Source organism: Streptomyces sp. NBC_00341 (assembly GCF_041435055.1).
Classification (GTDB): Bacteria; Actinomycetota; Actinomycetes; order Streptomycetales; family Streptomycetaceae; genus Streptomyces.
Map to the genome: position 1 here is coordinate 969,017 of NZ_CP108002.1, position 56,486 is coordinate 1,025,502.

Annotated in this window: 51 protein-coding genes and 1 pseudogene (1 of these 52 cut by a window edge); 18 read left to right on the forward strand and 34 right to left on the reverse strand. The window is 70.0% G+C overall.

The window, feature by feature from the left end; genetic code table 11:
- Positions 1-448 precede the first annotated feature (448 nt).
- From OG892_RS04295 to OG892_RS04315, 5 genes are all read right to left on the reverse strand, one after another.
- On the reverse strand, positions 449-1,018 hold the full coding sequence (locus OG892_RS04295; protein WP_371628492.1) for a GNAT family N-acetyltransferase: 570 nt from the start codon (positions 1,016-1,018) through the stop codon (positions 449-451).
- Between the two features lie 36 nt (positions 1,019-1,054).
- Positions 1,055-1,894, reverse strand: coding sequence for a hypothetical protein (locus OG892_RS04300; protein WP_371628493.1), 840 nt, complete (start codon positions 1,892-1,894; stop codon positions 1,055-1,057).
- A 403-nt stretch (positions 1,895-2,297) separates the two neighbouring features.
- Positions 2,298-3,230, reverse strand: coding sequence for an alpha/beta fold hydrolase (locus tag OG892_RS04305; protein WP_371628494.1), 933 nt, complete (start codon positions 3,228-3,230; stop codon positions 2,298-2,300).
- Between the two features lie 108 nt (positions 3,231-3,338).
- Complete coding sequence (locus tag OG892_RS04310; protein WP_073736262.1) at positions 3,339-3,977, reverse strand: TetR family transcriptional regulator; 639 nt, start codon at positions 3,975-3,977, stop codon at positions 3,339-3,341.
- Between the two features lie 520 nt (positions 3,978-4,497).
- Positions 4,498-5,322 (reverse strand): hypothetical protein, encoded by an 825-nt coding sequence (locus OG892_RS04315; protein WP_371628495.1) that lies wholly within the window; start codon positions 5,320-5,322, stop codon positions 4,498-4,500.
- Positions 5,323-5,918: 596 nt separating this feature from the next.
- Here OG892_RS04315 and OG892_RS04320 point away from each other — a divergent pair.
- On the forward strand, positions 5,919-7,070 hold the full coding sequence (locus OG892_RS04320) for a PP2C family protein-serine/threonine phosphatase (protein WP_371631575.1): 1,152 nt from the start codon (positions 5,919-5,921) through the stop codon (positions 7,068-7,070).
- Positions 7,071-7,178: 108 nt separating this feature from the next.
- Here the strand turns inward: OG892_RS04320 and OG892_RS04325 are convergent, their stop codons facing one another.
- The 5 genes from OG892_RS04325 to OG892_RS04345 all read right to left on the reverse strand — a co-directional run bounded on the left by OG892_RS04325 (position 7,179) and on the right by OG892_RS04345 (position 12,932).
- Positions 7,179-8,120 carry an SDR family oxidoreductase gene (locus OG892_RS04325; protein WP_073736265.1) on the reverse strand — a complete coding sequence of 314 codons (942 nt, stop codon included), beginning with the start codon at positions 8,118-8,120 and terminating at the stop codon, positions 7,179-7,181.
- Between the two features lie 299 nt (positions 8,121-8,419).
- A complete protein-coding gene (locus OG892_RS04330) occupies positions 8,420-9,733 on the reverse strand; it encodes an NtaA/DmoA family FMN-dependent monooxygenase (protein ID WP_073736266.1) in 1,314 nt (437 codons plus the stop codon).
- A gap of 662 nt (positions 9,734-10,395) precedes the next feature.
- Complete coding sequence (locus tag OG892_RS04335; RefSeq protein ID WP_371628496.1) at positions 10,396-11,013, reverse strand: class F sortase; 618 nt, start codon at positions 11,011-11,013, stop codon at positions 10,396-10,398.
- A gap of 46 nt (positions 11,014-11,059) precedes the next feature.
- Positions 11,060-11,728, reverse strand: coding sequence for a hypothetical protein (locus OG892_RS04340; protein WP_073736268.1), 669 nt, complete (start codon positions 11,726-11,728; stop codon positions 11,060-11,062).
- Positions 11,729-12,002: 274 nt separating this feature from the next.
- Complete coding sequence (locus OG892_RS04345) at positions 12,003-12,932, reverse strand: YafY family protein (protein WP_073736269.1); 930 nt, start codon at positions 12,930-12,932, stop codon at positions 12,003-12,005.
- Positions 12,933-12,988: 56 nt separating this feature from the next.
- On the opposite strand from OG892_RS04345, the gene OG892_RS04350 reads away from it, so the two are divergent.
- Both OG892_RS04350 and OG892_RS04355 read left to right on the forward strand, forming a co-directional pair.
- Positions 12,989-13,456 (forward strand): hypothetical protein, encoded by a 468-nt coding sequence (locus OG892_RS04350; protein ID WP_073736270.1) that lies wholly within the window; start codon positions 12,989-12,991, stop codon positions 13,454-13,456.
- Complete coding sequence (locus OG892_RS04355) at positions 13,453-14,001, forward strand: NIPSNAP family protein (protein WP_371628497.1); 549 nt, start codon at positions 13,453-13,455, stop codon at positions 13,999-14,001. The genes OG892_RS04350 and OG892_RS04355 overlap by 4 nt, the downstream gene beginning before the upstream one ends.
- A gap of 170 nt (positions 14,002-14,171) precedes the next feature.
- Here OG892_RS04355 and OG892_RS04360 read toward each other — a convergent pair whose 3' ends face one another.
- Complete coding sequence (locus OG892_RS04360; RefSeq protein WP_073736331.1) at positions 14,172-14,549, reverse strand: hypothetical protein; 378 nt, start codon at positions 14,547-14,549, stop codon at positions 14,172-14,174.
- Between the two features lie 220 nt (positions 14,550-14,769).
- Between OG892_RS04360 and OG892_RS04365 the strand changes: the two genes are divergently transcribed.
- The 3 genes from OG892_RS04365 (at position 14,770) to lnt (ending at position 18,017) form a co-directional block, all read left to right on the forward strand.
- Positions 14,770-15,636 carry a universal stress protein gene (locus OG892_RS04365; protein WP_371628498.1) on the forward strand — a complete coding sequence of 289 codons (867 nt, stop codon included), beginning with the start codon at positions 14,770-14,772 and terminating at the stop codon, positions 15,634-15,636.
- A gap of 113 nt (positions 15,637-15,749) precedes the next feature.
- Positions 15,750-16,253, forward strand: coding sequence for a nuclear transport factor 2 family protein (locus tag OG892_RS04370; RefSeq protein ID WP_073736273.1), 504 nt, complete (start codon positions 15,750-15,752; stop codon positions 16,251-16,253).
- Positions 16,254-16,388: 135 nt separating this feature from the next.
- Complete coding sequence (lnt, locus tag OG892_RS04375) at positions 16,389-18,017, forward strand: apolipoprotein N-acyltransferase (RefSeq protein ID WP_371628499.1); 1,629 nt, start codon at positions 16,389-16,391, stop codon at positions 18,015-18,017.
- 18 nt (positions 18,018-18,035) lie between these two features.
- Here the strand turns inward: lnt and OG892_RS04380 are convergent, their stop codons facing one another.
- From OG892_RS04380 to OG892_RS04390, 3 genes are all read right to left on the reverse strand, one after another.
- Positions 18,036-18,395 carry a hypothetical protein gene (locus OG892_RS04380; protein WP_371628500.1) on the reverse strand — a complete coding sequence of 120 codons (360 nt, stop codon included), beginning with the start codon at positions 18,393-18,395 and terminating at the stop codon, positions 18,036-18,038.
- Positions 18,396-18,503: 108 nt separating this feature from the next.
- Entirely contained in the window at positions 18,504-19,403 is a 900-nt protein-coding gene (locus tag OG892_RS04385) for a Gfo/Idh/MocA family protein (RefSeq protein WP_073736276.1), read from the reverse strand.
- A 19-nt stretch (positions 19,404-19,422) separates the two neighbouring features.
- Positions 19,423-20,673: an FAD-dependent oxidoreductase gene (locus OG892_RS04390; protein ID WP_371628501.1), complete on the reverse strand. Its 1,251-nt coding sequence runs from the start codon at positions 20,671-20,673 to the stop codon at positions 19,423-19,425.
- A 93-nt stretch (positions 20,674-20,766) separates the two neighbouring features.
- On the opposite strand from OG892_RS04390, the gene OG892_RS04395 reads away from it, so the two are divergent.
- Together OG892_RS04395 and OG892_RS04400 are read left to right on the forward strand one after the other, a co-directional pair.
- The gene (locus OG892_RS04395; RefSeq protein WP_328867856.1) at positions 20,767-21,399 is read left to right on the forward strand and encodes a TetR family transcriptional regulator; all 633 of its coding nucleotides are present in this window, start codon (positions 20,767-20,769) and stop codon (positions 21,397-21,399) included.
- Positions 21,400-21,547: 148 nt separating this feature from the next.
- Positions 21,548-22,015 carry a hypothetical protein gene (locus OG892_RS04400; RefSeq protein ID WP_328867855.1) on the forward strand — a complete coding sequence of 156 codons (468 nt, stop codon included), beginning with the start codon at positions 21,548-21,550 and terminating at the stop codon, positions 22,013-22,015.
- A gap of 42 nt (positions 22,016-22,057) precedes the next feature.
- Here the strand turns inward: OG892_RS04400 and OG892_RS04405 are convergent, their stop codons facing one another.
- The 10 genes and pseudogenes from OG892_RS04405 to OG892_RS04450 all read right to left on the reverse strand — a co-directional run bounded on the left by OG892_RS04405 (position 22,058) and on the right by OG892_RS04450 (position 31,018).
- Positions 22,058-22,543, reverse strand: a complete 486-nt coding sequence (locus OG892_RS04405; RefSeq protein ID WP_073736280.1) for a hypothetical protein — start codon at positions 22,541-22,543, stop codon at positions 22,058-22,060.
- A gap of 140 nt (positions 22,544-22,683) precedes the next feature.
- Complete coding sequence (locus OG892_RS04410; RefSeq protein WP_073736281.1) at positions 22,684-23,367, reverse strand: uracil-DNA glycosylase; 684 nt, start codon at positions 23,365-23,367, stop codon at positions 22,684-22,686.
- A 119-nt stretch (positions 23,368-23,486) separates the two neighbouring features.
- Positions 23,487-25,067, reverse strand: coding sequence for an ABC transporter substrate-binding protein (locus OG892_RS04415; RefSeq protein WP_073736282.1), 1,581 nt, complete (start codon positions 25,065-25,067; stop codon positions 23,487-23,489).
- A 118-nt stretch (positions 25,068-25,185) separates the two neighbouring features.
- Positions 25,186-25,941, reverse strand: coding sequence for an SDR family oxidoreductase (locus tag OG892_RS04420; RefSeq protein ID WP_073736283.1), 756 nt, complete (start codon positions 25,939-25,941; stop codon positions 25,186-25,188).
- Positions 25,942-25,961: 20 nt separating this feature from the next.
- Positions 25,962-26,723, reverse strand: a complete 762-nt coding sequence (fabG, locus tag OG892_RS04425) for a 3-oxoacyl-ACP reductase FabG (RefSeq protein ID WP_073736284.1) — start codon at positions 26,721-26,723, stop codon at positions 25,962-25,964.
- A gap of 172 nt (positions 26,724-26,895) precedes the next feature.
- Positions 26,896-27,279 (reverse strand): DUF3037 domain-containing protein, encoded by a 384-nt coding sequence (locus OG892_RS04430; protein WP_371628502.1) that lies wholly within the window; start codon positions 27,277-27,279, stop codon positions 26,896-26,898.
- The gene (locus OG892_RS04435) at positions 27,276-28,163 is read right to left on the reverse strand and encodes a HipA family kinase (RefSeq protein WP_073736286.1); all 888 of its coding nucleotides are present in this window, start codon (positions 28,161-28,163) and stop codon (positions 27,276-27,278) included. Before OG892_RS04435 ends, OG892_RS04430 begins: the two co-directional genes overlap by 4 nt.
- Before the next feature lie 110 nt (positions 28,164-28,273).
- A complete protein-coding gene (locus OG892_RS04440) occupies positions 28,274-29,074 on the reverse strand; it encodes a tyrosine-type recombinase/integrase (protein ID WP_371628503.1) in 801 nt (266 codons plus the stop codon).
- Positions 29,075-29,224: 150 nt separating this feature from the next.
- Positions 29,225-30,456 (reverse strand): annotated as a pseudogene (locus OG892_RS04445) (ISAs1 family transposase).
- Between the two features lie 160 nt (positions 30,457-30,616).
- Positions 30,617-31,018, reverse strand: a complete 402-nt coding sequence (locus OG892_RS04450; RefSeq protein WP_073736287.1) for a VOC family protein — start codon at positions 31,016-31,018, stop codon at positions 30,617-30,619.
- A 184-nt stretch (positions 31,019-31,202) separates the two neighbouring features.
- Between OG892_RS04450 and OG892_RS04455 the strand changes: the two genes are divergently transcribed.
- Positions 31,203-32,006: a hypothetical protein gene (locus OG892_RS04455; protein ID WP_371628504.1), complete on the forward strand. Its 804-nt coding sequence runs from the start codon at positions 31,203-31,205 to the stop codon at positions 32,004-32,006.
- A 775-nt stretch (positions 32,007-32,781) separates the two neighbouring features.
- On the forward strand, positions 32,782-34,041 hold the full coding sequence (locus OG892_RS04460) for a M1 family metallopeptidase (RefSeq protein WP_371628505.1): 1,260 nt from the start codon (positions 32,782-32,784) through the stop codon (positions 34,039-34,041).
- 66 nt (positions 34,042-34,107) lie between these two features.
- Here the strand turns inward: OG892_RS04460 and OG892_RS04465 are convergent, their stop codons facing one another.
- Entirely contained in the window at positions 34,108-35,709 is a 1,602-nt protein-coding gene (locus tag OG892_RS04465; RefSeq protein ID WP_371628506.1) for a serine protease, read from the reverse strand.
- Positions 35,710-36,185: 476 nt separating this feature from the next.
- Here OG892_RS04465 and OG892_RS04470 point away from each other — a divergent pair, with 476 nt between their 5' ends.
- The gene (locus OG892_RS04470; RefSeq protein WP_073736290.1) at positions 36,186-36,752 is read left to right on the forward strand and encodes a hypothetical protein; all 567 of its coding nucleotides are present in this window, start codon (positions 36,186-36,188) and stop codon (positions 36,750-36,752) included.
- A 480-nt stretch (positions 36,753-37,232) separates the two neighbouring features.
- A protein-coding gene (locus OG892_RS04475; protein ID WP_371628507.1) for an IS5 family transposase occupies positions 37,233-38,041 on the forward strand; the annotation gives its coding sequence in 2 pieces (ribosomal slippage) (positions 37,233-37,580 and positions 37,583-38,041; 807 coding nt in all).
- Here the strand turns inward: OG892_RS04475 and OG892_RS04480 are convergent.
- Positions 38,031-38,561, reverse strand: a complete 531-nt coding sequence (locus OG892_RS04480; RefSeq protein ID WP_371628508.1) for a Uma2 family endonuclease — start codon at positions 38,559-38,561, stop codon at positions 38,031-38,033. The genes OG892_RS04475 and OG892_RS04480 overlap by 11 nt on opposite strands.
- A 218-nt stretch (positions 38,562-38,779) precedes the next feature.
- Here OG892_RS04480 and OG892_RS04485 point away from each other — a divergent pair, with 218 nt between their 5' ends.
- Complete coding sequence (locus OG892_RS04485; RefSeq protein ID WP_371628509.1) at positions 38,780-39,265, forward strand: hypothetical protein; 486 nt, start codon at positions 38,780-38,782, stop codon at positions 39,263-39,265.
- Between the two features lie 33 nt (positions 39,266-39,298).
- Here OG892_RS04485 and OG892_RS04490 read toward each other — a convergent pair whose 3' ends face one another.
- On the reverse strand, positions 39,299-39,718 hold the full coding sequence (locus OG892_RS04490) for a VOC family protein (RefSeq protein WP_371628510.1): 420 nt from the start codon (positions 39,716-39,718) through the stop codon (positions 39,299-39,301).
- Positions 39,719-39,918: 200 nt separating this feature from the next.
- Positions 39,919-40,236 carry a hypothetical protein gene (locus OG892_RS04495; RefSeq protein ID WP_371628511.1) on the reverse strand — a complete coding sequence of 106 codons (318 nt, stop codon included), beginning with the start codon at positions 40,234-40,236 and terminating at the stop codon, positions 39,919-39,921.
- Here OG892_RS04495 and OG892_RS04500 point away from each other — a divergent pair.
- Positions 40,235-40,726: an FCD domain-containing protein gene (locus tag OG892_RS04500; protein WP_079193700.1), complete on the forward strand. Its 492-nt coding sequence runs from the start codon at positions 40,235-40,237 to the stop codon at positions 40,724-40,726. The two genes, OG892_RS04495 and OG892_RS04500, sit on opposite strands and share 2 nt — an antisense overlap.
- A gap of 132 nt (positions 40,727-40,858) precedes the next feature.
- Here the strand turns inward: OG892_RS04500 and OG892_RS04505 are convergent, their stop codons facing one another.
- The 3 genes from OG892_RS04505 to OG892_RS04515 form a co-directional block, all read right to left on the reverse strand.
- Positions 40,859-41,992 (reverse strand): ricin-type beta-trefoil lectin domain protein, encoded by a 1,134-nt coding sequence (locus OG892_RS04505; protein ID WP_371628512.1) that lies wholly within the window; start codon positions 41,990-41,992, stop codon positions 40,859-40,861.
- 45 nt (positions 41,993-42,037) lie between these two features.
- A complete protein-coding gene (locus OG892_RS04510; protein ID WP_371628513.1) occupies positions 42,038-43,444 on the reverse strand; it encodes a glycoside hydrolase family 76 protein in 1,407 nt (468 codons plus the stop codon).
- A 240-nt stretch (positions 43,445-43,684) separates the two neighbouring features.
- Entirely contained in the window at positions 43,685-46,297 is a 2,613-nt protein-coding gene (locus OG892_RS04515; protein WP_371628514.1) for a lectin, read from the reverse strand.
- Between the two features lie 584 nt (positions 46,298-46,881).
- Between OG892_RS04515 and OG892_RS04520 the strand changes: the two genes are divergently transcribed.
- Positions 46,882-49,200 (forward strand): RICIN domain-containing protein, encoded by a 2,319-nt coding sequence (locus tag OG892_RS04520; RefSeq protein WP_371628515.1) that lies wholly within the window; start codon positions 46,882-46,884, stop codon positions 49,198-49,200.
- A 437-nt stretch (positions 49,201-49,637) separates the two neighbouring features.
- Positions 49,638-49,853: a hypothetical protein gene (locus tag OG892_RS04525; RefSeq protein WP_371628516.1), complete on the forward strand. Its 216-nt coding sequence runs from the start codon at positions 49,638-49,640 to the stop codon at positions 49,851-49,853.
- A gap of 80 nt (positions 49,854-49,933) precedes the next feature.
- Here OG892_RS04525 and OG892_RS04530 read toward each other — a convergent pair whose 3' ends face one another.
- On the reverse strand, positions 49,934-50,650 hold the full coding sequence (locus OG892_RS04530; protein ID WP_371628517.1) for a TetR/AcrR family transcriptional regulator: 717 nt from the start codon (positions 50,648-50,650) through the stop codon (positions 49,934-49,936).
- A 171-nt stretch (positions 50,651-50,821) separates the two neighbouring features.
- Between OG892_RS04530 and OG892_RS04535 the strand changes: the two genes are divergently transcribed.
- Positions 50,822-52,276, forward strand: a complete 1,455-nt coding sequence (locus OG892_RS04535) for an APC family permease (RefSeq protein WP_371628518.1) — start codon at positions 50,822-50,824, stop codon at positions 52,274-52,276.
- Between the two features lie 84 nt (positions 52,277-52,360).
- Positions 52,361-53,995: an amidohydrolase gene (locus OG892_RS04540; protein ID WP_371628519.1), complete on the forward strand. Its 1,635-nt coding sequence runs from the start codon at positions 52,361-52,363 to the stop codon at positions 53,993-53,995.
- A gap of 27 nt (positions 53,996-54,022) precedes the next feature.
- Here the strand turns inward: OG892_RS04540 and OG892_RS04545 are convergent, their stop codons facing one another.
- Both OG892_RS04545 and OG892_RS04550 read right to left on the reverse strand, forming a co-directional pair.
- The gene (locus tag OG892_RS04545) at positions 54,023-55,426 is read right to left on the reverse strand and encodes an amidase (protein ID WP_371628520.1); all 1,404 of its coding nucleotides are present in this window, start codon (positions 55,424-55,426) and stop codon (positions 54,023-54,025) included.
- Positions 55,423-56,486 carry the 3' portion of an NADH:flavin oxidoreductase gene (locus tag OG892_RS04550; protein WP_371628521.1) on the reverse strand. Its footprint extends 163 nt past the window's final position, so the window shows 1,064 of its 1,227 coding nt (coding positions 164-1,227); the start codon falls outside the window, past its right edge — the gene reads right to left on this strand; its stop codon occupies positions 55,423-55,425. Before OG892_RS04550 ends, OG892_RS04545 begins: the two co-directional genes overlap by 4 nt.

Below are 56,486 nucleotides of genomic sequence, written 5' to 3' on the forward strand. Positions count from 1 at the left end.
GCCGGCTCGTCGGCCGAAATGGATGAAAGCCGTTCTGGAGCAAGCGCATTGAGAGGTACAGCGGACCTGAAGTCGGTGGCCGCGCCACCGGGGAGCGGAAGGAGGCCGTCCGGCGGACCGCCGGCCGGGCGGTGGCTGGCATGACGTCGATCGTCATCCAGCTACGGGGGCCCGCAGCCGGACATGTCCTTGGGGGGAGACAGAAGCGGCCGTGTCGGCCCCTCTTCGCGATTCCGCTACTGGTACTGAGCGAACCGCGTCGGGCGCTCGGACCTGGGACGTGAAGCCCAGTCACTTGTCTTCTTCGTTGCCATCCCTAATGTACTATCCCGTGATCTGTCGGGCATTAACCCGTTAGGGTGGCCGATTTCACCGCCGAGGTGGCCGAAGGGGCGACCGGAGGGTTCCAGGTCCAGCAGGTCCCCGTGGCGCTCGGAGTGCGGGGCGGTCAGGAGCGGGGAGCGTCGCCGGCCGGCGTTGCGGGGCGGTACAGCCGCCAGATCACTCCGACCCCGGTCCCCGAGGGGGCCGTGGGCGGTGCGGCGAGCTCACGCCGGACCTCGGTGAAGCCCAGCCGGCGCGGTATGGCCGCGCTCGCGGTGTTGGCCGAGTCGTGCGCGATCTCCAGATACCGCACAGCGGGCAGCGTGAACATCTCGCTGATCAGTGCCGACGTCGCTCTCGTCGCGATGCCCCGGCCGGTGGCGGAGGGGTGGAGCCAGTACCCCAGGAACCAGCCCGCCGGTTCGGCCCCTCGGCAGGCCTGGCACATACCGACGAGCGTGCCGTGCTCGATGATGCCGTAGTTGTACACCCGGCAACCGGCCCAGCCGGAACCGGACTTCGCGAGGAAGCCCCGGGTGTTCGCCTCGCTGTGCAGGGCGACCCACGGTTCCCAGGGGCGAAGGTGGTCAACGGACTCCTCGATCAACCGGTACGCCGAGGAGAAGTCGCGCTGTCCCCGCCAGCCGCGCAGGGCGACATCTCCGCGCTCGATGACGGGCCTCGGTCGTTCCATGGCAGCCATGATTGTTCGTGAACAGGCCCGCCGCAGCTATTTGGGCGGGTCCGGCGGCTTCACCGGCTGGCTGCCGGTGGCGTACACCGTGGCGATGATGCCGTCGGGAAATCGCTCGTTGCGCAGCAGGACCCAGGTGTTCCCGTGACCGTCCTCGATGACCGCCTCCTCGGTGCGGGGCCAGTGCGGCAGGACGTTGTCGGCGAGGTGAGCGGCGAGCCGCCGCGCGATCTCGTCGATGGTGTCACGGGTGACCTTCAGGCCGAGGGTGTGCCTGGCGTACAGGTTGAGGGCCTTGCCGCCGATGGGCAGGGGGACGTGTCCGGACACGGCTTCCCGCTTCCAGGCCGCCAGGCCCCCGGATCCGCTGATGCGCGAGGTGACGCCCGTGCGGTACTGGGCCCAGGTGCGTTCCGCGTGACGGGTGCAGTAGCGCAGGACATGGCTGCGGTCCGCGCTGATGACCAGGCCGTATCCGTGTTTGCGGAAGTAGATCCGCCACGTGCCGGTACCGCTTCGTTCGGTGGTGGCCTGCTCGGAGATGAGGTCTTCGAGCAGGGAGCGGATCTGAGTCTCGGCGATCTGCGGCACGACGGAGTGCACTCTGGCGTACGTGGCTACGGCGCCGGGCGTGACGTCGACCTCGTACGCCTCGTCGGAGTCCATGCCGAGGGTGCCGGGTGTCCAGGCGCCGGGTCCCCATCGCCACTCGGAGCGGCGCGGCCCGGCGGCAGCACGGGTCACGGCGGGCGTCACGGTCGTGTAGCCGTCGCACCGGCCGCACCATCCGTCGGCGCGGTTGGTGGTGTTGGAGCACGCGGTGCCGTCGGCGCCGTAACGGCGGCACGGGCGCCGGGGCGGTGCTGGGGTGATCAATCACCTCTCCTGTCCGGTCGGTGTCGCCTGGTGGTGCGGGCCGCTCCCACCCCGTTGAGACTAGGCCTCGGACGCCCGTTCGGTGCCGGAATCGCGCGGCCTTCCCGTGCGGGCTTCACGCGCCGTCAGCGAAGTGCCCACTCGACGCGAAAGCCGCGCCTGCGCCAACCGTCACCACAACGGCAACGGCGACCGCGCGGGCCGATCCCCTGCCCGCCGTGACGGAGACCGTGACCGCCACCCCGAAGCCGGTTCCGGCCGTAACGAAGACGAAGACCGTCCGGGTCACCGTCGCGCCCGATTCCGGTACGTCGGGCGGCTCCGGCACCTCCGGCGGCTCCGAGTCCGGCGGTGGCTCCGAGTCGGCGTACGGCGCTGGGGGTGCGGCGGTTCGGCCGCGGCGTCATCGGCGGCGCGCGGGCACGAACTCCCGGATCGCCAGGGCCAGCCGCTCCGGCTGGTCCAGCGGTACGAGCGTGCGGCTGTCGGGGATCTCGGTCAGCCGCCCCTGGGGGAGGAGCTCCGCGAGGCGCCGGCCGTGTGCGGGCGGCATCACCCGGTCCCCGGCAGCCCAGACGACGAGTGCGGGGCGGTCGAAGGACCCCAGGGCGCCGACGGCCCCGGCCAGCCCTCTGGCGTCCTCGGTCGCCGCCCGCAGCGTCCGGACCGCGTCGCGGCGGATGCCCTGCCGGGTCATGACGGGTCGCGTCCACCGCCGGGTGGCCGCGTCGCCCCGCCGGGTCAGCCGTCCGAAGGCGACCGGGAGGCGGCGGACCGGGCGCAGCCGCATCTGCTGCATGAACAGGCCGAAGAGACGGGGCGACAGCCGGCCGGCGAGCGCGAGAGTCCTGCCCGTCACCCGGGCCGGGTAGTTGTCGAACGCCTCGCAGGAGACGAGCACGATCCGCCCCACCCGTACGGCGCGGCCGCCGTCCCCCTCAGCGATGAGCAGTTGGACCAGGGCCCCGCCGGTGTCGCTGCCCACGAGCGTGACGTCGTGCAGGTCCAGCCGGTCGAGGAACTCCGCGACCAGCCGGGCCGTCCCGCGGAGCGACAGGTCGGCGTCCGCGCGCATCGGATGCGGATGCGCGCCGAGGGGCAGCGTCGGCGCCAGGCACCGGTATCCGGCGGACAGCCCGGCCACCGTCCCGCACCACAGGGACGCATCCATCATCAGTCCGTGCAACAGGACCACCGTCGGGCCGTCGCCGCCGGTGTCCTCGTAGGCGACCGTCCCGGCGGACAGTTCGATCTCCTTCGTGCCCGTCGTCCCGGTGGAGCCTCCCGGGGCGCTTCTGGCGGATGGGACCTTCTGGGATTCCGCGGACGTACTCATGACGACCTCCGGGTGGGCGGGATTGATCCCTCCCAAAAAGTGAACCACGTGGTTCACATCGTGTCCATCGCCCGGCTGCCCCCGCTCCGCCGCCCCGGGCGCGAACGCTCACTCCCCGGCCGCCTCCTCCCGCTCCAGCGCGCGCACCAGCGCCTCGAAACCGGCGGCGACCCCCGCGGTGTCGCCGCTGGTCCGGGCGTCCACCAGGAAGCCGCGGAGTGTCGCGAGGACCATTTCGGCGACCTCCAGCTTGCGGCGCCCCGACCAGTGCTCCGGGCAGACCGCGAGCAGCGTGGGCAGATACTGCTGGGACGCCTCGCGGCCGAGTGCGGCGTAGCGTCCGGAGTCGTACATCGCCAGGCCGATGGCCTGATCGAGTACCGCCGCCTCGTCGTCGCTCAGCAGAATGGGCCAGATCGCGCGCACCCAGTCCCCCAGCGACCGGCGGGCCCCTCCCTCGGTGGCGGCGGCCAGTGCCTTTCCGGTGCGGCGTCGGCGCAGCTGGACGGTGGCCTGCACGAGAAGGTCGTCGGCGCCGTCGAAGTGATAGAGGAGCACCTTGTGCGTGGTGCCGGCCGCGCGTGCGGCGCGCCGCAGCGAGAAGTCTACGATCCCGTTGGCCGCGAGGTCCTCCGTGACCCGGTCCAGCAGCTCCCGGCGCCGGGCCTCACCGCGCGGCGACCCCGCGGATCGCCGGTAGCCCGCTCGGTCCGGTGCACCTTCGTCGGCAGAGGGAGAGATGTTCATGCCGACAGCTTCCATGACGTGGTGCGCACGCACAGCCTCGGCCCGCGCCGGACCGCCAGGGCTGCGCGGCGGGGCAGGTACGGCACTGCCCCTGTGCCCGCCGGAACGGGAACAGGGGCAGTGCGGGCCTACGGGCCCCCGGTACGCGTCTCGTCACTCAGTCTCGACGAAAGGCGGAAGATCGGGTTCGACGAACAGCCCTTGGTAGCGCGGTGTCGGTAGGGCCTCGACACGGCCCGGGGCCTCGGCCGCCGAGCCTGCAGCGCTCTCGTCCGAGCGCCGCTGGGCCTGGCGGGGCGGGGTATCAGCCATCGGGTCTCCTGTACATCGCAGTTGCTGTGAGAGCCCCGTGGCCGGCCTGTCCATGGACAACGGCGACGACGGGGGTGTGGCATCGTCCCGGTCCCACACCCACCAGGGCACCGGTATATCCGACGAGGCTTGCAGAGACTATCCGTTGCCGCTGGTCCGGCCGTCGGCACCGTCGCCGGTGCGCCCCGTGTTCGCCTTCACGGCCGCATCAGTAAGCGACGACCGCCCACACCAGTGCTGCCGCGACAGCCGCCGCGTAGCAGCCGGCGGCGGCCCGCACGACGGACACGCGGGTGTGTGGGCTCCACGATGTCATGGCCAGGAGGCGTGCCAGTACCGGGAGCACCAGGACGGCGTGCAGGCTGACGCCGTGCAGGGGCTTGAGCGAGGCCGGGGAGGCGTATCCGGCCAACTGATGCCCGGTGCGGGTGAGATACACACCGCGCGCGATCATGGCCGCACCCGACAGCAGCCCGACGAGGAGGATCCCGCAGCCGGCCCGGAGCGCGAGCGCCATGCCGGGCGGTCCGCCGGGCCGCCGGAGGAAGGCGGCGGCCGAGAGCGTGGAGAGAATGGCGACCAGTCCTCCCCCGCCGACGGCCGGCGTCATGGAAACGCCGGTGTCGAAGGCGGTCTCCATGTTGAAGTGGGACGGCACATGGCGCCAGGCCTGCACGGTGATCCCGGCGACCTCCAGTACACAGTCCGCGGCGAACAGCCCCAGCAGCACGGTCCGGGCGCGGACACCGATCCGCAGGTACGAGGAGACCCAGGCGACCGCGATGAGTGTCAGGCCGAAGGAGAGCCCGAACGTGACGGGCTTGCGCCAGGACACCGGGCCGTCCCAGGAGCCGCCGTCGACGAGCAGGACGACGAGGTGGACCAGCCCCGAGGCGATCAGTACGGCCCCTGTCGCGTAGCAGAGCCCTTCGGCCGGTCGTACCTCGCGCCGCCTGCGGAAGGGCGCGGGCCGGCCGGGGACGTTGCCGTCCGCCCGTCCGGTCGGGGCTGTCGCTGTCGTCCGGTTCTCCATGTGCCGCAGGATCCCCCGGCGCGCGCCGGCACGTCGTCGTACGCCGGAAGGCGGTGGCCGTACGCCGGGTGGAGTAGCGGCGGGCGCCGGAGGCTCCCGGCGGCGGACCGGGAGCTCCCGGTCCGCGTGCCGCCTCCCTGGGTGGCGCGGCCCTCCCGCTGCTGGGCGTACGGGACGCTGGAGATCTCCCGTACGCCTGCGAAGGTGCCCCACTCGTCCCTGCCGAGCCGGGTCAGCGGGCGCAGCCTGGCGGCTTCCGGATGACCGTCCGTCATGACGTCCTCGTCGACCACGGCGTGCACCACCCGGCCGGAGGCGGCTGTGGAGTCGCCGAGCGGGACGGTACTGTGCAGCTCGCGTTCGAGGGCGACCGGCGATCCCGCCACCCGCGGCGGCCGCACCCTCTCGGGCCGGGTTCGGCTCGACACCCACGGCCGTGAACTCGCTGACGCCGCGGGGGAAGCCGGTCGGCGTCGCGTACGCGGGCGCCTCCAGGACCTGGTCGATGATGCGGCGCCGCGTCTCCGGCCAGGGCGGAACGGTCTTTCGGTCCGCAAAGGAGACCGGCACTCCGCCAAGCGCATGAAGATCCGTCCCTGTCGCGGGCCCGGTCCAGCAACAGCGCCTCCGATGTCGTGGCAGGCAATCTCCGCGACCGCTTCGGCGCGCAGTACGTGTCGTTCCTGTTCCTCGACCTTGTCGGCCAACGTCTTCTGCGGGTCAATGACACGGCGCCGCAGACGCGCCGGACCGGGCAGATACCCCTGCCCGGCAGCGGCTTGTACGACGAGGTCCTGCGCACCCAGAAGCCGGTGCGGGCATCCGAGAACGGGCACGGCCAGCGGGTACTCGCTCCGGTCACCAATCGCGGCGACACCATCGGCGTCGTGGAACTCTTCCTTCCCCAGATCACCCAGGATGTGCTGGAACAGGTCGAGGAGGCCGCGCACGCGCTGGCGTACATCATCGTCACCGACCGCCGCTTCACCGACCTCTACCACTGGGGCAACCGCACCACTCCGGTCAGCCTCGCCTCAGAGATCCAGCGCCAGCTCCTGCCCTCCGCCCCCTCCTGCGAGGCAGCCGAGTTCGCCCTGGCCGGCGCCCTGGTCCCGGCCTCCGACATCGCCGGGGACACCTACGACTACAGCCTGGACCGGGACACTCTGCACCTGTCCCTCACCGACGCCATGGGCCACGACGTCGAGGCATCCCTCATGGCCACCCTCCTGGTCAACGCATCCCGCGGCGCCCGCCGCGCCGGGACCGGTCTTGCCGAACAAGCCCGACAGACCCACCAGGCCCTCCTCGACCACGGCCGGCGCACCTACGCCACCGGCCAGCTCATCCGCATCAGCCTCGACGGAGCAGGCGCCCAGATCGTCAACGCAGGCCACCCCCGCCCCCTGCTGCTGCGCGACGGCAAGGTCGACGAGGTTCCCCTGACGGTGGACCTGCCTTTCGGCGTTGCCGGACAGGGCCCGTACCAGGTCCAGGACCTCGACCTACGGCTCGGCGACCGCCTGCTGCTGTATACCGACGGCATGCAGGAACGTGAAGCCAAAGCCGTTGACCTGCCCGGACTCATCCGCGACACCGCCGCCGAGCACCCTCGCGAGGTAGTGCGCGCTCTAGTTGCCGCGGTCACGGCTGCCTGCGCCGGAAACCACGCGGACGACGCCACCGTCCTGTGCCTGGACTGGCACGGCCCCACAAGCCGCGGCGCGAGCATCTCGACCGGCACCTGATCTCGCGGCGCCCCCGTCCCGCAGCGAATGCCCGCCGGGCGGTGACAGCCGCTCGCTCCCCCGGCGGACGTCGGGAGTGCGGGTGCCGCAGGGCAGCGACGGACCGGACTACCGGTCGGGGGGCGGACGGAAGCGGCCGGCCCGGTAGGAGTCCCAGTCGGCCCTCCCTCCGACGCCCAGGACCTCAACGGGGTGAGACAGCGTGCCGCTGGGCCCGCCCCGCAGTTCGCGCCGGGTGATCCGGGCGACGAGTGCCGGAAACACGGGGCGCAGAGGTTGGCACAGGCGAAGCCACGGTGGGGCATAGATGTGCGGGGCGCGGTGGGTGATGCCCTGGGTGAGCCACCGGGCTACCTGGTCGGGGGTGTGCACACGGCGGGCGATGCGGGGCTGGTTGCGTCGCAGGGCGGCGAGAACGGGATCGTCGTCGATGCCGGTGAGCATGTCGGTGCCGGTCCAGTGCAGGTAGGCGACGCCGACCTGGACACCGTCCGGCTGGACCTCACCGCGCAGTGCGAGGGCGAACGACTCCGCTCCCGCTTTGGAGGCGCAGTAGGCGCTCATCATGGGCGCGGCGCCGAACGCGGCCGTGGAGGCGATCTGGAGGAAGTATCCGCGGGTCGATGTGAGCTGGGGCAGGAACACGCGGGCGGTGTTCGCGGACCCCGTGAGGTTGACGTCGATGACCCGCTGCCAGAGGTCGGCGGCCGTACGGTCGAACGGCCCGCTCACGGCGATGCCGGCGTTGGCCACGACCACGCTGGCGGGACCGAGTTCGTTCTCTACCCGGCGTGCGGCGTCCGCGAGCGCCGCGCGGTCGGTGATGTCGGACTCCACACAGATGGTCGGGCCGGGCAGGGCATCAGCGGCTTCCCGCAGAGTCTCCTTCTCCCGTCCGAGCAGGACTACGCGCATACCGGCATCGGAGAGGCCGCGCGCGAGTGCCTCACCCACGCCGCGAGCGGCGCCGGTGACGACAGCCACGCGCCCGTGCAGCGGACGGGCAGGAGCGTGGCGGGTTCGGCGCCGCCCGTCGGGCGTGTCGTGCATCGTCTCTCCTCGCTCCCGTACCGAACGCCTTCGCGGCGACGTGCTCCCTGCACCACCGTCAGCCCACGAGCTGACTACCGCCACCCGGGCCCGGCCGATGTCGGGAGGCGAGCGGCACAGCGGCCACCGAACGGCTCGACCCGCTCGACCTCGCGGCCGGCGCCGGTGGCGCTTGCCAACTCGTCGACGGAGCCCCCGAAAGCCTGGTCGGCAAGGCTCCAGCAGGTTCGTCAGAGTCGCGAGGGACGGGAGCAACGTCCTGGGCCGGCAGACGTCGGCCCCCGCCCGCTCGCCGTGGGTCAGAGCCGGGCGGGCGTGGCGGCACTGCTCGGCAGCTGGAGCCCGAGGTTCTCGCGCAAGGTGGTGCCGGTGTAGTCGTCGGCGACGATCTTCCGCCGGCGCAGTTCGTGGAGGAGGCCGTTGACGGCGAAGTCGTGTTGCTTCGGGTCCGCGAGGCCGTTCAGCGAGATGACGTCGAGGACACCCGCCCGGAACCGTTCCTCGACGGCGTCGGCCAGTTGCTCGGGGGTTCCCGCGACGGCCCAGTGGCCGGTGTCCTGGGCCGCGACGACGAGTTCCCTCAGCGTGTAGCCCTGTCGCGCGTAGCGGGCGAAGATGTCGACCCGGCCGCGCCGGCGGTTCACCGAAGTGACGTCGGGCAGCAGGCTTTCCGGAAGCTTCGAGTCGAGCGGCACGTCCGACAGGTCGATCCCGCCGCCGAGCATGTCAGCCACCTGGGCCCGGCCGTGTTCGAAGTCGATCGCCTCGCGCCTCTCCCGTACGAGCCGCCGCGCCTCCTCCTCCGTGGCACCGTACGTGGCGTGGAACGAGCTGAAGATCAGAGGCAGTCCGCCGGCCCGCCCCAGCTGCGCGGCCCGGTCGCGGATCCTCCGGGTGAAGTCCACCGCGGCGTCGAACGTGGCGAGCGAGGTGAAGACGATCTCGGCGTATCGGGCGCCCAGTTCCCTCCCCGCCTCGGACTGTCCTGCCTGCATCTGCACCGGGCGCCGCTGCGGCAGCGGCGGGATGTTCAGCGGGCCGGCGACGGTGAAGTGGGGGCCCGAGTGATGGATGGGACGCACCCTCTCACGATGCAGTACCGCCCGGCCGTCCGGACCGACCCGTAGCGCGCCGGGTTCCCAGCTGTCCCACAGCGCATTGACCACATCCAGCGTCTCCGCGGCTCGCGCGTAGCGCTCCTGCGGGCTGGGCAGCTCTCCGGGCCCGAAGTTCTCCTCCCCGACGGAGGAGGTCACCAGGTTCCAGGCCGCCCGGCCGTTGCTGACGTGGTCGAGGGTGCCGAAGAGCCGGGCCAGGTTGAAAGGGTGGTGGTACGTCGTCGAGACCGTGGCGATCAGCCCGATCCGTGATGTCACCTGACTCAGCGCCGACACGAAGACCAGTGGCTCCTGCGATCCAATGGCGCCCTGGGCGTCGAAGCTGAGCAGATCGGCGGTGAACAGGGCGTCGATCCGGGCCTTCTCGGCGAGCTTCGCCACCCGCACCGCGGTGTCCAGCGTGGATCGGGTCGGGTCGACCGCGAGGTCGTACGTCTCGGATGTACCGCCGGCCGCGGTCACCGTCTTCAGCGTTCTGGGCCGTACCGCGCTCATGACTCTCTTCCCTTCTCGCCGGGCCGGGGTGGTAGTACGTGCGACCTCCAGTGCTCTGCCGGGCGCGTTACGGAACATGCCTGAGCGGCTTGTTCAGCGAGCCCGCACCTTGTGGCCGAGCGCCGAGCGCGCGGACACCCCGGTCCTGCTCGACGGAGGCGACCGCGGGGTCGGCAGCCGGGCCTCCTGCGCTCGGCTCCCTTCACGGTGCGTACTGCTGGCATCGGGAGGGCCCTCCTCGATCGGGCGTGCGCCATGAAGTCCGGACACGTGCTCGGCTCGGACGCGGCACAGGAGATCGATGCCGCAGGGCGACGATGCGCCGACGCCGGGCAGCGCGGCAAGGTTCTCGTTCCAGATGTCATGGGCTGGACATAGAGCGCCCGCGTGCTTAGCACCGCGGCAACATGGGCGACCGGGACCTCAACGCCCGAGACCGGCTCTGCACACCCCGCAGCACCCGGCCGCTCCGCCTTCACCGGGCGCCTTCCGCCTGGGGCCGGGGCCGGATCCGAACCCCGGACGGCCGCGATCTCCTGACAGCTCATCGCCCCGGCGCCGGTCAGCGGCACGCCGCGGTGCGTGCCCGCCGCCGCGGGGAGACGCGGACGGCCGGTACCTCGCCCCCGAGGTACCGGCCGCTCCCGTGCTGCTGACAGCTTTCAGGCCGCCTGCTTCTTCAGTGACGTCAGGTGGGCGAAGACGACCACGTTGGCCGAGTAGCCGCTCTTCTTGTTGAAGCGCCCGCCGCACGTCATGAGTCTGAGCTCCGGGCGGTTGGTGGTGCCGTACACCTTGTCGTCCGGGAAATCGTCCTTCGTATAGGTCTTGACCTCGTCGACGGCGAAGACCGCGGTACGCCGGTCGGCCCTGGAGACCCTCACCTTGTCGCCCCGGTGCAGGGCGTTGAGGTTGAGGAAGATCGCCGGCCCTGTTTCGGTGTCGCGGTGACCGACGATCAAGGAGGTCCCGGCGTCACCGGGTGACGGGCCGTTCCGATACCAGCCCACCACCCTCGGCGTGCTCAGCGGCGGGGCGCCGAGACGGCCCTTGGCGTCGAGCCCGAGACCGATGACCGGGGCCTCGATGAAGATGCCGGGAACCGCGATCTTCACCGGTCGCGAGGGTGACAGGGGCAGCTGCTTGGCTCGCTGCGCCGGCAGGTCTCCGCCGCCCGCGGCATCGCCGCCGCGGGTGGCGGAGACCGACGGGTCGTCGGACGAGTCCGAACTCGCCCAGACGATGCCGGCCATCAGTGAGGAGAACACGCACAGTGTCATCGTGAGACGGCATGCACGGGTCGGCCCCCGTCGTCGTCTGCGGGCCCTACGCCTCGTTGCGGGCACGACGGCGTGCGGATCGGCGGACCATGATCAGGCCTGCGGCTCCGACCGTCCCGGCGGCCAGGGCGGCGGTCGTGCCGACGCTCCAGTCGCTGTCGGAGCTGAGGTTGGTCATGTCCGGGACGCCGCCGCCACCGGCGGGCACGCCACCGGACGGCTTCTCGTAGTTCGACTCGGCACCGGAAGCCGACGAGTCGCGGTCGTCCCTGTCCGCACGACCGCCGTTGTTGGCGGGCTTGGAGCAGTCGACCCGGAAGCTCTTCTGCTTCGGGCCCGCCGGGACGATCCACACCAGCTGGTACGTGCCCTCCGGGAGCAGGTACTCCTGGCTGCGGGCCGAGCCGTTCACGAGGGGCAGTGTGCTCTGCAGGGTGTCGCCCGGGGGGACGGTCGGGGGCTGCGCGGTGATCGTCCAGGGAACCGCCGGGAACGACTCGAAGTTGCTCGCGTTGAGGACGAACTTGCAGACCTCCACCCCGTCGTGGCCGCGCGAGTTCCAGCCGACCGAGCGGACGTCGATGTTGCCGCTGTCGCCGGGGGCGGCGTAGGCGGCGGATGCTCCAGCCAGCGTCGCTCCGGCGATGGCGACCGCAGCAACCGCGGCACCCCCCGCACGGACACTGCGGGTACGGACGGAAGCGGAAATACGCATGCTGAACTCCTTCAAAGCAGGATGATTGTCGTACTGATCGGTTGATCGCCTAAGAGATCGCATGAATCAGTGCGAAAATATGACTTAACACTCTGAAAAAGTCGACTCATACCCTGAGTAGCCGATAGCGGCCGGATCGAGAGGGCCCCGTGCGGGCGATGCCGGGCCTCCTGTCGGCGGCCGCACCGTGCGTGAGGCCTGGACGGGCAGCCCGACGGCCCCGCTCGCGCACATCAGGCACCGGTGCCCGGTCGGGAGGACCCTCTGCCCGGGGTCACCCTTCGTAGCGGGCGGCCAGGGTCCGTACCGTCTCGGCGATGCGGTCGCGGAGTTCAGCCGGTGCCACGACCTCGACGTCGGCGCCCAGCCGCAGGAACTCCCCATGGGCGTGGTCGATCGACTCGATGGGCACCCGGGCCTCCGTCCATCCGTCACCGTCGGATGGGACGCCGAGGCGGCGGGCACCCTCCGGGGTGAGCCGCAGCACGGCCTCCCCGGTGTGCAGTCGCGCCCGGAAATCGGCCAGATAACTGTTCCAGTGCCTGGTCAGGTCGAACCCGTCCTGGATGACGAACTCTTCTTCCAGCGAACGGAGTTCGAGGATCTGATCGATCCGGTAGGAGCGGATCCCGGGTGGTCCGTCGGCGACCAGATACCAGCGGCCGGCCTTGAGGACGAGCCCGTACGGCTCCACCCGCCGTTCGATCTCCTCCGGCGCCCGCCAGCGCCGGTATCGCAGTACCACCGCCCGCCGCGCCCACACCGCGGCGGCGGCAGCGGTCAGGTGAGGCGTCCGGTCGGCGTCGCCGTACCAGCCGGGGGCGTCGAGCAGGAAGCGCTCCTGGATCCGCTCGGCGTGCTCGCGCAGCTCCGCCGGAAGGGCGGCCCGCAGCTTGAGCCGGGCGGTGGCGAGCGCCTCGCCGAGGCCGAGCTCGGCGGCGGGGCCGGGGAGTGCGGCGAGGAACGCGGCCTGCGACTCGTCCGCGGTCAGTCCGGTGAGCCGGGTCCGGTAGCCGTCGACCAGCCGGTAGCCGCCCGCATGTCCGGCGTCACCGTACAGCGGGATACCCGCGGCGCCGAGCGCCTCGACGTCGCGGTAGACGGTCCGTACGGAGACCTCCAGTTCCCCGGCCAGCTGCCGGGCCGTCATCCGGCCCCGGTCCTGGAGCAGCAGAAGGAGGGTGACCAGCCGGCTCGCACGCATGCCGCTCAGTATCCACTGACAGAGGATGTCAGTGGAGCGGCCCTAACCTGCGGCGCATGGACGACTTCGACTTCCTGCACGGATCCTGGGACGTGGCCAACCGCCGTCTCGCCGCACCGCTCGGCTCGGACCCCGGCACCTGGGTGGAGTTCCCCGCTCACGCGGTGGTCCGGCCGCTCTTCGGGGGCGCCGGCAACATTGACGAGATCACCTTTCCCGCCTCCGGCCAACACGGCCTGACCCTGCGGCTGTTCGACCGGGAGACGGAGCGATGGTCTCTCCACTGGTCCGACAGCCGGACGGGCCGACTGTATCCGCCGCTGACCGGCGGCTTCACCGGTGACCGCGGTGATTTCCACGGAGAGGACACCTACGACGGCCGACCCGTCCGCGTGCACTTCGTCTGGTACCGCCTCGGCCGGGACGCTGCCCGTTGGGAGCAGGAGTTCTCCGCCGACGACGGCCGCTCCTGGGAGCTCAACTGGACCATGGATCTCACCCGCACAGGGCAGGCCGGCGGATGAGCATCGTCGAACTCCGGCAGTACACCCTGCATTCCGGAGCCCGGGAGACGCTGATCGAGCTGTTCGAGCGCGAGTTCGTGATCGGTCAGCAGGCGGTGGGCATCACCGTCGGAGGCCGCTTCCGCGACCTCGGCGACCCGGACCGTTTCGTCTGGCTGCGCGCGTTCCCCGACATGGCGCACCGTCGACGCGCTCTGAAGGCGTTCTACACCGGCCCGGTCTGGCGGCAGCACCGCGACGCGGCCAACGCCACCATGGTCGACAGCGACAACGTCCTGCTGCTGCGGGGTCCGGGCTTCATGCCTCCGCCGGGCGCCGGTGAAGTGCTCGCGACAGTCTGCCACCCCACCGACGCCGCCGCCTTCGACGCGTACGCCGCCCGACACCTGAATCCGGTCCATGCGCTGCACCGCACTGAGCACGCCGAGAACGACTTCCCCCGTCTGCCCGTCCGCACCGGGGAGGACGCCCGGGTCTGGTTCGGCCCGGCCGAGCTACCGCCCTGGCCGACCGGACGGCTGCGGCTGGAACCCGTGACGCCTTAGCGTCGGGCTTTCGTGGGGTCAGCGGTCGGACGAGGGGTCAGAAAAGCGCGGCCAGACCACTCCCCGCCCGCCGGATCGCTTGCTGATGCGCCCGCGACCACCCTCGACGCGATCCGCCCGGCACCGGTGCCGACGAAGACGCCGCCCGGCCAGGAGACTGCCGGAAGGTTTCAGACTTCCGTCTCTCCCGGCCCCTCGGTGCCGAACTGTTCGGCCCTCAGCGCGAGGTCCTGCAGCACGTCGGCGGACGACACCTCCGTCTGGCCGGAGTCGTGCACCTGCGCCAGCATCGCGAACGCCAGGGTGAACGCTCCGACCAGTTGCTCCACCGCGCCGCCGACCTCACGGCCGACCAGGCCCACCACGTCCTCGATGGTGGCGTCCTCCGGGATCGCGATCCGCGGCATCGTCTCGTTCAGGAGGGCGGTCACCACGGTCGAGTCGTTGCTGGGGTCACCGCGGTCAGGGCTCTCCTCCAAGAGCCTCCGCATCTCGCCCGCTTCGGTGAGGATGCCGATCACACGCTTCACGACTTCGCTCTGCTCCATCCCGTGAGCATAGGTGCAGGCGCGACGGCAGACGAGGACAAGAGCGTCCATGTCATTCGTGATCTCCGTCGCCCGGCTCCGCCGCCCGGTGGCACCTCCTGGCCCTCCCCCGCCCCACCGTGCCAGGAGGCCCCTTCACCGCCTGCGCCGTAGCGTACGAGGTACGTCCCCGGCGCGCGCGCCGGACACCGGACTCCCGCCGCGCACTCCGGAGCCAGCCATGACCAGCACCGAGCATCCCGTGATCGCCGGGGTCGACGGTTCCTCGACCGGCCGCGACGCACTGGACTGGGCGGCCCGCGAGTCCCGCGGCAGGGGGCTCGGACTGGTGGTCGTGCACGCGCTCCAGCCCGCCCGGCGGGCCGGCCAGGAGGCGCAGCGGCGCGAGGCGGAGGAGCTGCTCACGGAGTCGGTCCGCCGGGTGAACGAGATCGCACCCGGGCTGCGCCCCACGACGCTCGCGCCGCTGGACTTCCCGGCGGCGGCACTGACCGCGCTGAGCCGGGCCGCGTCGATGGTGGTGGTCGGCTCGCGCGGACTGGGCGGCTTCCGCTCCCTGATGCTGGGGTCCAACAGCCTGGCGACCGCGTCCATGGCCCGGTGTCCCGTGGTCGTCGTCCGTGGCGGGCGCCCGGACGAGGAGGAAGAAGAGGAGTACCCGAAGGGCCTCCAGGACGTCGTCGCGGGCGTGGCCGCCGACGAGAGCGCCGAGCCGGTGCTGGAGTTCGCCTTCGAGGCCGCCGCCTCGCGGCCCGGCGCGCGGTTGCGGATCGTGCACGGCTGGATGATGTTCTCCTCGATGCTGTCCGGCGGCCCCGTCTTCGACCTGGAGGCGGCGGCAGGCTCGGCCGAGCGCACTCTCGCCGAGCTCACGGCGGGCCGGCGGGAGGACTACCCGCGGGTCGAGGTCGTGATGGAACCCGTCAACGGCTCCGCGTCGCACACGCTGGTCGCGGCGTCGGCGACCGCGGGCCTGACGGTGATCGGGCGGCGCAGGGGCGGCGAGTCGCTCGGTCTCGGCCTCTCCCCGGTGGCGCAGACGACGCTCACCCATGCGCGGGGCCCGGTGGCCGTGGTCCCCGGCTGACGCCGTCGGCCCGCGTCCCGTCGGGCCCCGGCGGCGCCTCTTCCCGGCCGGCCGGAGCCCACGCCCGGTGCACGGCTCTTGGCCCCTGACGCCCTTGGGCCCAGACTGACCCGATGACGCAGCGTGTGGATCTCTCGACCGTGATGGACCGGATCTCCATCGACGCAGTGATCACCGGCTACGCGGTGGCGGTGGACGACGGCGAATGGGCTGACTACCGGGCACTGTTCGCCCCGGACGGCCGCGCCGACTACCGCACGGCGGGCGGTATCGAAGGGCCCGCCTCCGAGGTGGCGCAATGGCTCTCGCAGACCATGCTGCTCTTTCCCGTACGGCAGCATCTGATCGTCAACCGCCGGCTCGACCTCCAGGATCTCGGCGGCTACCCGGGTGACGGCGCCCGGGTACAGGCCGACTACATGAACCCGATGCGGCTCGGCAACGACACCGAAGGCGCCGGGAGCGGTACGGACGAAGCCCGTCCGACCGCACCGAACTTCGTCTCCGGCGGGCGCTACGCCTTCGAGCTGGTCCGTACGGAGGGCGGCTGGCGGATCAGGGGCGTGACCGTTCACGAGAAGTGGCGGAGCATGACGGGCGCCCTCGCCGCCGACTGATCCGCGCCGGTCCGCTTCCGCTGCCCCACACTGGGGGAGAACACGGAGACGGGTCGCCGGGAGACCGAGAGACCGGGTTCCCGAGGGACCGGGCGGCGCGGGCAGGACGATGCGGGCAGGACGAGGAGGCGCTCCATGTGGACCGGGGCCGGGCAGCGGCGCGAGTGGGGCGAACGGATACTCGCATCCACCGTGTGGCGCGGTGTCGTCGCGCTCCTGGCGGGTGCGTTGCCCGCGCTGGCGTTCCCCGCCCCCGCGCTGTGGTGGTTCGCCTATGTGGCGCTGGTGCCGTTGCTGCTGCTGATCCGGTCCGCCGGCACGGGCCGCCGGGCGGCCGTCGACGGTTGGCTCGGCGGCACCGGATACATGCTCGCCGTGCACCACTGGCTGATGCCGAGTCTCCATGTGTTCATCGTGGTGCTGGCGGCGCTGCTCGGTCTGCTGTGGGCGCCGTGGGGCCTGCTCGTCTCCCGTCTGCTGGGCGGGCGGCTGTCCGGTACGGCGGTGGTGGCGGCCGTGATCGTGGTGCCGTGCGGCTGGCTGATGATCGAGCTGGCCCGCTCCTGGGAGGCGCTCGGCGGCCCCTGGGGGCTGCTGGGGGCGAGCCAGTGGCAGGTGGCGCCGGCGCTCCGGCTGGCCTCGGTGGGCGGGGTGTGGCTGGTGAGCCTGCTGGTGGTGGCGGTGAACACCGCGCTCACGCTGCTGCTGGTGGCCTCGGCCGCCCGCACGGCGGCGGTCGTCTCGCTCGTGGCGGGCGCCGTGGTGGTGGGCACGGTATGGGTGTGGGCGCCCCGGCCGGAGCGGTCGGGGGTGGCACGGATCGCCGTCGTGCAGCCCGGCGTCATCGAGGGGCCCGGCAGTGTGCAGCGCCGGTTCGCCCGCAGTGAGGAGCTGACGCGCTCGCTGGCCGGCCGGGATCTCGACCTGGTCGTGTGGGGCGAGAGCAGTGTCGCGGTGGATCCGGTCCGGCGGCCCGATGTCGCGGCCCGGATCGCGGCGCTGTCGCGGCTGGTGGGCGCGGACGTGCTGGTGAACGTGGACGCACGGCAGACCGACGCCTCCGGCCGGACCGGCATCTTCAAGAGCGCGGTGCTGGTGGGTCCGCACGGGCTGACCGGGGACCGTTACGACAAGATGCGGCTGGTTCCGTTCGGCGAGTACGTCCCGGCCCGTTCGGCGCTCGGCTGGGCGACCTCGATGGGCAGGGCCGCGGGCGAGGACCGGCTGCGCGGCGCCCGGCAGGTGACGATGGCGCTGCCCGGTGCGGACCGGATGCGCATCGGCCCGCTGGTCTGTTTCGAGTCCGCGTTTCCCGATATGAGCCGGCAGCTGACCCGGGACGGTGCGCAGGTGCTGGTCGCCCAGTCCTCCACGTCGTCGTTCCAGCACGGCTGGGCACCCGCCCAGCACGCCTCGCTCGGGGCGCTGCGGGCCGCCGAGAACGGCCGCCCGATGGTGCACGCCACGCTGACGGGCGTCAGCGCGGTGTACGGCCCGCAGGGCGAGCGGGTCGGGGCGCCGCTCGGTACGGGCACCAGCGGCGCCGAGGTGTTCGGCGTGCCCATGGCCGGCGGCACCACGCTCTACGTCCGGCTGGGTGACTGGCCGTTGTACGGCGCGCTGGCGGTCCTGGCCGCGTTCTGTGCGTTCGAGGGGGTGCGGTCGGTGCGCGGCAGGCCCGGCAGGTCCGTGCCGGTGGGTGCGGCCTCCGCCGGCGGCGGGACCCCGGACGGAGCCGGCGCGGTGACCAGGTCCGCGCGGTGACGCGTGAGCGGGCGTGCGTCAGAACGCGTTCCGGCCCGGACCGTTCACGGCGACGATGTCGCCCATCGCGTCGACGGTGAGCGCGATCCGTTCGGCCTTGTTGGTGAGGCCGAGCACCAGCCACGCCATGCTCCACAGGAAACAGCTGAAGACCGTCAGGACGGCGTGCAGCACATGGTTCAGGGGGCGGCCCCTGACCATGACGACCTGGGTCTCGGAGCGGGACTCCACACGCCAGCCGCTCGCGATCCGCTGGCTGACCGCCCAGTCGAGGATCAGTGCGCGCCGCGTGGCGTCGGGCGGGCGGCCGTCCGCCGAGTAGTAGCCGGGCGGGGGCTGGAGCGCGCTCCAGCCCTGGGGCTCGTGGCGGGGTCTCACGAGGTCACCTCCACGGGCCGGGGGTCCATCTCGTCAGCCTGCATGGCCCCCGGTCCGCACGCATCCGCAGGACCGGCGGGCGGCCCCGCGAGCTTCCCGCGCGGAGCCCTACGCGCAGTCGAGGTCACGCAGGACGCGCTCGCACAGTTCGTGCGTCTCCAGGGCGTCCCGGGCGCTCGGCGTCCGTCCGTCCCGCACGGCGTCCAGGAACGTCAGCACGCTCTGCTCGATGCCGCGCTGGCGGGCCACCGGCACCCAGTCGCCGCGCCGCCGCATGCTCGGCTGGCCCTTGTGGTCAATCACCTCTGCGAGGTTGACGACCTCGCGCTTGGAGTCCTGTCCGGATACCTCGAGGCGTTCCTCGGTCGAGCCGCTGAGGCGGTTCATCGCCCCGATGGCGGTGAAACCGTCGCCGGACAGCTGGAGCACGACGTGGTGCATCAGGCCGTCGCGGATCCTGGCCCGTACGACGGTGTGCTCGACCGGGCCCGGGATCAGGAAACGCAGGGTGTCGACGACGTGGATGAAGTCGTCGAACACCATGGTCCGGGGGTCCTCCGGCAGCCCGACCCGGTTCTTCTGCATCAGGATCAGCTCGCGCGGGTGCTCGGCGCACTGGGCGTAGCCGGGCGCCAGGCGGCGGTTGAATCCGACGGCGAGGCCGACTCCTCTGGCCTCCGCCAGCTCCACCAGCCGCTCGGACTCCGCGAGCCCGTAGGCGAGCGGCTTGTCGACGTAGGTGGGGACGCCCGCCTCGATCAGCCGGCCGGCGATCTCCGGATGCGCTGCGGTCGGGGCGTGCACGAACGCCGCGTCCAGTCCCTGGTCGAGCAGCGAGCCGAGGTCCGTGTGGCACTGCGCGGCGGGGATCCGGTGGGTCTCCGCGACGGCGGCCAGGGTGGCGGGGGTGCGGGTCTGCAGATGCAGTTCGACCCCCGGCAGGGTGCTGAGTACCGGCAGGTACGCCTTCTGCGCGATGTCTCCGAGCCCGATGCAGCCGACCTTCACAGGGTTTCCCTCTCGCTGTTCAGCGCCGTGCGTCGCGGTTCTCGTCCGTGGTGGTCCGCCGCGTTTGTACGACCGGCGCGTCGTTCGTTCCGGCAGCATACGTGGGCTGCGGCGGGCGCCAGTCGGCGATGCCGTCGAACGTGCGCAGGACGAGACCCGGTCCGAGCCGGGAGACCGTGGACATCGTGAAGTCGCGAAGCGCGACGGAGACGGGCCCGGACAGGCGCATCAGCCGCGAGACCTGTGCCGCCTTGCGCACGATGGCGGTGGTCCGGGGCAGCCGCTCGGCGGTGTACGCGGCGAGGCCCGCACCCAGGTCCGTGCCCGGTGCGACGTGGTGGGCGAGCACGACGGCGTCCTCGATGGCCTGGTTGCCGCCCTGGCCCAGGGTGGGGGCCATGGCGTGGGCGGCGTCCCCGACGAGCACCGTGCGGCCCCGGTGGAAGGCGGGCAGCGGCTCTGTCATCTGGTGGACATCGTTGCGCAGGACGCTTCCGGGTGCGACGGCTTCGATGATCCCGGGTATCGGGCGGTGCCAGTCACCGAACCTGCGCAGCAGTTCGGCCCGCTCGTCGTCGGCGGCCCGCGCACCCGCCGGGGCGACCGCAGCCGCGTACGCGTAGGCCCGGCCGTCCTTGAACGGCTGGGTGCCCCAGAGCGCGCCGCGTCCCCAGGTCTCGTGCGGGGCGAAGGGCTCCGCGGGCGCGGGGACCAGGACACGCCAGGTGGTGAAGCCCGCGTACGACGGGCCGGGGTGGTCCGGGAAGAGGGCGTCCCGTACGGCCGAGTGGATACCGTCGGCGCCGATCACGAGCTCGGCCTCGACGGTCCCGTCCGGGGTGCCGATCACGGCGGGCCGGCCGCCCGCGGTGCCCGGGTCCACGAGGCGGGCCGGGCAGCCGGTGCGGACGGCGGACGCGGGGAGCGCGGCGGCGAGGCGGTCGACCAGGGTGGCCCGGTGCAGCAGGACGAGCGGACCGCCGAACCGCTCGGCCGCGGCGGTGCTGTCGGTCCTGGCGAGCCAGCGGCCGTCCGGTGAGCGCATACCGCCCTCGCCCTGCCAGGCGGCCAGGGACCTGATCTCGTCGCCGAGCCCGATGACGTCCAGGGCGCGCTGGGCGTTGGGGGCGAGGCTGATGCCGGCGCCGACGGGTTCCAGCGACGCGGACCGTTCCACCACGGTGACGTGCCATCCCGACCGGTGCAGGGCCACCGCCGTCGTGAGTCCACCGATTCCGCTGCCGATGACGACCGCACGGGGTGCGCGCATGGCTCCTCCTCGATCCCGGTACCCGGAAACTACAGCTGTAGTAACAACAACTCCAACGTACTACACCTGTAGTCGCGGCGGTAGGTTGATCCCATGGCCCCACGCACCACCGGCTCCGCCCGTGCCGATCTGATCACCGACGCCGCGCTCGACCTGCTGGCCGAACGCGGCATGCGCGGGCTGACGCACCGGGCGGTGGACGAACGGGCCGGACTCCCCCAGGGCTCGACGTCCAACTACGCCCGCACCCGGCAGTCCCTGCTGGAGGCGACAGTGCGCCGCCTGGCGGAACGGGAGGTCCGCGTACTGGCACCGGGCGAACTCCCGGCACCCGGCCCGTCCGCGTCCCCCGGCACGGCACCCGACCTCTCCGCACCGGCCGGCCAGGACGCGCTGATCGCCGGTCTGGCGCTGGCCCTGCACCGCTACCTGACCCGCCACCCCGAACTGCTCGTCTGCCGGTACGAACTCGCCCTGGAGGCCACGCGCCGCCCGGAGCTGCGGGCGTTCTTCGACGCGACGGGCCGACAGTTCCGCGAACCGCTGGTCGCACTGATGGCGGCGGCCGGGTCACCCGAGCCCGAACGGCACGCCCTGTCCCTGGTCGCCTGGTGCGAAGGGCTGATGTTCTCGTGCGCGGCCGGCTCCTACAGCCGTTCCGTGCCCTCGGAGGCGGAGCTGCGCACCGGCTTCCGCGAGCTGTTGCGCGGGATGCTCGGACACTGACGCACGGGCGCCGCCCACCGGGCCGCAGGGCCTTTCGTCCGGATCAGGGTGCGACACGCGGGGCGCCGCGCTGACCGGGGTCACTCGTGCGGATCAATACGGGGTTCCGGCTCACTCGACGGCCGGTCCGCACCGCAGAGTTGATCAGGTGCATCGAACCAGTACCACCGTGAAGCTTCTGGTCGCCGTGGCGGTCACGGCCCTGTCCGGGTGCGTGTCCGTGCAGCCGCGGCCGAGCGCCCCGCCGATCCCTTCGCCCCGCCCGGCCGCCCAGGATCTGGCCCCACAGATCGGCCGGCCCCCGGTCCGCGACGTCCTGGAAGCCCTCCCGGACCCGAAACCGCCCACCGCCACCGCAACCGCCGGCCGGGCGTCGGCCGCCCCGCCGGCCGCGCGTCACACCGGCCCCCGTGCCGCGCCCCGCGTCCCGCAACCACGGCACGTCCCCGGCCCGGCGCACCCCCGGCCGCCGCGCAGGGCCGTGCCCGCGCCTCCCGCACCGGCCCTGCCGGCTCCGGTCACCGGGACGGACGTCTGCGCGCTCGGACGGGGATACGGGCACTGGCCGGCCGGCAGTCCGCAGTCACGGATCTGCGACCGCACCTACGGGCACTGACCGGGCGGGCCGGTCCGGAGCGCCCGGTCAGGCCGCGCCCCCTCAGAGCTCCCGCAGTCGCAGCTCCAGCCGCCCGATGGCCGCCCGGACCCCGCCCCCGTAGCCGTCGTCGGCCCCGTCCTCCGCGAGCACCCCTGAGGCGTCCCGGGCCCGGTCGAGATGGATCCGGGCCGCCGCCCGGCGCCGGAGCTTCACGTAGTCCGCCGCCAGGTTGAGGTGCAGCGACGGGTAGAAGGCGCGCACCGCGAGCGCGTCGCGGTGTTCCGCGACGCGCTCGTCGGTCAGCACCTGCGCGGCGGACAGCGCCCGCAGGTCCCAGTCCAGCTCGTCAGCGGGGTCGTCCTGGGTATCCGCCATGTAGTGCGCGAGGGTGCACCGGTGCAGGGCGTCGCCGTCCGCACCGATCTCCGCCCAGAGGAGGCCGAAGCGGTTGCGCGCCTCCTCGCGGTCACCGCCGTGCAGCAGCATGACCGCCTGGCCGATTCTGGTCATGACGACGTCCTGCGACGCCTCCTGCTGCTCCGTCACTGCGGTCTCCCTCGTACCCGTCCGCCTGCTCCCGGCCGGATCCATGAGGTTCCGTACGGTTTCAGGCCGTTCCGGATGGTTCCGGCCGGTTCGACGCTAACCGCAGCGGCGCACAATCGCACCCAGGCTCCGGCGCGCCATCAGCCCAGGTCGGGGATGCGCCAGTCGATGGGCTGGTGCCCCTGCGCGGCGACGGCCTCGTTGATCTGGCTGAACGGGCGGGACCCGAAGAACTTCTTGGCCGAGAGCGGCGAGGGGTGTGCGCCCTTCACCACCACATGGCGCTCCTCGTCGATCAGCGGGAGCTTCTTCTGCGCGTAGTTGCCCCAGAGCACGAAGACCGCCGGGTCGGGCCGGGACGCGACCGCCCGGATCACCGCGTCCGTGACCTTCTCCCAGCCCTTGCCCTTGTGCGAATTGGCCTCGCCCGCGCGCACGGTCAGCACGGCGTTGAGGAGCAGCACGCCCTGTTCGGCCCACGGCATCAGATACCCGTTGTCCGGGACCGGCAGGCCGAGCTCCTCCTTCATCTCCTTGTAGATGTTCCGCAGCGACGGCGGGGTCCTCACACCGGGGCGCACGGAGAAGCACAGCCCGTGCCCCTGGCCCTCGCCGTGGTACGGGTCCTGCCCGAGGACCAGGACCTTCACCTTGTCGTAGGGGGTCGCGTCGAGCGCGGCGAACACCTGCCCCCGGGGCGGGTAGACCGGTCCTGCGGCCCGCTCCTCCTCGACGAACTCGGTGAGCTCCTTGAAGTACGGCTTCTGCAGCTCTTCGCCGAGGACGCCGCGCCAGGACTCGGGCAGCTGGTCGGTGTCGGTCACGTCAACAACCTCCGGTAAGCAATCAGTTCTTGATGCCAGAACTTACCGGCGACCACTGACAACGCGGCCGGGAGCCTCCCGGCCGCGCTCCTCGAAGGGGCCGCGAGCGCCCCGCCGGGCTACCAGCTGGCCTTGCGGTACAGCTCCCACATCTGCATGACCGTCTGCGGGTCCAGGGCCCGTTCGCCGCCGCCGATGTCCTCGCCGGCCGCCACGTACAGCTTGCCCTGCCACAGCGGCAGCAGCCGGACGTCGTCGACGAGGGCCTTCTGGGCCACCTCGAACTGCTGGCTGACCGCGCCCCTGTCGCTCTCCTTGCGGGTCTGGGGCAGCACCTGCTTGGTGATCTCGTCCTTCGCGTACGGCATGCCCGTGATGCTGTCCTTGCCCACGAAGGGGGCGATGAAGTTGTCCGGGTCCGGGAAGTCCGGGAACCAGCCCCGGCCGAAGACGGGGTACTCGCCCTTGGTGAAACCCTCCTGGAACGTGTTCCAGGGCCGGCTCTTCAGTGTGATCCTGAAGAGGCCGGAGGCCTCCAGCTGACGCTTGAGCTCGTCGAACTCGGGGCCCGTCGAGGATCCGTACCGGTCGGTGGTGAACCAGAAGGTCATCGCCACGGGCTCGGTGATGCCGGCGTCCGTGAGGATCTTCTTGGCCTTCTTCTTGTCCGGGTCGCCGAAGGTGTCGAAGAAGCTGGTCGTGTGGCCCGCGATGCCCTTGGGCACCATGGAGTAGAGCGGTTCCGCGGTGCCCTGGTAGACCTTGGCCACCAGCGCGTCCCGGTCCACCAGCTGGGCGATCGCCCGCCGCACCGCCGGCTTCCCGGCGGCCGGGTCCTTGGGGTTGAAGACCAGGAAGCGGATGTCGGCGCCGACCGTCTCGACGAGCTGGAGGTCGCTGTTCTTGTCCTGGTTGTCCTCCAGACTGACCACCTCCTCCGCGGACAGCCCTCGGTAGGTGGCGTCGATCTCGTTCTTCTTGAGCGCCTTCACCATGGCGCCGGACTCCTTGAAGTACCGGATGGTCACGGCGTCGTTCTTGCGGTCCGCGAAGCCCTTGTAGTCGGGGTTCCTGACCAGTTCGGAGCGGTCACCCTGCTTGTACGCGTCCAGCAGGTACGGCCCGGACCCGGTGACCTTGCCGTCGTCGCGGATCTTGTGCGCCGAGTACTCGCTCGGCGCGACCAGCGACATGGCGGGCGTGGCCAGGATGAACGGGAAGGTGGCGTCCGGCTTGGTCAGATGGAAGACGACCTCGGAGTCACCCTTGGTCTCCACCCGGTCCAGCGAGCCGAGCATGCCGACCGGTCCGCCCTTCACCGCGATCGTCCTGATCCGGTCGATGGAGTACTTCACGGCCTCGGCGTCGAGCTTCTCCCCGTTGGAGAACTTCAGACCCTCGCGGAGCGTGCAGCGGTACGCGGTACTGGTGGTGTCGGTGAACTTGCAGTGGTCCGCGGCGTCCGGCTCCGGGCTCGTACTTCCGGTGGGGAAGCTGACCAGGGTCTGGAACACGTTGCGCATCAGCTCCCAGGAGCCGTCCCACGCCGCCGCCGGGTCGAGGGTGGAGGGTTGGCTGGTCGTCCCGACAGCTAGCTTCTGCTCCACGTCCGAACCGCTGTCGGACAACAGACCGCAGCCGGCCAGCAGAGACAGGGAAGCAAGGGCTGCAGCGACCTGCAGACTGGCCCGGTAGAACACGTGCACGCTCCTCGATCAGCCATGGGTCGGCAGACCATACCGCAGCGCCCCGCCGGGTCAATCCGTAGGCCCGACGGGGCACTTGAGTCAATCAGGGCCAAACCCGCTCAGGCCGTTCTCAGCCAACACCCGCGTTCAGGAAGATCCCGCCGTCGACCACCAGGGTCTGTCCGGTGATCCAGTCGGACTGGTCCGACGTGAGGAAGGCCGCCGCGCCACCGATGTCCTCGGGAACACCGAGCCGCCCCAGCGGGTAGGCCGCTGCCGCCTCCGCCTCGCGGCCCTCGTACAACGCCTGGGCGAACCTGGTCTTCACCACCGCGGGGGCGATCGAGTTGACCCGCACGACGGGCGCGAACTCGTGCGCCAGCTGAAGGGTCAGGTTGATCATCGCGGCCTTGCTCATGCCGTACGCGCCGATGAAGGGCGAGGCGGAGACGCCCGCCACGGAGGCGATGTTGACGATCGCGCCGCCGTTCTCCTTCTGCCACGCCTTCCAGGTCTGCTGCGCGAAGCCGAGCGCCGAGACCACGTTCGTCTCGAAGACCTTGCGGGCGACGTTGAGGTCGAGCTCGGCGATCGGGCCGAAGACCGGGTTCGTACCGGCGTTGTTGACCAGGAAGTCCACCCGGCCGAACGCCTCCATGGTGCGCTCGACGGCCACCGCCTGGTGCGCCTCGTCGTGCGCCTTGCCCGGCACGGCGATGACGCGGTCGGAGCCGAGCGTCTCGACGGCCTCCTTCAGCGCGTCCTCGCCGCGCCCGGTGATGCACACCCGGTCGCCTCTGGCCACGAGCGCCTGGGCGATGCCGTAGCCGATGCCCCGGCTCGCGCCGGTGATCAGCGCGACCTTCCCACTGTCCTGCACAGTCATGATGTCCGCAGCCCTTCGGGTCAGTTGAGCGGTCCGCCGGCGACGTACATGACCTGGCCGGAGACGAAGCCCGCGTCGTCGCCGGAGAAGAAGGCGATGGCGTTGGCGATGTCCTCGGGGAAGCCGACGCGCTGCACCGGGATCTGGGTTGCGGCCGCGGCCTGGAACTCCTCGAAGCCCATGCCGACCCGGGCCGCCGTCTGCGCGGTCATCTCGGTGACGATGAAACCGGGGGCGACGGCGTTGGCGGTGATACCGAACTTGCCGAGCTCCTTGGCCAGCGTCTTGGTGAAGCCCTGCAGGCCCGCCTTGACCGCGGCGTAGTTGGCCTGGCCGCGGTTGCCCAGCGCCGACGAGGAGGACAGCGACACGATCCGGCCGAACTTCTGGTCCACCATGTGCTTCTGGACGGCCTTGGCCATCAGGAACGCGCCCTTGAGGTGCACGTTCATCACGGTGTCCCAGTCGGACTCGCTCATCTTGAAGAGCAGGTTGTCACGGAGCACGCCCGCGTTGTTGACGAGGATCGTCGGGGCGCCGAGCTCGGCGGCGACCCGCGCGACGGCGGCTTCCACCTGGGCGCTGTCCGACACGTCGCAGCCGACGGCGAGGGCCCGGCCCCCGGCGGCGGTGATCTTCTCGACGGTGTCCTTGCAGGCCGCCTCGTCCAGGTCGAGTACGGCGACGGCGCGGCCCTCGGCCGCCAGGCGTACCGCGGTGGCGGCACCGATGCCCCGTGCCGCTCCCGTCACGATGGCTACGCGCTGCTCGGTGGTGGACATGCTTGGTTCTCCTCGCCCTTGGATCGCGGCTCAGCGGACGTCAGGCGCATTCCCTGCGAAATGATTCCCGATAACTGAGCAACCGCTTAGTACCTTCTCCGGTCGAGACGCTAGAAGGCCTGGCACCCGGTGTCAACGGCCCACGGACGCAGCGGCGCATGTCACACCGGGATCAGCGCACCAGAAGGTCGAGCAGCCGCTCCACCTCTGCGGCGGGGTCCGTGGTGAGACCGCTGTGCACGGGGCTCGACTGGATGACGGTCGAGCGCGGGGCGATCAGCCAGCGGAAGCGCCGCCCGGCGTCGTCGCCCGCCGCCTGGCCCGCCTCCGTACCGCCCCTGCAGATGCCCTCGACGCCGTGCAGCGCGGCCCGCACGCCGGTGACGTCGGCGTCGGGGTCCAGCGCCTTGAGCTTCACCTCGTCGAGTTCGGTGCGGGCGGCGACGAACCCCTTCGCCCGGCAGTAGACGACCACGCCGGCGTTGAAGAACTCGCCGCGCTGGACCCTCGGCACCACGCGCAGCAGGGCGTACTCGAAGACAACACGCTCAGTCACGGCCGGCCGCTCTCGTCGCTGTTCTTGGGGTTCTTGATGTTCTTGGTGTTCTTGACGCTCTCGGCGTCGCGCCTCGGGGCGAGGCGGTCGCTGAGCCAGCCCGGGGCCCGGGACGGCTTGTCGGCGGTGGGCGCGTCCAGGGTGATCCGCTCGTGGATGGTCGCCGCCCTCGGGAGCAGCGCCTCCACATAGGCGCGCCGGAGCTGATCGGTCGAGTCGAACCCGGGCTCGTCCACCAGCCACTCGTCGGGCACGTCGGCGGCTACCTCGGTGAGCAGTTCCTCCGTGACCAGCGGGGCGAGTTCGGCGGCGGCCGCGGCGACGTCCGGGGCGAAGGGGGCCAGCGCGTGGTCCGAGGCGTTGTAGGCCTTGGCGGCGGAGGCCTGGGCGCCCGGCCAGTTGTGGTGCCAGATCATGGTGGCGCCGTGGTCGATGAGCCAGAGGTCACCGTGCCAGATCAGCATGTTCGGATTGCGCCAGGACCGGTCGACGTTGTTGATCAGCGCGTCGAACCAGACGACGCGCCCCGCCTCGCGCGGATCCACCTGGTAGGCGAGCGCGTCGAACCCGAGGGAACCGGGCAGGAAGTCCATCCCGAGGTTGAGGCCGCCGCTCGCCTTCAGGAGCTCCTGGACCTCCTGGTCGGGCTCGGCGAGACCGATGACCGGGTCCAGCTGCATCTGCACCAGATCGGGTACGCGCAGCCCGAGCCGGCGGCCGAGCTGTCCGCAGATCACTTCGGCGACCAGCGTCTTGCGCCCCTGCCCGGCCCCGGTGAACTTCATGACGTACGTGCCCAGGTCGTCGGCCTCGACGATCCCCGGAAGCGAGCCGCCCTCACGCAGGGGCGTGACATAGCGGGTCGCTACGACTTCTTGCAACACTTTCCCAGGCCACCCATCTCTTCAGCCTTACAATCAACGGAGGGCCGCTGCGAGGCGCAGAGGCGGGAATCGCCGGTCGACGGCGCTGGGGCGAATCTGGGGAATTTCGACTAGCGAGCCGATGCCCCGCCCTCCCCAAGCAGACCGTCGATGGCGCCGCGCCCCTTGCTGCCGGCCTCCGGCATGAAGTGAGCATAATAACCGAGAGTGATCGCTGGCGAGGAACGTCCGAGCCACCGCGCCAAGGTCACGACGGACTCTCCGGCTTCCAGCATGATCGAGGCGTAGGTGTGCCGAAGCACGTGGAAACCGTCCTTCGGGGCCGCCGCCCACTGCCAGGCTTTCGCCCCCTCGGCACGTGGCGGGATGACACCGGCCTTGGCCAAGGCCGGCTTCCAGGTGTAGGTGTTCCACGCGTTCACCGCGATGGCGTTGCCGAAGCGCGTGGTGAGCAGCAGAGAAGACTTCCTCCTCTCCCCCTCCGGCTTCCCCCACGGCAGCTCCACCTCAACCGGCGGGAACGCTTCGATGTGACGCTTGAGTTCCTCGGCCACCGAGGGGGGCAGATCCACGGTGCGGATCTTCTTCCCCTTCGGCAGGGCGAAGTACAGCCTTCCGTGAATCGCCTGCACTTGGCGCCGAACGTGAAGCATGCCGCGTTCATGGTCGATGTCCTCCGGACTCAGCCCGAATACCTCGCCCTGGCGGAGTCCGCAGCCCAGACCGACTGCGACGGCGATCCTGTTCCGCTCGTTGATGGCATCGCGGACCCGCAGTGCCGTAGCCATCGGCCACGCATCGCGCCGCTCCCGTGGCGACTTGGGCCACCGCACAGATTTTGCGTGCATGGGGTTGCGCGCGAGGCGCTTGTCGTCGACGGCCGCTTCCAGGACGGAGGAAAGCTCGGACATGATGCCGCGCTGGTAGTCGACCGACGAGACTCTCGACTCCAAGTTGGCTACGAACGCACGCAGATCCGATGCGGCGATACTCCTGAGAGGAAGCTGGCCCAGGTACGGGATGATCAGGGCCCCGGCGAGTGCCTGGCTCGTCCGGTTTGATCATGTGATGCCGTAGAGGGTGAGGATGCGGGGGCGGTCGGTGTGGGCTCGTCGTCCGGCGGCGGTGTTGACGTAGCCGGCGAGCTTGAGCGCGCTGCGGATCAGGTCGCGGAGGGCAGCGAGTACGGCGGGCGCATTGTGGGTCCTGACCTGGGACTTGTCCTCGTTGAAGGTGACATCTCGGCACTAGTGGACGGTGTTCTCCACAGTCCAGTGGCCGCGAGCCCAGGATGCGATCTCGGCTGCGTTCGCTTCCTCGGCGGGCAGGTCGGTGACGGCGTAGACGGTCTCGCTGGACCACTTCTTCGCCCCGTGGAGACGACGACGGCGCTGGATGCGCAGGACCTGGGCCGCGTGTGGGAAGAGCAGGCCGTCGACGGTGACGACCTGTACGAGCCGCTGCTCGTGGCGGCCGTGTCCCCGGGCGTCGTCGCGGTGGATCACGGGGATGGCCTTCCAGGGCAGGGCGTGGAGTTGACGGGCCTGGCCGCGCTGGTTGTTCTTGATGGTCAGCAGGTAGTGGGCGCCGCGTTCGCGCAGGTAGGTGGCGTGGCCGTGTTGGGCGTGGAGGGCGTCGGCGGTGACGATCGCCCCCGCGAGATCCGCGTCGTCGATCTGGTCGAGCAGGGGTGCGAACTCGGGGATATCGTTGGTCTTCGCGCCGATCTCGCGGGAGGCGAGCGTGACACCGTCGCCGTGCCGGACGGCGGACAGGACGAAGACGCGCCTGCCGTCGGGGCGTCTGGCGCCGCGCAGGCACTTACCGTCCACCGCGATCGCCCGCCGCCGGGGGCGTACCGGCTCGGCGCGGGCGGCCGCCCGGTGGGCCCGACGCTGTTCACGCTCGGTGCCACCGTCGGGCATCACCGGCTCCGGACGGCGGGACCGTGCGGACAGCAGGGGCCGCAGGTAGTCGTGCCCGGCCGCGCTGATCTCGCCGGGATCGAGCCGCCCCAGGATGCTGCGCAGGGTTTTCTCACTCGGGATCCGGTAGCGGCCAAGGAGCGGGTGGTAGGGCAAGCCGAAGGCGGCCAGCTCCTCCGGCGTCGCACGTCGGCACCACTCCGCCGCCGCGGTGATCGAGTCGTGGCCGGACGGGGTCATCGCGCAGACCACCAGGGCCAGGACAGAGGAGAGCCGGTAGCGCACTCCGCAGGCCCCTCGCGGAGAGCTTCCAGGCAGGGCGCATGAGGCGCACGGACAGCGACAGGAGATGATGGAGGAACGAACACGGCACCTTCGTGGATCTTGCAGCGTAGAGAACTACATGATCCACAGGTGCCGTGTTCATCTGCTTCCGGGGCTCGCCATCGAGATCAATCACCCCAGGGTGGGGCGATCCAGGTACTCGCCGGGGCCATGCCCGGAGCCCCCGGGCCCATCCGGTGTCCGTCAGAGCCCGACGGGCTCGCCGTCGATCCACTGGACGCGCCTGTTGCGGCACAGGCAGAAGGGGTGGCCGACCGGGTCGGTGTAGACGCGCCAGCCGTAGCCCTCCTCGCCGACGGAGTCCTTGCGGAGGGTGGCGCCGAGGGCGGTGAGGCGCTGTTCCTCGGGTTCGAACTCGTCGACTTCGAAGTCGAGGTGGAACTGCTTGGGGTGCTCGTCGTCGGGCCAGTTCGGTGCGCGGAAGTTGTCGACGCGCTGGAACGCGAGCTCGATCTTGCCGAACTTGATGCCGGCCCAGTTGTCGTCGCTGTCGGGCTTGACGGGTTCGCCGGTGACCTCGGCGTAGAACGCCGCGAGCTTCTTGGGCTCGGGGCAGTCGATGATGAAATCGGTGAGCTTCAGCATCCGGCGATCTTGCCACGCGGACCGCGAGGGTGGCAGGGGTGAAGCCAGGGCCCCGACGAGTGCCTGGATCACCCCAGGGTGGGGCGATCCAGGCATTCGCCGGGGCCCTGCGTCCTGGAGATCGGCCTGTACGAGTTCGGCGTCGTCATCGACCCGCGGACCGCGGCCACCGCTCTGGCCGCCGGTGAACGACGCGCGCTCTTTGGTACTCCAGAACATCATCAACGCCCGCGCCTTCACCGAGGCCAGCTGCCCCATCCCCTTCTCTGTCTATGCAGGCGAGGAGGACTGGGTGGTCTCAGCCGCTTCCGCCCGTAGCAGCTTCCCCGACGCAGCCGCCCTACCAGGCAACCACTTCACCATCCTGAGCAGTGAGCGAACCTTCAGCACCCTCAAGCAGCTCCTGCGCTCGGCCGCCGACAGCGAGCCACCCCAGACCACCGCCGTCTCCGCCGGACTGACTACGCGAGGCACAGCCGCCACAGCTGAACAGTCCAAGCTGGCAGCCGCAGCAGAACAGGGGCGGGCGGCGGTTGCCGATGCCGACGTCAAGAAGGCCGCGCGAGTGCTGGACGCACTGCCGCCGCAGGCGGGGTGGCTGAGGGTGGTGCGCAACCCGGAGATCCTGCCGATCCACTACGACAAGGTCACCGTGAAGTTCGACGCGGCCTGCATCGAGCTCCGCACGGAGCGGGAGACCACCGCCGACTTCCTTGATCAGGGCCTCCACACCGCCTTCAGCGCGATGACGGAGGCGCTGGACGCGCTGGAGAGCTTCATGGACGGCAGCATGTTCGGTCCGGACGACCATCGGCCGTGGCGCGATCTGACCGAGCATCCACCGTCTCGGCAGCGGGACCTGCCCCTGCTGGCTGAGGCGAGGCTGCACTTTAGCGAGCGGTACCAGGCCATGATGAACCTGCTTAACGCCAGCGGGCTGCTGCCGGCCGAGGCCAGCAAAGCGACCGACCAGGGGGGCCAGAGGTGAGCTCAAAAGCCGCCACGAGGTGATCTTGAAGCGCGATGCCGTCGCCGGTCATGTTGCCGAGCGTGCCCCCGCCGCACGACACCGGACGTGGCGTCCCTCGTTTGCGGCTGGTGACAGTGTTCTTACCGGCACCCGGACCTCGCACGACCAGGAGCGTTGACCACCAGGCCCCCGCGCGGGCTGCAACCCGCGTCGCTGCCGGGCCGGACGGCCATGGTTGGGCCCCGCCCGGCCCGGCAGCCGCACCCAGCGGGCTCCGTACGAGGCACTGACACATCTCGTGGCAGATCGACTGACGTTCTCGTGGCGGACGACAATGACATAGCCGCGATGTACAGCTGCAGGCCTGTCGTCTGCCACGACATCGTCAGTGGTTCTGCCACGGAAGGGTCAGTAGGGCTGGAGTTCGACGAGCAGGCTGTGGTGTGCCCGTCGGCACCGACGAGACCCTGGCCAACCTCGTCAGCCGCAAGGCGCGTAAAGAACTTCTGCCAGTCTTGAAGCAACCAATGGACGATGCCGACGTTCTGACGTCTCGCGCCCTGCGATCGATGGGAGACACGAGATGAAACCGCATATGGCGATGGGCAGCCGCCCTCGGTCGGCGGGACCGGGCTGTCTGTCCAGCTGGGCTCCGGCCACAGCGCTCCTCCTGGCTGTGACGACATCCTGCACCGGCTCCGCACCGGGAAACGGTGGCGTCGCGGCCGGAAAGCCTGGCACGGCCGGAGTAGGAGATCGGCTCTTCCCAGGGCTCGGCAATGGTGGCTATGACGTGGTGCACTACGGGCTGACGCTGGATTACGTGCCCGAGACCAACCACCTGAAGGGCACGGCGATCATCACAGCGCAGGCCACCCAGGACCTGAGCCGCTTCAACCTCGACCTTTCAGGGCTGCGGCTACGCAGCACCACGGTGCAGGGAGCCAAGGCCCAAGTCGCTCGCGCGGGAGACGAATTGCTCGTGACACCAGCGAAGACGGTGAGGAACCGCGAAGTCTTCAAGACAGTCGTCACCTACGACGGCACACCGCGCACGCTCAAGGACGACGACGGAGGCCTAGAAGGCTGGATGGAGACCGACGACGGCTCGACGGCCCTGGGTCAGCCGTCCGGCTCCATGACCTGGTTTCCGGGCAACCACCACCCGTCGGACAAGGCCACGTACGACACCACGGTCACCGTGCCCAAGGACGAGGACGGCGACCCCTACGACGTGATCAGTAACGGCAAGCTGATCACGGAGGAGGACAAAGGGAAAACGGTAACCCGCCACTGGCGCACCGAGGAGCCCATGGCCAGCTACCTCGCACACGTCTCCATCGGATACTTCGAGACCCACAAGGGGCGGACGGACGATGACGTGCCCGTCTACGTCGCCATCGACCCCGACGAGGCCGAAGACTCCGCCGATGTCCCAGACCTGGTGCCTGAGATCGTCGACTGGGCCAGCAAACTCTTCGGCCCCTACCCCTTCTCCTCCGCCGGTGCCATCGTCGACCACCTTCCCGGGCTCGACTACGCCCTGGAGACCCAGACCAAGCCCTACTTCGGCGAGGCGCCCGAAGAGGCGCTGCTCGTGCACGAACTGGCACACCAGTGGTTCGGCAACTCCGTCACCCCACGCGAGTGGAAGGACCTGTGGCTCAGTGAGGGTCTGGCCACCTACGCGGAGTGGCTCTGGGAAGAGGAGCGGGGCGACAGGGGCACCACGGAGATCTTCGAGGATTACTACGACGGCACGGACACCGAGAGCGAGGGCATCTGGGCGTTCCCGCCGGCGGATCCGCCCGGCGCAGGACGCGTCTCAGATCCGCCTGTCTACGGACGCGGTGCCATGGTCGTGCACAAGGTGCGCAGGGCTGTCGGCGACGAGACCTTCTTCGACATCCTTCGTACCTGGACCCGGCAGCACCGGCACGGCAATGTTGACACCCGGCAGTTCATCGCCCTGTGCGAGAGCAAGTCCGGGAAGGGCTTGAGCGCGCTCTTCAACACCTGGCTCTTCGACGAGAAGAAGCCCTCCCGGATGTGAGGAGGGCGATCCGACGAGAGAAGGGCTCTCCCCGAGGGAAAGCCCTTCTCCGGCCCGCAGAAGGCCCTATACAGGCGGGTACACCAACGTGATCTCGCGGTTCAGGCCGGTCTCGTCCACATCCGGGTACATGGACACCTCACCGTCGGACCACCGCACCAGGAAGTCGTCCGGGTGGCGGTTGTCCGTGTAGTCGCCCGCGCCCAGGACGGTGGCGTGCGTCCAGAGCCGGTTGGGCTTCTTGACCTGGCTCTCGCCGTGGAAACCGTTCTGGTCGACGTCCTTGTAGAGGGTCAGCTCTCCGTCCGTCCAGCGCACGATGAGGTCGTGCTGGTCGTTGCCGGTGAAGTCGCCCGACGTGATCGTCGCGGCGTGCTTCCAGGTGCCGTTGGGCGCGGCGAGTTTCTTCTCGCCGTGGAAGCCGTCGCGGTTGACGTCGGTGTACAGGGTGACTTCACCGTCGCTCCAGCGGACCAGGAGATCGTCGGCCCACTTGTTACTGGTCGTGTAGCGACCACCGGTTATGGAAGTGGCGTGCTTCCACAGATCGTTGGGCTTTTGCAGCTGTACCTCGCCGTGGAGCCCCTTCTCGTCGACATCGGGATACAGCGTCAGTTCGCCATCCGTCCAGCGGACGATGAGGTCGTCGCGGTCGGCCCCGGTGAAGTCGCCCGCGGCCATGGTCTCGGCGTGCTTCCAGGTGCCGTTGGGCGCGATGAGACGAATCTCCCTGTCGAAGTTGTCGCCTTCCTCCCCGGCACCTCGGTACAAGGTCAACTCGCCGTCGGACCAGCGCACGATCAGGTCGGAGTAGTCCCAGGAACCCGGATTACCGTCAGTGAAGTAGCCACCCGCCATGACCTCGGCATGCTGCCAGGTCTCAGCTTTGCCCAAAACACCACGGCCCGCCGGCTGACGGTTGTTGACCGCGTCGTCGTACAGCGACTTGGCGTCACCGTCGAGGTAGGAGCTGTAGGAGATCTCGTCCTTGTCGCCGCCCGTCTTCCAGCCGCCGATCACGCCGATGATGCCCCAGTCGCTGCCTCGCTTGATGAGGAACGGCCCACCGGACGCACCACCCGAGTACTTGTCACAGGCGATGCGCAGGAAGCTGCCCGGGATCTTAGGGTCGGTGCTGTCGTATCGGACGGTCTTGTCCGTGCAGTCCAGCGGGCGCTTCTGGTTGGCCGGGTAACCGATGAGGCGGGTGGGGTTGTGGTTGTACCCGGCATTGATCATCAACTCGGCGCCGCCGACAACGTCCTCGACGTTCTTGCCGCCGCGCGGTTCGAGCAGCAGGAAGTTGAAGTCGAGGTCGGCCGCGGCGTCCGGGCCCTTGGCCAGGTACCGCTTGTCGACGTAGATACGTCCGGGCTTGACAGTGAAGGAGCCGTGCGGCTTCTTCCCGTCGTCGTACTGCGGGACGAACGCGAGGTTTTTGCGCGCGTCCTGGTCGTCGAAGCAGTGGCCGGCGCTCATCACGATGTTCTTGCCGGGGCTCTTGACGACCGTGCCACCGCAGAAGCGGCCGGTCGCGGTGCCGTCGTTCCAGAAGAAGGTGCCGACGATGGGCAGCCCTTCGAACGGCTGACTAGCGGCGCGCCCCGTCCTGGGCGGGGCGGGAAAGTGCTTGGCCTCCTGCTCCTTGACGGGCTTCGCGGCCCGCATGCGCTCTGGGGTCCAGTAGTCGTCGGCGTCAGCCGGCGTGAACCCGCGCGCGTCGTCGTCTCCGCCTGCCGGGACGGGGACCGACGGAGCGGAAGACTGCTCCTTCGGGACAGGGGCAGACGGAACGGAAGGCTCCGTCGGTGGCACGGAGGCCGGCGGAACAGAAGGCTCCGTCGGTGGCACGGAGGGCGGCGGAACAGAAGGCTGCTCCGGGACGGCCGTCGGCGAAGCGGAGGACGGCTGCGCCGGGGTGCTCGGGACGGAGCTCCCCGAGGGAGCCGGATCGCCCTGGTCGGCAATCGCCGGAAAGCCCGGCAGCAGCATGAGTGCTGCGGCGCCCGCCGCAGTACCCAGCGCTCTGCGTATTCTCATGGTTGTTCCCCCACACGAAAAGATGACACAGCCACGCCGTCTGGCGTGGCTGTGTCAAGGTCAGTCAAAATCGTATGACTACTAATGGCACGGGGAAAACGCATATGCTCGACTTCACACGTTCGTCCATCCGCTGCGGACTTGCCGCTACTGCCCTGCCGCTGATGTTGCTCGGGCAGGCCGGAGCGGCCCACGCCGATCAGCTCCCCTTCCCCAAGCAGGGGTACAGCTTCGTCGGTGGCCCCGCGGCGCCTGGCGAGGTAGTGAACCTCACGGTCAAGGAACGCCCCGGCAACCCGCACCCGACGGACGTCGAGGTCTCAAGCCCTGCGCTGACCGACGACACCGTCCTCGGTGACACCAGGAGAGCCTGGGTGGGCGCGGGCCGGATCAAGAAGACGGTGAAGCCCGGAACGTATCCGGTGACATTCACGCTGCGACACAAGAGCGCCGAATGCGTGACGGAAGAGGACCGCGACTACGTGTGCGACTATCCCGCGATCGTCCTGCGCTCGAAGGTGACGGTATCGGGTCAGGACGAGACCGCGGCATCGAGCGAAGGGCCAGGCTTCGGTGGCGGATTGGCCATCGGTATCGCGTCGGGCGCCGTGGCGACACTGGCGGTGGGCGGGGTACTTCTGCGCCTTCGCCGCCGCCAAGTTCCGTCTTGACCCTCGTCGGCACCCCGGGGCCCGGTTCAGCGCGTCGAGCTGCCGGTCGAGCCGTTGTGATCCGGTGCTGACCCGCATACCCAATACGGATGTCGGTCAGTACGCGCGGCCACGCGGAGAGTAGATGTTGTCGGCGGCGTCCAGGGCCTCGGTCAGGGCGTCCCCCGGACAGGATACCCTCAAGTAGCCATCGGTTTCTGAGGATTGGCCGCAGGTCACCGGAACGAGCTCGACTGCCGCGACGAGGGCGAGTGCCCCAGTTGCGGGCACACCACCGGCAAGACCCTGCTCCCGCCGTACGCGGCCGCATCATCGCCGCCCATCCGCTCAGCGCTGACTTCCTGTACCTACTGACACACCTCATGGCAGAGCCACTGACATCCAGTGGCAGACTCCGCTGACGTCCCGATGGCAGTCGACACCTTCGGCTTTCCCTCTTAGACGTCGTTTCCTATGGTGTGGTCGCTCGTTGGTCTGTGCATGACGGATCTGGTTGAGCGGTTGGTGCCGGATGAGTTGTGGGTATTGTTCCGGCGGGTGGTGCCGCCCACGGAGGTGAGGCGTCCGCAGGGCGGGGGCCGTCGTCGGGCCGGTGACCGTGAGGTTCTGGCGGCGGTCGTCTTCGTGGCTACCTCGGGCTGTACGTGGAGGCAGCTTCCGCCGGTGTTCGGCCCGGCCTGGCAGACGGTTTACCGGCGGTTCGCCCAGTGGAGCGCGGATCGGGTCTGGGGCCGTCTCCACCGTGTGGTCCTGGACGAACTCGGGGCGCGGGGTGAGCTGGACTGGTCGCGGTGCGCGATCGACTCCGTCAGCGTCCGGGCGGCAAAAGGGGGCTCCTGACGGGACCGAATCCGACCGACCGAGGCAAGTTGGGATCGAAAATCCATCTGGTCACCGACCGGAACGGACTGCCGCTCTCACTGGGCATCTCCGGCGCCAACACGCACGACAGCCAGGGACTGGAACCGCTCGTCCGTGGAATCCCGCCCATCCGTTCCCGTCGCGGCCCACGCCGCAGGCGGCCGGCGAAGCTGCATGCGGACAAGGGCTACGACTACAACCACCTGCGGCGATGGCTTCGTTCACGCGGCATACGTCACCGCATCGCCCGCAAGGGAGTCGAGTCCTCCACCCGGCTCGGCCGTCACCGCCGGGTGGTCGAACGAACCGTCTCCTGGCCGGCCGGCTGCCGACGCCTCCACCGCCGCTACGAACGCAAACCCGAGCACTTCCTCGCCTTCGTCGGCATAGCAGCAACCCTCATCTGCCACCGACGACTCACCAAATGAGACAACCTCTTAGCGCCGGTTTTCGTTCGGATGTTCCTCGGCCCCCGAGCTGCTGTTCCAGGTGCTGACCGAACGGGTCCGGCAGCCGTAGTACCGCACCGAACGGGTGCGGGCCGTCAACGCGGGTGTAGCCCAGGTGCCCGGGCTCGGAGAACAGTGTGATGCTGCCCTCGATCCGGTCGACGAGGAGGTAGAGCGGGGCCCGGTACTCGGCGTACCGGCGCCGCTTCACGATCCGGTCGGTTTCAGCGTTCGACTCCGACTTCACTTCCACGACGAGGAAAGTCTGATCGGGGAGTAGTGCCCCGCCGCCCTTGGCGAGCTCCTTGGGGACGACAACGACGTCACGCTCGGCATTGTCGATCCGCCACGGATCACGGACGTCCGCGCTCGACTTCCAGCGACAGCCTGTTTGAGCAGCAGTGAGTGTCCAGCGTCGCCACGCTTGTTCACGAGAACTCAGAGTGCCGTAAAGGGACTTCCTCCACAAGCCCCCGCGAAACCAGCCGGTCAAGGCCATGGCCCGGCCGCACGCGTCATCGACACAAAAAGCACATCAGGCGGATATCGCCAACACTCCATGTACGCAAGGTCGCGATTACAGACCCTGACGGGCATCTTTGCGACACTTCGAACGTCTGCGCGCACTACGAAATGTGTAACCGCCTAGCATCGAATTTACCGCAGCCTCGAACGCACGGTTCGAGAACCCATGCGGCATGAATCGGGGTTCAATAAATGCGTTTCCATGCTGCCCTGTCCACAGCAGCAGCCAGTGTTCTGGTTCTCTTCGCAGGAACCGGAACTTCCCATGCCGCATCGGACAGCCGGGAAGCCATACCTTCCATCACCGCTGATGCCACGACCAAGGCATCCGCAGTGGTTGTTGGCTGCCTCTTCGAGTCAATGAAGCCGTTTTACGTCACCGCCGGCGGTCCTTTGTACGCACAAGGGAAGATCAAGAGCTGCACGACTCCGAAACCGGACGCGTGCAAGCTCGACGTCACACTGGAGAAGAAGCTGTCGAACGGCCTGTACGGTGTCGTTGCCAACAAGAACACGGGCTGGAAGACGTGCAAGGCCAAGACCCTCAGCGTGCCGTACAAGTGCCCCCAGCGGATCCAGAAGCACACGCACAAGACCGTGTCCTCCCTGCAAATCGAGTACAAGGGAAAGTACGGCACAAAGGTCGTCGGCAGTTCAACAATAGCTACGAACTGCTGACTTAGCGCGGCTGGCGAGAGGGTGGATCGCACCTCAGGGTGCGGGTCGCCCTTCGTTCTTCGGGCGGGGATTTAGCTCCTCATCGAGCAGTTCCTCCTCACTCAGCTCAACGGCGAATTCGTTACCTTCCGGATCGGCCATCGTCACACAGGACAGGTCAAATGGATCCCGGGATTCCGCAAGGAGTACAGCCCCCAACGCAGTGAGCCTGCGGACTTCCTCTTCCAATGTTCCGCACACGGCCCCAATACCCAGACGCATCGTCGCGCGGGGGCGCTCGCTGTTTGCGGCAGGTTTGAAATACAGGGAATGCGGCTCGTTGCCATCAACCAGTTGCAGATGGAGCCCGTGGCTGCCGTCGATCACTGGCTTGTTAAGGACGGAGCTCCAGAACCGAGCCAACGCCTCCGGATCCGTACACAAGAAGGTCACGCGTCGCAGCTGTGTGGTCATACGCTTCACCGTACTGAACTTCGCTCCGGGCAGGAGGAGCGCGAGGGCGCGGGGCCGGCGGCGGGGGCCGGTGGAGCCGATGACGCGGGCGTCGGTGGTGTCCGCGTGCCGGATCTTCAACCTTAACTGCACCATCCGGAGAACCGTTGGGGTGTGTGCTTCGGTGGATATATGAGCTCGGGAGTGGCTGCCTGACCTGGTCACGGGGTTGCGCGGGCACCGGACCAGGTCAGCCGCTCAGCCAGTCGCCTCGCCTTCGACCGCACGCCCTCCACCTTCGCCGGCGTCGGCTCCAGCCCCAGCACCACCGCGATCTCTTTGGCCTTCACCGACCCTTGGCCCGACCGGTCCGCAACAATGCCCAGGATCCGCTGGTAGTCCGGCGCGAGAACAGACGTCGGCAGACCATCCCGCCAGGACGGCACCGTCGTTCCCGCCAACGGCGCGGGCGCGGACACCGATTCTGTCGCCGTTTCCTTCGCTGCCTCGGTCACGGCGGTGGTCTCGGCAGCGGACATGGCCAGGGCCTCGAGGAGTTCCTCCCGCGCGATCACCCGCCGGTCCAGCTCGATCTCGGACGTCGCCAACGCCGTACGGATCAGGGACGCCCTCGACCCGCTGCTGATCGAGGACGCCCTGTGGCACGCTTCACCCGCCGACATCTCCGGCCTCAAGGAGCACATCACGGCCATGGAGACGGCCGTGGGCACCGCTGACCCGGTGGCGTTCGTGCACGCGAACTGGCGGCTCCACGCAGCTATCGCGGCGATCAGCCCGAACGCCCTGCTCAGCTCCCTGTACTCCAACCTGCTGGACCTCATCGAGGCCCACACGCTGACGGTGCTGCCGGCCAGCGAGGAACCACTGGACCACTACATCGCCCACCGCCACGAGCTCCACCGCGATCTCGTCGATGCCCTCGAACGGCGCGACCGCGAGGCGGCGCTCCAGCTGATCCGTGAGCACAACACCAGTCTCCAGCCCGAGGAGCCCGCCGCAGAGCGCTGACCAGGCAACTTCACCCACCGCCGCACCTTGGGCCCGGTCCTGTCCCAGGACGGGGCCTACCTGTGGGGCCCCTTCAGCACCGGCCCGCACGTCGCACCGCCGCCGGGGACGGTGCGATGTGCCGCATACGGGTCAGACGGTCGTCCATTTCTGGTTGGTGCCACCGTTGCAGTCCCACAGCACCAGCTGGGTGCCGTCGGTGGTGGAGGCTGCGGGGTCATCGAGGCACCGTCCGGATACCGGGTTCTGGTAGCCGCCGTCGTAGGCCTGCCAGACCTGGTTGGTGCCGCCGTTGCAGTCCCAGAGCTCCACCCGGGTGCCGTTGGCGGTGCCGGAGCCCGTGGCGTCCAGGCACTTGCCCAGTGCCCGTAGCGTTCCGTCGGATCCCGCGGTCCACCACTGCGCGTCGGTGTTGTTGCAGGACCACAGCTGGACCGCGGTGCCGTTCGCGGAACCGCCGCCGTTGACGTCCATGCACTTGTCGGCGAGTGCGGATCTCACCTGACCGCCGGTGCGGACGGGTTCGCCGATCCAGCCGGCGGCGTCGGCTGCCTGGATGCCGCTGTTGAAGGCGTCGGCCATCTTGCGGTACCCGACGTCATTGGGGTGCAGCCCGTCGGCCAGGTCACCGGTGGTCAGAGCGCCCATGTCCACGTAGCGGACATGCTGGCCGGCCGCCTGCTTCGCCTGGACCATCCCCGGGATCCGCTGGTTGTACCCACCCCTGTTCGCCTCGATCGTGGGGTTCGTGGAGACGGTCAGGGACGCGACGAGCACGGTCGCGTCCGGGGCATCGGCCACCACCTGGTCGATCAGGGAATTCAGCCGGTCCGGCGCGGTGGGCACCTGGTAGTTCTGCCCCAGGTCGTTGGTGCCGATCATCAGGGTCACGACGTTGGGCCGGTAGCGGGACAGCGAGGCGTCCGCGATGGAGGCGATCTGGTCGATGCGCCAGCCGGAGTGGCCTTCGTTGTCGGGGTCCGTCATGGAGCCTGCCCGGGACGTGCCGACGAAGTCCAACGAGTAGCCCTTGGCACTCAACTCGTCCCAGAGCGGGCCTCGATAGCCGTTTCCGGTGCTGCTCCCGAGGCCATCGGTGATCGAGTCACCCAGGGGCATGACACGTAAGGCGGAGGCCGCCGCGACGGACCGCTCGCCCGGTGCCGCGGCCCGATCGGCCGCCGTAGCGGGCAGCGTGCCGCCCCAGAGCAGCCCGGTGGCGGTAGCCAGCATCAGGCCGAGAGTTGCGATGGATCTCTTCTTCATCACCAGTCCTCATCAGATGGAGTGTGAATTTCTCGGGTGGTTGCCTCAGCCGGTGGCGGCGTTGAGGAGGTCGAGAGCGCTCTGCTGGCAGCCGTAGTCGGTGGCGCCGTTGCCGCCGCTCCAGTGCGGGCCGTACTGGTCGAGCGCGTTGCGGTCGTGGTCGTGGGCGCTGTCCGCCCAGCGCGTGAGCGTCGCGGCGTAGGGGTGGTCGGACAGTTGGCGGTTGAGTGCGCCGAGGCCGCGTACGTAGGCGCCCTTGAAGCTCGGGCCGTCCCCCGTGCAGCTGTCGCCCTCGCCCGGTTCGCGCAGGACGCCGTCCGTCTCCAGCCGGGTGGTGGAGGAGTCGGCCAGGTCGCGGGCCGTCGTCAGGAGTCCGTCGTCGCCGGTGGCTTTATGGAACTCGGTCAACGCGCCCAGGACGACGCCCTGGTTGTAGGTCCAGGTGGGCTGGCCGTTGTTGGCGCAGGCGTCGGTGAGGCCGTCGTTGATCATGCGGTCGCCGTTGATCATGCCGCTGTCCCGGAACCAGTTCCATTCACTCTTCGCCCGGTCCAGGTACGCGGTGTCGCCCGGGATGCGGTTGTGCAGGGCCGAGTTGAGCTGGAGGTACAGCTCGTTGGTGATGGCGTTCTTGTAGTTGCCGTTCGTGCTCCAGCGGACCCCGCCCCCACACGTGTCGTTCCAGTTCGCGTTCATGTGGTCCGCGTCGGCCCGCGCGGTCTCCAGGTAGCGGCTGTCGCCGGTCACGTCGTACGCGTCGATCCAGGCCAGCCCCCACCACCCGGTGTCGTCGAGGTACTCGTTGCGGAACTGCCCTCCCTGCGCGTTGATGTTCTTGTCGTACGTCTCGGCGATGGCGTAGGTGTAACTGCCCATGCCAGTGATCCGGCTGTTGTCGATCACCGCCGTCAGCGCGTTGGCCGCCGTCCACCAGCCGTTGCCGCCGAACAGCTTGCTGCTCCGGTCGAACGACATCATCAGCGCGGTGGCCGCCGCGGTACTGCGGCTGCCCGCGTTCCAGGTCGTCCGCGCCCAGGCCGTACACGCGATGCCTCCCCCGGCCGGCTGCCCGCAGGCCCGAAGAGCCCCCACACCCTCGGTGTTCCAGTCATCCACGTTGTACATCTGGGTACGCCAGCCCTGCCCGCCATCAGGGACGGCGGTATCGCCGAGACGGCTGCCAGAGCCCCACGTCCGGCCGCCGTCCATGGAACGGTCCAGCCACACACGGTCCCCTGACCCGCCGTGGTCGATGGACGCCCAGCCCATCGCGGCGGCGTCGTCGAAGTGCAGCGCGATCGACCGTCCGGCCGCCTCGGCGGTGACGGAGCCGCGGTCCTGGGTGCTCTGCGCGGGATCCCGCGCGTCGCAGTACGTGTTGCACACGGCCGCCGAGGCCGACGCCGCGGAAGCGGTCGACACACCGGCGGAAAAGGATGACAGCGTTGCCATAAGCACGAACAGGGCTAACGAGGTGGACCTCTGTGACTTCATGAAACGGACTCCCCTACTTCTCGGTCACGGCCGAAGACGCTCCACCGATGGAGGGGAGCGCTCTCTGGTGTGTACGTCGGATGGCCCGCGCCAACGTGCGGCACACGCGCGACATACGTGGTCATGTCGTCGGCGCCCCGGATGGCGTACCCGTCTGCACAGGCGTGCCATCGCGCGGGGCGCAGGAGCGCCCCGGATTCAGGAGGGCAGGCTCCATTTCTGGTTGTTCCCGCCGTGACAGTCCCAGATCTCCAGTTGGGTGCCGTCGGCGGTGCTGGCGTCGGGTACGTCGAGACAGCGGCCGGACTGGGGGTTGACCAGTGCGCCGGTCGAGGCCGTGTAACTCCATTTCTGGTTGTTGCCGCCGTTGCAGTCCCACAGCTCGACCAGCGTGCCGTTGGCAGCTCCGCCGTTACCCGTGATCTCCACACACTTGCCCAGCACCTGGAGGGATCCGTCCACGGCCACCGTGACGCGCTGAGCGGTGGAGTCGTTGCAGGTCCAGAGCTGGATCTTGTTGCCGTTCGCCGCCGAGCCCGAGTCGTCGTCCAGGCACTTGTCACCGACCGCCGACTTCACCGCACCGGAAGGCGCTACGGGCGGCCCCGGGGGCTTGGCGCCGCCATCACCTTCGTACGACGGCGGCGCGGAGGACGCGGAGGTGGCCCAGTCAGTGTTGGCGCTCGTCCCCAGGTCGAGGTCGAGCGTCCCGCCGCCGGTCGCGAAGTCGGCCGGCAGGTAGGCGTTGTTCCAGTCGGCGCCGTTGAGGGTGGCGCTCTGCACGTAAGGGGCGTTGCCTGCGGCCTGTGGAGCGTCGACGACCATGTGCCGGCCGTTGCCCAGCGTCACGTCCACATGGGTGAACAGCGGGCTGCCCAGGGCGAGATCGGAAGTGCCGGGGGTCTCGGGGTAGAAGCCCATCGCGGACCAGACGTACCAGGCGCTCATCGTGCCCAGGTCGTCGTTTCCGACGCCCCACTTCGCCGGGTCGTTCGGCCACAGCCGGTCCTGGACCTTGCGGACGATCTCCTGGGTCTTCCAGGGCTGCCCCACGTAGTCGTACTCCCACGGCAGCTCGATGGACGGTTCGTTGCCCAGGTCCGCGTGCGTTCCGCCGGATCCGTCGAACTCGGACAGCACACTGTCCAGGTAGTTCACGTACTCGCTGTTGCCGCCCATGGCATCGGCCAGTCCGCGGGTGTTGTGCGGCACCGCCCCGGTGTACTGCCAGGACGTCCCCTCGACGAACTGGTCACTGCCGGCCGGGTCGAACTCCGGCTTCCAGGAGCCGTCCAGTTGCTTGGGCCGCATGAAGCCGCTGGAGGCGTCGAAGGTGTTCTTCCAGTCCTGCGCACGGTTGGCGAACTGCGACTGAGTGGTGGTGTCCCCCAGCGCGCCCGCGAAGGCTGAGGTGGCGAAGTCCTGTGCGCTGTACTCCAGGAGCGTGGCGACGGAACCGTAGAAGTCCCGTGGGTAGGAGCCGTCGGACGGCAGATAGCCGTACTTGGTCTGCAGGTCCAGGCCCATCCGGATCGGGTTGCTGGTGGTGCCCTCCTTGATCATGTCCGCCTTGGCCGCCGCGGTGTCGAAGTCGCGCGCGCCGAAGGCGTAGTAGTCGGCGATGATCGCCGGGCCGGGGTCGCCGTTCATCACCTGGGTCTCGGCCGAGTTGAGCGACCACTTCGGGAAGAATCCGGCCTGTTCGTAGTCGTTCACCAGGGACTGGGCGCTGTCGCCGGCCTGCTCCGGTGCGACCAGCGCTTCCAACTGTGCCTGCGTGCGGTAGATGTCCCACCCGGAGTAGGTGCCGTACTGCGCCTTCTGGCCCCCGGACACCGTATGGACCTTCTTGTCGAAGCCCCAGTACTTCCCGTCGCTGTCGCTGAGCAGGTTCGGGTGCAGCAGTGAGTGGTAGAGCGAGGTGTAGAAGACTTGCCGCTGGTCGGACGAACCACCGGTGACAGCGATCTTGCCGAGCACGTCGTTCCATGCGTCGTGTGCGGCGGTCCGGGTTCCGGTGAAGTCCCAGTCCGGGTTCTCCGACTCGCGGTTGGCCTTGGCTCCCGCGATCGAGACATACGACAGGCCGACCTTGGCCTGCACCGTGCGGTTGCCGGTCGTGTCGAAGGTCAGCGAATCGCCCCCGTCGAAGGTGCCGCTGCCGGTGATCGGCCGGTCGAAGACCATGTCGAAGTACGCGGTGTACGACGGGGCCGAGGCGCAGAAGAGACCGGCGTCCACGGAGCCGCTGACCTCGGTGCTGCTCACCTTGTCGAAGTGCAGATTGGTGGCCTTGTCGGCGTTCAGCTTGAACAGGAGATTGGCCTGTGTGGTCGCCGGGAACGTGAAGCGCGCCATGCCGGAGCGCGCGGTCGTCGTCAGCTCGGTGTTGACCCCGTTGTCGAGGTTGACCGAGTACGCGCCGGCGCTCGCCGTCTCGTTGCTGTGCGAGAAGCCGACCGTCGCGTTTCCGTCGATGCCGCCGGTGGTGGGCAGGACCGGGATGTCGCCCATCGCACCGCAGCCGGGACCGGAGATGTGGTTGAGACCGAACCCGGTGACAACGTTGTCAGAATATGCGTAGTTACCGCCGGGCGGGCGGGAGTCCGTGTCGGGACTCCACGAGACCATGCCGAACGGCGTGTCGGCTCCGGGGAAGGTATTGCCCCCGTTGGAGGTACCCAGCAGCGGATTGACCAGGGAGGCGGGATCGGTCACGGCGGCCGGCGTGGCGGCGTGCGCGACGGTGGTCGGCGCGGCGAGTCCGAAGAAGAGCAGACAGGTCGCGAGAAAGGTGCGCCATCTTTTCATCGTTGCGGCTCCAGGTACGGACAGCACGGCTGTCACCGGACCGGTGGGGGTGAGACCCCGAAAGCAAAGGGCAGGGTCGCAACACTTGTCAACGCAATCGACCGAAATTGCGAACAGAGACCAACAGACGTCGGAGCAAAGGCAGTTGAGCCTCCGGCACGGAGAGCCTTAGGTCGCGGACGCCCTCCGATTGACCCGACCACACGCTCAGACCGTTGACGCGGTCATGCTGACTGGCTAGCTTCAGAGAGCGCTCTCCCCTGTCGCCCATGCATACCCTCGCATCCCGGCCAGAGCTCTCGGGAGCGCCTCGGGAGTCCCATGAAGCCTGAACCGAGACGGATCGGCCGCAAGAAGACAACGTTGTCAGTCACCATGTGCAGCACAGCTCCGGACCGCCCGCCCCGGCAGACGCCTTGGCCGCCGCCCTGTTCACGTCCGCCTGCCGGTCGGGGACGCGGGCCCGGAGACGAACACCGCACCGCGTTGGCCGAAGTTCTCCCAGAAGAAGGATGTCGATGATGAAACGGCTACGGAGACTTGCCCCCTTATGGGTACTGACCCTTCTCGCTGCCGTGCTGGCGGTGAGTGCCGCCCCCGCACAGGCCGCGACCACGTCCATCACTGTGGACGGAGCCCGGAGCGGCCGGACCTTCGACGGCATCGGCGCGATCAGCGGCGGTGGTGGCAACTCCCGTCTGCTGACGGACTATCCGGCCGCCCAGCGGTCCCAGATCCTGGACTACATGTTCAAGCCGGGTTACGGCGCCAACCTCCAGCTGCTCAAACTGGAGATCGGCGGCGACGCGAACTCCACCGACGGCTCCGAGCCGTCGATCGAACACGCCCGCTCCACCATCAACTGCGATGCCGGCTACGAGTTCTGGCTGGCCGAGCAGGCCAAGGCCCGTAACCCCGGCATCGGCCTGTACGGACTGGCCTGGGCCGCACCCGGCTGGATCGACGGCGGGTTCTGGTCCACCGACACCATCAACTACCTGATCTCCTGGCTGGACTGCGCCAAGCAGCACGACCTGGACATCAAGTACCTGGGCGGCTGGAACGAGCGCGGCCATGACGTCAACTGGTTCATCCAGCTGCGCTCGGCGCTGGACAACGCCGGCTATGCCGGCGTCCAGCTCGTCGCGGACGACAGTGGCTGGGGCGTCGCCGACGACATGGCCGACAACCAGGCGTTCAACGACGCCGTCTCGATCATCGGCGCGCACTACTCCTGCAACGGAGGCGACGGGGGCGACGCCAGGACCTGTTCCAGCAGCACGGCGGCGAAGGACAACGGGAAGCCGTTGTGGGACAGCGAGAACGGCTCCCAGGACATGAACACGGGCGCCCCCGCACTGATCAGAGCGATCACCCGTGGCTACACCGACGCGAGGATGACCAGCTACTTCAACTGGCCGCTGATGGCCGCGATCTACCCGAACCTGCCCTACAACACGGTCGGCCTCGCCACCGCGGACTCACCCTGGTCGGGCAACTACCGGATCGGCGCGAGCACCTGGGCCACCGCCCAGGTCACCCAGTTCACCGAGCCCGGATGGAAGTTCATCGACTCGGCCTCCGGCTACCTGGGCGGCGACGAGAACAACGGCACGTACGTCACCGTCAAGTCGGACACCGGTTCCGACTACTCCACGATCCTGGAGACGACGACGTCCACCGGGTCCCAGACAGCGAACCTCACCGTGCGGGGCGGCCTGTCGACCGGCACCGTGCACGTGTGGGCGACCGACGTCAACAGCCCCAGCGACGCGACGTCCTTCATCCACACCCAGGACATCACTCCGGTCAACGGCTCCTACTCGCTGACGATGCAGCCGGGCTACGTCTACACGGTCAGCACCCTCGGCGGCCAGGGCAAGGGCACCGCGACCGCCCCGGCGGCGCACCCGCTCGCGCTGCCGTACAGCGACGACTTCGACGGCTACGAAGACAACACCCAGGCCAGGTACATGTCCGACATGCAGGGCTCGTTCGAGGTCCAGCCCTGTGCGGCCGGCCGTGCGGGCAAGTGCGTGCAGCAGATGGCTCCGGTCAAACCGATCGAGTGGCAGGACGACTCCGACTCGTACACCTTGACCGGAGATCCGAGCTGGTCCAACTACACCGTCAGCTCCGATGTCTTCCTTCGCGGTGCCGGCACGACCGAGCTCCTGGGCCGCGCCAACACCCAGCTGCGTCCGCAGTCGCACATGAACGCGTACTACCTCCGCGTCCGTGACACCGGCCAGTGGTGGATCGAGAAGATGCAGACGGACGGCTCGAACCGCACCCTGGCCACCGGCACCACCACCGCCCTGGGAACGGGCAAGTGGCACAACCTGTCGCTCACCTTCCAGGGCTCGCAGATCACCGCGAAGCTCGACGGCAACCAGTTCGGTTCGGTCAGCGACGGCTCCTTCCAGACCGGCCAGGCGGGCCTGGGCATCCAGGGCTACCGCACCGACCAGTTCGACAACCTGTCCATCACCCCCGGCACCGGCAATCCCCCCACGGGCGGCACGGGACGGATCAGCTCGGTCCTCAACGGCGACAAGTGCCTGGACGACTTCACCGGGTCGACCACCGCGGGCGCCGTCGTGGACATCTGGGACTGCAACGGCTCCCCCGCACAGCAGTGGACCGTGGGCAACGGCTCCGTCAAGGCCGGCGGGCTCTGCCTCGACGTGGTCGCCAACGGCACCGCCAACGGCTCCCTGGTGAACCTGTGGACGTGCAACGGCGCCGCGAACCAGCAGTGGAACGTGAGCAACGGGACCCTCGTCAACCCCCAGTCGGGCCGCTGCCTCGACATCCCCGCGCTCAACACGGCCAACGGCACCCAGCTCGACATCTGGGACTGCGACAACGGATCGAACCAGAAGTGGAATCTCCCTTCCTGATGTGCTGATCCAGCGGTGAGCCGGGTCGGGCGGGTGCGGGACACCGCACCCGCCCGACCCGCGTGCCGAGCCGACTGCCCGCCGTGCCCCTCGAACACCTCCGGCTCCCGGCGCCGGGCGCCACGGTGAGCCCTGCCGGCGAGGAGCGTCCGGGCCGCGGTCACGGAGTGGTCCGCCGGGGCGGATAGCATGTCCGCATCTCGTCTCATTCTCATTGCTGAGGAGCGGGTGGTGTGCCGGGAAGCCTGGTCGGCGACGTAACAGTCGTGCGCCCGGAAAGGCCTGCCGTGCCCATCGCTTCCCGTGTCCGCCGGTCCGGCGTGCGACTCGTCGTCGACAGAGCCACACCCCGTGTGCCGTGCGAGCCGATCCCTCGGTGCCCTGTGGGCGCCCCGCTCCGGCCTGCCCGGCAGCTTCGACTGGATGAGAGTTCAGAGATGTCCCCGCAGCGCCCCTCGTCGCAGCCTCCCGCCATACCCCAGGAGTCGGCGATCCAGCAGGTGCTCGCCTGCTTCGACGCCTACGCCCGTGTCCACGGGACGCGCGACAGCATCCTGCCGGCCTCCCGGGTCACGCCCAGGGAGGAGCAGCGCGCCTTCGACGAACTCCGGCACGCCGTCGAGCGGCTCCGCGACACCACAGAAGAGGACTGATCCTCCGGGGCCGGGGACGGGGGCGGGGACGGTGACGGGAGCCGGGGCCGTGACGGGGGCCCGGAGCGCCCGCCCCGGGCTCAGCCGGTCTCCCCGTCCGCCGACGGCAGCCTGGCCTCGACCGCGTCGAGCAGCAGTTCGAGCGCGAACGGATAGCCGCTGAACCTCATCTCGTGGGCCAGCAGGCGCACGGTGGCGACGATGTGCGGGTAGGCGTCCGCGTCCAGCCGGCCGTAGCGGTCCTGCCACACCTGGAGATCGGCCTTCTGCGCGGCGGCCGGCAGCGCGAGGGCGGCCGCGTCCAGGGCCGCGAAGGCGAGCGCCTGGTCCACGAAGGCGTGGTAGACGCGGACCGCCTCCCGGTCCCCGAAGCCCGCAGAGCGCAGCACGCCGAGGATCATCTCCACGGCCCGCCGCTCGTTGTCCCGCCCGGTCGTCCGGTGTGCGGCCAGCAGGGCTGCCTGCGGATGCGCCCGGTAGGAGGCCTGGATGCGCAGACCCAGCTCGCACAGGTCGAAGCGCCACCGGCCGGTGGGCTGCCAGCCGCGCTGCGAACGGCCGATGAGCTCGTCGGCGACCGCCAGCAGCAGGTCGTCGGTGTTGCGGAAGTACCGGTACAGCGCGCTGGGGTCGGCGCCCAGCGCGCCGCCGAGGCGGCGGACCGTCAACGCGTCCGCCCCGTGCTGCCCGACCAGGCGCAGCGCCGTCTCCACGATGACCTGTTCGGACAGCACGGTGCCCTGTTTCGTCGGCCGCCTGCGCCGTCGCTGCGGCTCCGGAACCACCCGCTCAACCATGGCCGGAGCTTACGACAACACCATTGACCTGTGAAGGAGACGGCGGGTTTCATGACCAGCCATCCAGGCTCTCCAGCCCCCTTCCCCAGGCAAGGCGACGATCCGTTGGCAGCAGCAGTGAAGAATGCGAATCCCGGGCCGAGAAGTGGCGCCGAGGCGCCCCGGGCCGCGATGCGAAAGTCCATAGGCGTCGTCGACGGCGTCGTTCTCGCCGCTTCCAGCACGGCGGCCACCAGCAGTATCGGCATCGGACTCGGCCTGATGGCGGGCATCGTCGGCCTGCACCTGCCGGCGATCATGCTGCTGGCCTTCCTGCCCGTGCTCGGCATAGCCGGCGGATACGGGCGGCTCAACCGCGTCGACCCCGACGCCGGCAGCAGCTACAAGTGGGTCGGCGGGATCTTCAGCCCCTGGCTGGGCTTCCTGACCGGCTGGGTCAACGTCGTCGGCACGGTCGTGTTCATGGCCTACACCACCACGGTGACCGGCTCGGCGATCATCCAGCTCCTGCGCCAGGCCACCGTCCACAGCGTCGCCGGGCTCTCCCTCGATCCGGACTCGACCCTGCAGTCCACGCTCCTCGGCATGATCGTGCTGCTCGCCGCCTCGCTGGTCGCCGTGCGCGGGCTGGACCTCGCCGCGCGTCTCCAGAAGTACCTGCTGATCTTCGAGTACGGCGTGCTGATCGCGTTCTGCGTCTACGGCCTGTTCGCCGGGGACCAGCCCTTCTCGCTCTCCTGGTACAACCCCTTCGACCTCCCCTCGGCCGAGGCGCTCGCCCAGGGCATGATGCTCGCGGTCTTCTGCTACTGGGGCTTCGAATCGGTCTTCAGCGTCGGTGAGGAGGTCGGTGACCCGCGCGACGCCTCCCGCGGCGGGTTCATCGCCCTGGTCGTCATGCTGCTGCTCTTCCTGCTGGCCGGCACCGCCTTCCAGCGGGTCCTGCCGCTGGACGAACTGGCCGGCAACGGCGCGCAGGGGCTCGCCTACTTCGGTACGAAACTCGCGGAGCAGCCACTGGCCGCGCTGCCGCTCGTCGCTCTCATGTTCTCCGCGGTGGCCTCGCTCCAGGCCTCGGTCATCCCCACCGCCCGGGGGATGTACGCGATGGGCCGCGACGGTGTCCTCGGCCCCGTCTGGACGCGGCTGCACCCCAAGCACGGGACCCCGGCCGCCGGAACCCTGCTGATCACCGCGATCGCACTGGTTCTCGCCGCGCTGTCGCTCGTCATCCCCACCGTCAACGACCTGATCTTCGCCGCCGTCAACGCGATCGGCATCGTGGTCGCCCTCTACTACGCCCTCACCGCCACGGCCGCCGCGGTGCGCTTCCGGCATCTGCTGCGCACTTCGCCCCTGGAGGCGCTGCGCGCGGTCGTCGCGCCGCTGCTCGGCGCGCTCGTGCTGCTCGCCACCGGCGGCTACCTCACCTGGACCTTCTACACGTCCACCGACCACTTCGAGGTCTCCGCGGACAACGGCTGGTTCGCCCTGCTCGTCCCGGTGCTGATGATCGGCTCCGGACTGCTGGCCGCCGCGTGGGCCCGCTGGTACCGCCGGTCGCCCTATTTCACCCGTTCCCGTACTCCGGGCGCCCCCGACACGTCGCGGGAGACCAGCACATGACCTGATGACAACGCCATGGCGCAGGGCCGCCCGAGCCCACCGCATGACACCCCGCCCCCACCTCCCTCACGTCTGGAGCACCGTATGACCACGGCCGATCTGGTCTTCACCCGCGGCCCCGTCTTCACCGCCGATCCGGCCCGCACCCGGGCCTCCTCACTCGCCGTCACCGGTGACCGCATCACGGCGGTCGGGCACGACGAGGTCCGCGAACTCATCGGTCCCAACACCGAAGTCGTCGATCTCGCGGGGAAGCTGCTGCTCCCCGGCTTCCAGGACGCCCACATCCACCCGGTGTTCGCCGGGGTGGAGCTGGCCCAGTGCGATCTGACCGGCACCGTCGGCGCCGCGGAGTACCTGGCCCGGATCCGGGCCTATGCCGACGCCCATCCGGAGCGGGCCTGGATCACCGGTGGCGGCTGGTCGCTGGAGAGCTTCGACGCAGGACTGCCCACCCGGCAGCTGCTCGACTCCGTGGTCCCCGACCGCCCGGTCCTGCTGGCGAACCGCGACCACCACGGCGCCTGGGCCAACACCCGGGCCCTCGAACTGGCGGGCATCACCGCCGCCACCCCCGATCCCCCGGACGGCCGTATCGAGCGCGAGCCGGACGGCTCGCCCGGCGGAGTGCTCCAGGAAGGCGCCCAGGCGCTGGTCGCCCGGCTGGTGCCGCCGACCACCCCGGCGGACCGGCTGGCGGGGCTGCTGCGTTCGCAGCGACTGCTGCACTCCCTCGGTGTCACCGGCTGGCAGGACGCCCTGCTCGGCGTGTTCAACGGCAACACCGATCCGTCGGACGCCTATCTGACCGCCGCCCGCGACGGCTCGCTCACCGCCCGGGTCACCGGCGCGATGTGGTGGGACCGCGAGCGCGGGGCCGAGCAGATCGACGAACTGGTCGCCAGGCGTGCGCAGTTGAGCCACGGGCGGTTCCGGGCCGGCTCGGTGAAGATCATGCAGGACGGCATCGCGGAGAACTTCACCGCGGCGATGACCTCCCCGTACCTGGACGGCTGCGGCTGTGCCACCGCCAACAGCGGACTGAGCTTCGTCGACCCGGACGCCCTGCGCGGCCATGTCACCCGGCTCGACGCCCTCGGCTTCCAGGTCCACTTCCACGCGCTCGGTGACCGGGCCGTCCGCGAGGCGCTCGACGCGGTGGAGGCCGCCGTCGAGGCCAACGGCCGTCGCGGGAACCGTCACCACCTGGCCCATCTCCAGGTCGTCCACCCCGACGACATCGGGCGCTTCGCCCGGCTCGGCGCCATCGCCAACATCCAGCCGCTGTGGGCCGCCCACGAGCCCCAGATGGACGAGCTGACCATCCCGTTCCTCGGTCCCGAACGCGCCGCCTGGCAGTACCCGTTCGGGGACCTGCTGCGCGCGGGCGCCACCCTCGCCGCGGGCAGCGACTGGCCGGTCAGCAGCGCGGACCCGGTCCAGGGCATCCATGTCGCGGTCAACCGGCGGGAGCCCGGGAGCACCGACAGCCGGGTCTTCCTGCCCGAACAGCGTCTGGACCCGGCCTCGGCCGTCGCCGCGTACACCGCAGGCAGCGCGCATGTGAACGGCGTGGACGACGCGGGCAGTCTGCTCCCCGGCAACCTGGCCGACCTGGTGGTCCTGGACCGTGACATCCTCACCGCGCCGCCGGAGGAGATCGGCGGGGCACGGGTCCTGCGGACGTATGTCGGGGGCGCGCTCGTCCACTCCGGCTGACCGGGGTGGCCGCGCCCGGCCCGGTGCTCAGGCCGGGCCGGGCGCGGTTCCCCAGGGCGCCGCCTCCTCCAGCTGGGCCGCCAGCGCGAGCAGTACTCCCTCGCCGCCCAGGGGCGCGCCGAACTGGACGCCGAGCGGCAGCCCCTGGCCGTCGTGGCCGAAGGGTACGGACATGGCCGGCATGCCGGTCACGTTGTACACGCCGGTGAAGGCGGAGTAGACCGAGGCGTGCCGGTAGATCGACTCCGGCTGCGCGGTGTCCAGGGTGCCGAGCGACGGAGTGGGCCGCGCGAGGGTCGGGGCGAGCGTGACGTCCAGGCTCCGGAACAGCGCGCCGGTCTCCCAGCCGATCTCCTGGGCCCGGCGCAGCGCCCGGCTGACGTCGGCCGCCGGGAGGGTGCGGTAGTGGTCGTACAGCACGCGGGTGAAGGGTTCGATGTCGTCGTCGGCCGGCGGCCTGCCGAGTACGGCGAGGCGGGCGTCGATCTGGGCGACGAGGTCGGCGCCCATCAGGACGCCGGAGGTGGCGCCGACGTCGTCGGGGCGGTACGGGGCGGTGGTCTCGGTGACGTGGTGGCCGAGGCGTTCGCAGAGCAGGGCCGCGGCGCGTACCGCCCGTTCGCAGTCCGGGTGCACGCCGGGACCGTCCGGCAGGGCGGTGATCAGCCCGATCCGCAGCCGTCCGGGGGCGCGGCGGGCGAGTTCCGCGAAGGGTGCGGCGGGGGCCGGCGCGGCGTACGCGTCGCCGGGCAGCGGTCCCGCGGCCACGTCGAGGAGCAGGGCGCTGTCCCGGACGGTCGTGGTGAGGGCGTGGTGGGCGGAGAGGAGGCCGGAGAGGGTGGTGGGGCGGGGCGCGGGCGACACGCGCCCCCGGCTGGGCTTGAGGCCGAAGAGTCCGCAGGCGGCCGCCGGGATGCGGATCGAGCCGCCGCCGTCGCTGGCGTGCGCGACCGGGACCATGCCGGCCGCCACCGCGGCCGCCGAGCCGCCGCTGGAGCCGCCGGGTGAGTGGGCGGGGCTCCAGGGGTTGCGGGTGGGGCCGAAGAGGGCCGGTTCCGTGGAGGCGTTGAGGCCCAGTTCTGGGGTGTTGGTGGTGCCGAGGACGACGGCTCCGGCGCGCCGGTAGCGGGCCACGAGTTCGCTGTCGCGCCGGGCGGTCGCGTCGGCGAAGAGCCGGCTGCCGCCCGTGGCGGGCAGTCCCGCGACCTCGGTGCCGAGGTCCTTGACCAGCATCGGGACGCCGTGCAGCGGGCCGTCGGGCAGGCCGGCCGCGATCTCGGCGCGGGCGGCGTCGAACCGGGTGTGGACCACCGCACCGAGTGCGGGGTCCAGCGTCCGGATGCGGTCGATCGCCTCCTCCGTGACGGTACGGGCGTCGGTGCGGCCGTCCCGGACCGCCGCGGCCGTGGCGACCGCGTCGGGCCCCCTCACTTCACGTATCCGGCGGGCGTGCCCCAGGTCTCGCGGCGCGTGGTGTCACGGTCGACCAGGACACAGCGGGTGCCGGTGAAGTTGGTCGGCATGCACTTGTTGCAGTGGATGCACAGGGACGGGGTGGTGGCGTCGTCCCGCAGGCGGTTGATCAGGTCGGGTTCGCGCAGCAGGGCGCGGGCCATGGCCACGTACTCGAAGCCCTCCCGCATGGCGAGGTCCATGCCCGCCCTGTCGGTGATGCCGCCGAGCAGGATCATCGGGAGTTTCACGGCGGCGCGGATCTGCCGGGCGTCCTGGAGCAGATAGGCGTCCCGGTAGGGGTAGCTGCGCAGGAACCGCTTGCCGACCGCCTTCACCCCGAGCTTGATCGGCTGCGGCATGATCGCGGAGAACTCCCTGAGCGGGGCGTCCCCCTTGAACAGGTACATCGGGTTGAGCAGGGAGCTGCCCGCGGTCATCTCCAGGGCGTCGACGGTGCCGTCCTGTTCGAGCCACTGCGCGACGGGGATGGCCTCGTCGAGCCAGAAGCCGCCGGGCACGCCGTCGTCCATGTTCATCTTGGCGATGACGGCGATCCGGCCGCCGACGGCGTCGTGGACGGCGCGCATGATCTCCCGGGCGAACCGGGCCCGGTTGGGCAGGCTGCCGCCGTAGGCGTCGGTGCGGTGGTTGATCCGGGGGCTGAGGAAGGAGCTGGCCAGGTAGTTGTGGCCGAGGTGGATCTCGACGGCGTCGAAGCCCGCGTCGATGGCACGCCGCGCGGCCTGTGCGTGTGCCTCTGTGACGCGCCGGATGTCGGTGAGGGACGCCTCCTGGGCCCAGCTGAGGGTGGTGGCGTGGAAGTGCCTGGACGGGGAGAGGGCCGGGGCGCCGTTGCCCTTGGGGTTGGCGACGGGTCCGCCGTGACCGATCTGCGCCGCGATCGCGGCGCCCTGCGCGTGCACGGCCTCGGTGAGTACCCGGAGTCCCGGCATGGCTTCGTCGGTCCAGTAGATCTGGTGGCGGTCGGTGCGGCCCTCCCTGGAGACGGCGCAGTAGGCGACGGTCGTCATGCCGA

Excerpts from the sequence above, each read along its gene's own strand:
- OG892_RS04295 (WP_371628492.1), bottom strand. The coding sequence starts at position 1,018 with ATGGAACGACCGAGGCCCGTCATCGAGCGCGGAGATGTCGCCCTGCGC.
- OG892_RS04305 (WP_371628494.1), bottom strand. The coding sequence starts at position 3,230 with ATGAGTACGTCCGCGGAATCCCAGAAGGTCCCATCCGCCAGAAGCGCC.
- OG892_RS04310 (WP_073736262.1), bottom strand. The coding sequence starts at position 3,977 with ATGAACATCTCTCCCTCTGCCGACGAAGGTGCACCGGACCGAGCGGGC.
- OG892_RS04315 (WP_371628495.1), bottom strand. The coding sequence starts at position 5,322 with ATGGAGAACCGGACGACAGCGACAGCCCCGACCGGACGGGCGGACGGC.
- OG892_RS04325 (WP_073736265.1), bottom strand. The coding sequence starts at position 8,120 with ATGCACGACACGCCCGACGGGCGGCGCCGAACCCGCCACGCTCCTGCC.
- OG892_RS04330 (WP_073736266.1), bottom strand. The coding sequence starts at position 9,733 with ATGAGCGCGGTACGGCCCAGAACGCTGAAGACGGTGACCGCGGCCGGC.
- OG892_RS04335 (WP_371628496.1), bottom strand. The coding sequence starts at position 11,013 with ATGACACTGTGCGTGTTCTCCTCACTGATGGCCGGCATCGTCTGGGCG.
- OG892_RS04340 (WP_073736268.1), bottom strand. The coding sequence starts at position 11,728 with ATGCGTATTTCCGCTTCCGTCCGTACCCGCAGTGTCCGTGCGGGGGGT.
- OG892_RS04345 (WP_073736269.1), bottom strand. The coding sequence starts at position 12,932 with ATGCGTGCGAGCCGGCTGGTCACCCTCCTTCTGCTGCTCCAGGACCGG.
- OG892_RS04350 (WP_073736270.1), top strand. The coding sequence starts at position 12,989 with ATGGACGACTTCGACTTCCTGCACGGATCCTGGGACGTGGCCAACCGC.
- OG892_RS04355 (WP_371628497.1), top strand. The coding sequence starts at position 13,453 with ATGAGCATCGTCGAACTCCGGCAGTACACCCTGCATTCCGGAGCCCGG.
- OG892_RS04360 (WP_073736331.1), bottom strand. The coding sequence starts at position 14,549 with ATGGAGCAGAGCGAAGTCGTGAAGCGTGTGATCGGCATCCTCACCGAA.
- OG892_RS04365 (WP_371628498.1), top strand. The coding sequence starts at position 14,770 with ATGACCAGCACCGAGCATCCCGTGATCGCCGGGGTCGACGGTTCCTCG.
- OG892_RS04370 (WP_073736273.1), top strand. The coding sequence starts at position 15,750 with ATGACGCAGCGTGTGGATCTCTCGACCGTGATGGACCGGATCTCCATC.
- lnt (WP_371628499.1), top strand. The coding sequence starts at position 16,389 with ATGTGGACCGGGGCCGGGCAGCGGCGCGAGTGGGGCGAACGGATACTC.
- OG892_RS04390 (WP_371628501.1), bottom strand. The coding sequence starts at position 20,673 with ATGCGCGCACCCCGTGCGGTCGTCATCGGCAGCGGAATCGGTGGACTC.
- OG892_RS04395 (WP_328867856.1), top strand. The coding sequence starts at position 20,767 with ATGGCCCCACGCACCACCGGCTCCGCCCGTGCCGATCTGATCACCGAC.
- OG892_RS04420 (WP_073736283.1), bottom strand. The coding sequence starts at position 25,941 with ATGACTGTGCAGGACAGTGGGAAGGTCGCGCTGATCACCGGCGCGAGC.
- fabG (WP_073736284.1), bottom strand. The coding sequence starts at position 26,723 with ATGTCCACCACCGAGCAGCGCGTAGCCATCGTGACGGGAGCGGCACGG.
- OG892_RS04440 (WP_371628503.1), bottom strand. The coding sequence starts at position 29,074 with ATGTCCGAGCTTTCCTCCGTCCTGGAAGCGGCCGTCGACGACAAGCGC.
- OG892_RS04450 (WP_073736287.1), bottom strand. The coding sequence starts at position 31,018 with ATGCTGAAGCTCACCGATTTCATCATCGACTGCCCCGAGCCCAAGAAG.
- OG892_RS04465 (WP_371628506.1), bottom strand. The coding sequence starts at position 35,709 with ATGCGGGCCGCGAAGCCCGTCAAGGAGCAGGAGGCCAAGCACTTTCCC.
- OG892_RS04470 (WP_073736290.1), top strand. The coding sequence starts at position 36,186 with ATGCTCGACTTCACACGTTCGTCCATCCGCTGCGGACTTGCCGCTACT.
- OG892_RS04480 (WP_371628508.1), bottom strand. The coding sequence starts at position 38,561 with ATGGCCTTGACCGGCTGGTTTCGCGGGGGCTTGTGGAGGAAGTCCCTT.
- OG892_RS04485 (WP_371628509.1), top strand. The coding sequence starts at position 38,780 with ATGCGTTTCCATGCTGCCCTGTCCACAGCAGCAGCCAGTGTTCTGGTT.
- OG892_RS04490 (WP_371628510.1), bottom strand. The coding sequence starts at position 39,718 with ATGACCACACAGCTGCGACGCGTGACCTTCTTGTGTACGGATCCGGAG.
- OG892_RS04500 (WP_079193700.1), top strand. The coding sequence starts at position 40,235 with ATGGCCAGGGCCTCGAGGAGTTCCTCCCGCGCGATCACCCGCCGGTCC.
- OG892_RS04495 (WP_371628511.1), bottom strand. The coding sequence starts at position 40,236 with ATGTCCGCTGCCGAGACCACCGCCGTGACCGAGGCAGCGAAGGAAACG.
- OG892_RS04505 (WP_371628512.1), bottom strand. The coding sequence starts at position 41,992 with ATGAAGAAGAGATCCATCGCAACTCTCGGCCTGATGCTGGCTACCGCC.
- OG892_RS04510 (WP_371628513.1), bottom strand. The coding sequence starts at position 43,444 with ATGGCAACGCTGTCATCCTTTTCCGCCGGTGTGTCGACCGCTTCCGCG.
- OG892_RS04515 (WP_371628514.1), bottom strand. The coding sequence starts at position 46,297 with ATGAAAAGATGGCGCACCTTTCTCGCGACCTGTCTGCTCTTCTTCGGA.
- OG892_RS04525 (WP_371628516.1), top strand. The coding sequence starts at position 49,638 with ATGTCCCCGCAGCGCCCCTCGTCGCAGCCTCCCGCCATACCCCAGGAG.
- OG892_RS04530 (WP_371628517.1), bottom strand. The coding sequence starts at position 50,650 with ATGGTTGAGCGGGTGGTTCCGGAGCCGCAGCGACGGCGCAGGCGGCCG.
- OG892_RS04535 (WP_371628518.1), top strand. The coding sequence starts at position 50,822 with ATGCGAAAGTCCATAGGCGTCGTCGACGGCGTCGTTCTCGCCGCTTCC.
- OG892_RS04540 (WP_371628519.1), top strand. The coding sequence starts at position 52,361 with ATGACCACGGCCGATCTGGTCTTCACCCGCGGCCCCGTCTTCACCGCC.